The sequence below is a fragment of the Sphingomonas sp. CV7422 genome (genome assembly GCF_027945725.1).
Classification (GTDB): domain Bacteria; phylum Pseudomonadota; class Alphaproteobacteria; order Sphingomonadales; family Sphingomonadaceae; genus Sphingomonas; species Sphingomonas kyungheensis.
On the sequence record NZ_CP115900.1, the window covers coordinates 3,246,458 to 3,302,811 of the forward strand.

The following is a 56,354-nucleotide window of genomic DNA, read 5'->3' on the forward strand; positions in this document are numbered from 1 at the left end:
TTCGCCGTGGTCGCGCTCGAGGTCCGCGCGCTCGCCGGTCGCTCCGCCAAGGCGGCAGAGGACGTCAAGAAGCGGATCGGCCGGTCGACCGAACAGATCCATGTCGGCGTCCGCTCGGTCCACGACGCCGAAGCGATGCTGGATCAGGTGATCGAACGCGCCGGCAGCGTCGCGTCGATCACCGCCAATATCGCCGACAATATCGAACAGCAGTCGCTCGCGCTGCGACAGATCACCGCCGCGGTCGCCGAACTCGACAGCGTCACCCAGCAGAATGCGGCGATGGCGGAGGAGCAGAGCGCCGCCGCGCGCAAGCTGGTCCATGAGACCAAGGTGATGACCGGTCAGATCGAGCAGTTCCGCTTCAGCGAATGGGAGGTCGCCAACGACCGCCTCCCCGATTTCGAACCGCGACCGGTCTGGCCGCTCCGCCCGACCGAAATCTCGCCGCGGGTGATCGCGCCGCTCCCCAAGCAGCGCCTGCCCTGACCGGCGTCGGGCGGCGCTGCGCCTGAGCGAGACCGGGCGACGGCGGCTCCGACCGGCGACGCCGGCCTTAGCCCCGCCGGGCGGCCCTAGCCCGCCTTGCCGCCGAACAGTCGGCCGAGCATCGCCTCCGCCGCCTTGCCGACCGCGGCGGCGATCGCCTGCGGATCGGGCTGGGTCTGGGTGCTCTGCGGCGGCGCCTCGGGGCGGGGCGGTTCGGGCGGCCCGTCCCCGCTCGGCGGCACGGGAGTTGCCGGCGGTGTCGGCGGCACCGGCCGTTCCGCCGCCGGCCGCGTCGCCTCGCTGCGCCGCGCCTGGCCCTTCGCCACCGCCGCGGTCGCGGCGGTCGCCGCCATCGTCAGCCCCGCCGCAAGCCACTCGCGCCCCTGCGGGCTGTTCGCCTTCTCGAGCAGCGCCCCGCCGACCTCGCGCACCTCCTTGGGCAGGCGGATGCCGAGCACCTCCTTGGGGAGCTTCGCCTTCGCCTTCTTCTTCTTGCCCATCTGCCGGCCCTTCTGCCTGTGTGTCGTCGAGATAAGACACCATCGGCGATGTTTCAACGTGGTGCTGGCAAGCGCCTCCCTGCGTTCCTACTTCCCGCACTAGCCTCAGCCACAGAACAGAAGTAGAACCCGCCTTATGCTGACCAAGATCACCGTCCGCGGCGCGCGCGAGCACAATCTCAAGGACGTCGATGTCGACATCCCCCGCGATACGCTGACCGTGATCACCGGCCTGTCGGGATCGGGCAAGTCGAGCCTCGCCTTCGACACCATCTATGCCGAAGGCCAGCGCCGCTACGTCGAATCGCTGTCCGCTTATGCCCGCCAGTTCCTCGAACTGATGCAGAAGCCCGACGTCGATCATATCGAAGGCCTGTCGCCGGCGATCTCGATCGAGCAGAAGACGACCAGCCGCAACCCGCGCTCGACCGTCGCCACCGTCACCGAAATCTACGATTACATGCGCCTGCTGTGGGCGCGCGTCGGCATCCCCTACAGCCCCGCGACCGGCGAGCCGATCGCCGCGCAGACCGTCAGCCAGATGGTCGACCGCGTCATCGCTCTGCCCGAGGGCACGCGCCTCTATCTGCTCGCCCCCGTGGTGCGCGGCCGCAAGGGCGAATATCGCAAGGAGCTCGCCGAATGGCAGAAGGCGGGCTTCACCCGCGTCCGCGTCGACGGCCAGATCCACGAGATCGACGAGGTGCCGGCGCTCGACAAGAAGTTCAAGCATGACATCGAGGTCGTCGTCGACCGCCTCGTCATCCGCGAGGATATCGCGACGCGGCTCGCCGAATCGTTCGAGACCGCGCTCAAGCTCGCCGACGGTCTCGCTTATGTCGACCCCGCCGATCCGGTCGAGCCGCACACGCCCAAATCGGAAGTGCTCGGCGACAACGCGCCCGCCGGCCGGATCGTCTTCTCCGAGAAATTCGCCTGCCCGATCAGCGGCTTCACCATCGCCGAGATCGAGCCGCGGCTATTCTCGTTCAACGCGCCGCAGGGCGCCTGCCCGGCCTGCGACGGGCTCGGCGAGAAATTGCTGTTCGACGAGGATCTCGTCGTCCCCAACCACGGGCTCAGCATCAAGAAGGGCGCGGTGGTGCCCTGGGCCAAGTCCAACCCGCCCTCGCCTTATTACATGCAGGTGCTCGGCAGCCTCGCGCGCGAATTCGACTTCAGCCTCGACACGCCCTGGTCCGACCTGCCCGAGGCGATCCACGCGCTGATCCTGCACGGCAGCCGCGGCAAGGCGGTGACGCTGACCTTCGTCGACGGCAAGAAGGCCTATGACGTCAAGAAGCCGTTCGAAGGCGTGATCGGCAATCTCAACCGCCGCCTGCTCCAGACCGAGAGCGCGTGGATGCGCGAGGAACTCTCCAAATATCAGAGTTCGCGCCCCTGTGAGGTCTGCCACGGCGCGCGCCTCAAGCCCGAGGCGCTGGCGGTCAAGGTGGCGATGCAGGACATCGCCTATGCGACGCATCTGTCGGTGGTCGACGCGCTCGCCTTCTTCACCGATCTGCCCAACCATCTCGGCGACCAGCAGCGCGCGATCGCCGAACGCATCCTCAAGGAGATCGTCGAGCGGCTGGGCTTCCTCAACAACGTCGGCCTTGATTATCTCAACCTCGATCGCACCAGCGGCACTTTGTCGGGCGGCGAGAGCCAGCGCATCCGCCTCGCCAGCCAGATCGGCAGCGGCCTGTCGGGCGTGCTCTACGTGCTCGACGAACCCTCGATCGGCCTGCACCAGCGCGACAATGACATGCTGCTCGCGACGCTGCGGCGCCTGCGCGATCTCGGCAATACCGTGCTGGTCGTGGAGCATGACGAGGATGCGATCCGTACCGCCGATTATGTCATCGACATGGGGCCGGGCGCCGGCGTCCACGGCGGAGAGATCGTCGCGCAGGGCACGCTCAAGCAATTGCTCAAGAGCAAGACCAGCATCACCGCCGATTATCTCAACGGCACGCGCCAGGTGCCGGTGCCGGCCAAGCGCCGCAAGGGCAATGGCAAGCAGCTCACCGTCCACAATGCGCGCGCCAACAACCTGACCGGCGTCACCGCGAGCATCCCGCTCGGCACCTTCACCTGCATCACCGGCGTATCGGGGTCGGGCAAGTCGAGCTTCACCATCGACACGCTGTTCGCCGCCGCGGCGCGGGCGCTCAACGGCGCGCGCATCCTCGCCGGCAAGCACGACAAGGTGACGGGGCTCCAGCATCTCGACAAGGTGATCGACATCGATCAGTCGCCGATCGGCCGCACCCCGCGCTCCAACCCGGCGACCTATACCGGCAGCTTCACGCAGATCCGCGACTGGTTCGCCGGCCTGCCGGAAAGCCAGGCGCGCGGCTACAAGCCCGGCCGGTTCAGCTTCAACGTCAAGGGCGGCCGCTGCGAGGCGTGCCAGGGCGACGGCGTGCTCAAGATCGAGATGCACTTCCTCCCCGACGTCTACGTCACCTGCGACGTCTGCCACGGCGCGCGCTACAATCGCGAGACGCTGGAGGTGAAGTTCAAGGGCAAGAGCATCGCCGACGTGCTCGACATGACGGTCGAGGATGCCGCGGAGTTCTTCAAGGCGGTGCCGCCGATCCGCGACAAGATGGAGATGCTGGTCGAGGTCGGCCTCGGCTACGTCAAGGTCGGCCAGCAGGCGACGACACTGTCGGGCGGCGAGGCGCAGCGCGTCAAGCTCGCCAAGGAACTCGCCCGCCGCGCGACCGGCAACACGCTGTATATCCTCGACGAGCCGACCACCGGCCTGCATTTCGAGGACGTGCGCAAATTGCTCGAAGTGCTCCACGCCTTGGTCGAGCAGGGCAATACGGTGGTGGTGATCGAGCATAATCTCGACGTCATCAAGACCGCCGACTGGGTCGTCGACCTGGGGCCGGAAGGCGGCGTCAAGGGCGGCGAGATCGTTGCCGTCGGCACGCCCGAGACGGTGGCGAAGGAGCCGCGAAGCTTCACGGGCAAGTATCTGGCGCCGTTGTTGAAGCCGCGCGGTGGGGAGGCGGTGGCGGCGGAATAGCGCCGCCACCGCCTACCCTGACGCGGTTTCGGAACTAGGATCAGCCTCTCCGCAACAATCCTCCAATTGCTGACCGAGGGAGAAGGGGTGGCGGACATAGGCATCCCGCCAATCGGGCTTAACCCGATCAAGCATTTCTGCCTCCACCGCGCCAAGCACATAGAAGGCATTGCGCCTCCAGATCGCGAGTCCCTGATCGTTGATGGCGCGCAGGCTCGTCGTCAGCCCGGCCCAGCGGTCCGCTGCAACGGCGGCGACCGCCGCGTCGGTACGACTGGCCCGCCGCCCCAGCGTCAATTCGGTCCACCGTGCGACACCCTCCTGCCCGATCTGAAACTCGGCATAGACCCAGGCAACGTCTCCTGAGGCTGCGCGCGCCGCACGACGCGCCTTCAGATAATCCGCAATCAGCTGCCGGTCCTTATCAGCTAGACGATTCGATAGGAATGCCAGCGCACGATCGGTCATGACCTTGAATGCCGCGACGACGTTTGGCTGCTTATAGGGGAAGGAATAGCCCAATATCCAGTCCGTCCCGGATGTTCCGAGATGCCGCCCAACATCTGCAACCGTCCGATTATAACTCGGGATATTCGCCTGATATTGATGGGAATGTCTCATGATTTAGGGTGACGATCCATTCAGGCCGAGAGAGGCCCACTGCCGAGGGTAGACCAATTTCGATGACGGACTGTTGGTCCAGATCGGTGGCCGCGGCCAAATCGACCGGAAGCTGTCGCGGACGGCGCTGCACTGGGCATCCCGTCACACGATCGATCCCCGCCGGACGAAACCCTGCCGCTGGCTGGCCACAAAACAGACGCTCCTGCTTCTCGTCGATCAAGAGCACAGGCAGCGGAATTTTCGGATAGCCGGCCCACAATTGGCCGCCCGACTGGAGAATGATCTCCCGCGCCTCTCGGATCATGCCGCGGACGGACACGTCAGACGTTGGCGTGGCCGCCGCAACGAGGGTTACGAGGATCATCGTCGCTTCCATCTTACAACGTCGGTGCCGTAGTATTGTAGCCGCGGTTAAGTCGAGTCAGGCGCCATCGACGTTGGGGACGCATCGTTCATCCGCCCCTGCCCGCCCGGCCCATCCGCGTGCGGAACCGCCCGATCACATCGGGATCGACCCGCACCGTCGCACCTCTCTTCCGCTGAGTACTTCGACCCGTTATATCTTCCCCATGACCGACCTCACCCCCATCGAGTCGGAATTCGCGACGACCGAAGAGGCGGAGGCCTATGACGCATGGTTCCGCGCCAAGGTCGAGCGGGCTATGGCGTCCAAGGCGCCGAAAATACCGCACGATCAAGTGATGGCCGAGGCGCGCAGGATCATTGATCGGCATCGTGCAAAATGACGCTCGCCGTCGTCTGGAGCGACGATGCGACTACCGACTTTCTCGACATTCTCGATTACATCGCCGAACGCAATGTCGCCGCGGCCGACCGGCTGGAGGCGCTGATCCAGCACGCCGCCGACCGCCTGCCCGACCACCCCTACATTCATCGTCCCGGCCGGATCGCCGGCACGCGGGAGGCGATCGTTCATCCGAACTACATTCTCGTATATCGGGTCGCGATTCATGCAATTGAGGTGCTCGCCGTGCTCCACGCTCGACAGCGTTACCCCTAAAGCCCCGCCGCCTTGCGCAGCGCAGCGTTCATCCGCCCCTGCCAGCCCGGCCCATCGGCGCGGAACCGCTCGATCACATCGGGATCGAGCCGCAGCGTCACCTGCCGCTTCGCCTGCTCGCGCAGCGGCGGGCGGCCGCGCACGACGCCGTTCGGCCCGAGATACCCCGTCGCCGGGCGGATCACCTTGCCGCCCACCCGTATCTCGGCGATCTCCGCCATCTCCTCGGTCAATTCGGGCGCGTCATCGGGATCAATCCAGTCCGACATGTCTGATCTCCCATTGGTGCATATGCCGCATCGAGATCACCCGACACCCGCCATCCCGCTCGGTCCACACCACTGCCACGGCATCCTGCTCAAGCCATCCGTACGTCACGTAACGCATCTCACCATAGTCGAACCGGTCGTCGATCACCGTCTTGCTTCGGCTATCGAACACCCGCCCGGCCTCGGCGAAATCCAGCCCACGGTCCGCCAGCGTCATCGCCCGCTTGACCGGATCGAAGCTGATCTCGCCGCCCATTATGTAACTCCATAATGCGAGCGTCAACGCCGCCTCAGCGCATCATAGAATCCCTCTGTCCTACACGGTCGCACTTGGCATAGGTCGTCGGTCCCCTGGCAGCGAATCGGAGGGACGATGAGCAAGCACGACGAACCCTGGAGCGCGGCGCGCGCCCGGCAGTGGGAGGCGCAGCAGGCGGAGCGGCGGGCGATGACCGATCGCGCGATCCTCGCGGGGATCGAGGCGGTCAAGGCCGGCGGCGATCCCGCCGTCGCCATCGCCGCGGTCACCAAGCCGCGCGGTAAGCCCGGCGGCGACGATCCGGATATGGCGCCGATCGCCGCCCGCCTCCGCCAGCGCCGGCGGATCGACGGCTGGAGCATCGCGACGCAACGCCACTTCATCCAGGCGCTCGCCGACAGCGGCTGCGTCAGCCACGCCTGCGCCGCGGTCGGCGTCGCGCGCAACACCGCTTATGCGATGCGCCAGCGCGAATCCTACAGCCTCTTCGCGCTCGCCTGGGACGTGGCGATCCAGATGGGGCGCAAGCGGCTGCTCGACATCGCGATGGAGCGCGCGATCGCCGGGCAGGAGGTGGCGGTCTGGCACCGCGGCGAACAGGTCGGCACGCGCATTGTCTACAACGACCGGCTGCTCACCTTCCTGCTCGCGCACCAGCCGGCGCCCGCCCATCCGGTGCTGACGCCGCCCGAACTCGCCGCGCTGTTCCCGGCGCTGCTCGACGTCATCGACCAGCGGCAACCGCATCCCGCCGCGGCGCGGCTCGAGGCGGAGGACGCGGAGGCCGGGGCGTGGTGAACGGTCGCCATCCGGAAACGATGGACCGCGATCGTTTCGGTCAAGGTGTCCATCTTGTCCGTGTTGCCACAATCTTGCCACGATCCGCACCGGCTTGCCGGGCGGGCATTTCCTGTCATCCTGCCGGCCAACGATAAGAGAGGATCCACCATGGCCACGATGCCCGCAGCCACCCCCGCCTGCCCCGATTCGATCAGCCCGGAGGAATGGGCGGCGCGCGTCGATCTCGCCGCCGCCTATCGGCTGGTCGCGCTCTACGGCTGGGACGATCTGATCTTCACCCATCTGTCGGCGCGCGTGCCGGGGCCGGAGCATCACTTCCTGATCAACCCGTACAATATGATGTTCGAGGAGATCACCGCCTCGTCGCTGGTCAAGATCGACGTCGACGGGCAGCCGGTCGGTCGCTCGGACCATCCGGTCAATCCGGCGGGCTTCACCATCCACTCCGCGATCCACATGGCGCGCGACGACGCGCACGCGGTGATGCATCTGCACACGCCGCACGGTCAGGCGGTGTCGGCGATGGCGTGCGGGCTGCTGCCGCACACCCAGACCGCGATGATCGCGAGCCACGACGTCGCCTATCACGATTATGAGGGCATCGCGACCGACCTCGCCGAGCGCGAGCGGCTGGTCGCGGACCTCGGCATCAAGAATGCGATGATCCTGCGCAACCACGGCACGCTGGCGGTGGGCAATTCGGTCGCGGCCTGTTTCCTTCGGCTCTACTTCCTCGAACGTGCGTGCCAGGCGCAGGTGCATATGCTCGCGGCGGGACGCGACGGCCTCAACCCGCCGCCCGACGGGGTCGAGGAGAAGGTCGCACATCAGGCCAGCCCCGCTGGGATGGGGATGGTGGCGCAGGCGCTCGCCTGGCCGGCGCTGCTGCGCAAGCTCGACCGCATCGATCCAAGCTACCGCCAGTAAGGGTCACGCGGAGGCGCGGAGGGGGCGCACCCGGCGCAGTCGGTTGCCTCCCCTCCGGCGAAGAGGGAACGCAAGGGCCAAACCGGCCACCTCCCCTCCGCGCCTCCGCGCCTCCGCGCGAACCAAATCGCCGATCCCCCCCGAACACTGCCGACCGAGGCGACGAACAGCCCCGCTCCGATCACTCAGTCGAGGACGATATGCGGCACGAAGCGCGCGCCATTGCCGGTGATCAGCCCGCCCTCGCGGATTCCCATCCCCGCGGGCACGCCGTCGACCACCCAGCTGCCGATCACCGGGTAACAGCCCGGCGCCGTCTCGGGCAGCGGATAGATCGCCTGATAGACATAGCCCTCGTCGCCATAATCGCCCAGCGCCTCGGCGACGATGCGGCCGCCGCGCCGGATCGAGACGTTGGCACCCTCGCGCGACAGCAGCGGCTTGGCGACCGCGTCGCCCTCGGGGATGGCGAAGCCGGCGGCGAGAAGATTGGGGTGATCGGGGAACAGCTCCCACAGCATCGCCAGCACGCCCTTGTTGCTCCACAGCATCTTCCACACCGGCTCGATCCACGAGGTGCCGCCCGCGGCGAGATCCTCGGCGAGCACGCCGGCGAACGCCTCGTTGGCGAGCCACTCCCAGGGATAGAGCTTGAACAGCGCATCGATCGGCGCGCCGCCCTCGTCGACGAAGCGGCGGCGCTGCTCGTCCCAGCCGATCGCGTCGATCGGCAGGGCTGCGGTATCGATCCCCGCCGCCGCCGCGGTGTCGCGCAGATAGGCGGTGGTGACGCCGTCCTCCCCCGCGTCGTCGGCAGCATGCGCGAAGTGGACGCGGGCAGGCAGATGGGCGCCGAGGTCGCGCCATCTCTCGACCAGCCGTTCGTGGAGGCTGGTGAACTGGTCGGCGTCCGGAAAGCATGCCGCCTTCCAGCTCCACTGGATCACCGCCGCCTCGAGCAGCGAGGTTGGCGTGTCGCAGTTGAACTCGAACAATTTGGGCGGCGACGCACCGTCATAGCCGAGGTCGAAGCGGCCGAAGTTGAGCGCCGGCGGCTCCGCTTCCCAGGCCTCGCGGATCGGCTGGTGGAAAGCGCGCGGAATGCCGAGCCGGTCCATCCGCCGCGGCTCGGCGACGATCGCCTCCCCCACCGCGAGGAACAGGCGATAGAGTTCGGCGGTCGCCGTCTCGATCTCGGCGACCTGCGCCGCGTTGAACCGGTAGTAGGCGGATTCGTCCCAATAGGGCTGCCCGTCGCTGCTGTGCCAGACCAGCCCCTCCGCCTCGACCTGCGCCTGCCAGTCGCGGCGCGGGGTCAGCGGCATGCGGATCACGAGCGGCCGCCGCCGAAGCTCCGCGCCGAGGCGCCGAACCCGCCGCGGCTGATCGCCCCGGCGCGCGTCACCTGCGTCGTCGCGGGGGCAAAGCCATAGGCCCGCCCCGGTGCCCGCGCGAACGAGCCGCCGCCGACCCGCTCGCCATAGGGCGGGATCACCGCATTGCGCGCGAGGAAATACCACAGGAACGGGCTCGCCCCGCCGCCGGCATGCGCCTGGCGCGCGCAATTGGCGTCGGCGACGCGCTTGCCGTCGCGATCGGTGCACAGCGCCGTATCGCCCTGCGCGACCCAGCCGTCGGCATCGTCATGGCGCTGGCCGCAGCCGCTGGCGAGAAAGGCGGCCGCGAGCGCGGTGGTGAATGTCAGGTCGTGCCGCAACCGCGCCTCCGCTGCTCATGGAGCGGTCACTGTCCCATATCGCCGCGCAAAAGCGAAGCGTCGTGGCGCGCCGGATTACTGGCCGAACTTGCCCTGCCGGTACAGCAAGGTGATCGCGACGCGGCGGTTGCGCGGATCGCCGGGATCGTCGGTGATGATCGGCTCGCGATCAGCGACGCCCTCGATCCGCTCGAACCGCGATTCGGGAATTCCGCCGAGCGCCAGCCGCCGCCGCGTCGCCTCGGCACGGCCCGAGGAGAGCATCCAGTTGTTCATCGCCCGCGGGTCGCCATAGGGCACGCTGTCGGTATGGCCGCGGATCATGATCGTGTTGGGCGTGCCCGCGATCGTGCCGGCGATCATCCCGATCAGCTCGGACGCCTTGGGATCGAGCGCGGTGGTGCCGAGCGCGAACATCGAATAATCGGCATTGTCGACCAGATCGATGCGCAGCCCGTCCTGCGTCGGCACGAAGCGGATATGGTCGGCCATCTTGGCGAGCCGCGGCGACGCCTTGATCTGCTTTTCGAGCTGCTGCTTGATCGCCTGGAACGCCTGCTTGTCCGCCTGCATCGCCACCGGGTTGCGCAGCGATCCCTTGTCGCCGGTGCCGCTGCGGTCGCCGCCCGCCGTGCTCATCGGGATGCCGATCGACGCGATCGGGGCCGATGCCGCCTTGGGGCCGAGCTTGTTGTTGCTGAGGATCGATTCGCCGCCGAGCACGCCGTTGCCGCCGAGGCCGGTCATCTTCTTGTCGAGCAGGGTCGGCGCGAAATAGTCGGCGATCCCCTTGCGCTGCTTCTCGGTCGTCGCGCCGAGCAGCCACAGCAACAGGAAGAACGCCATCATCGCGGTGACGAAATCGGCATAGGCGACCTTCCACGCGCCGCCGTGATGGCCGCCGTGCCCGCCGTCGATGATCTTCTTGACAATGATGATCTTGGGCGGCTGGTTGTTGCCGTGGGGGGCGGCGCGGGCCATGGCTCTGCTCCCGCCTTACTTGCCGCGCAGCCCGTCGAACACCTCGGCGAACCCCGGCTGGTTCTTGTGCGCGATGCCCGAACGTGCCGCCTCGATGACCAGCGGCTGCGGATGGCCGTGCAACGAGGCGATGATGATCTGCTTGACGACGTTGTAGATCGCCGCGTCGGCATCGATCACCTGCTTCAGCCGTCCGGCGAGCGGCGAGACGATGCCATAGGCGAGCAGCACGCCCATGAACGTGCCGACCAGCGCCGAACCGATCATCCCGCCGAGCACCGACGGCGGCTTGTCGATCGATCCCATCGTCTTGACGATGCCGAGCACCGCCGCGACGATGCCGAGCGCGGGCAGCGAATCCGCCAGGCTGGTCAGCGTGGTATGCGGTCCCTCCACCTCATGGTGGTGGGTCTTGATCGCATGATCCATCACCTCCTCGACCGCGTGGACGTCGAGCGTCCCCGACGAGACGACGACGAGGCGCAGCGTGTCGGCGATCAGATTGACCAGCGTGTGGTCGGCGAGCAGCCGCGGATATTCGCTGAACACCGCCGACGATTTGGGGTCCTCGACATGCGGTTCGAGCGCGATCGGCCCGTCCATGCGCAGCATCTTCATCAGCTTGCTGACCAGGAAGATGACGTCGAGATAATCCTGCTTCTTGTATTTGGGGCCCTTGAACACCTTGGCGAGGCCGCCGCCCATCGCCTTCAGCTCGGTCCCCGAATTGCCGATGATCAGCGCGCCGGCGGCGGCGCCGCCGATGATCAGCATCTCGTGCGGGATCGCCTCCATCACCGGGCCAAGCGCACCGCCGGTGATGGCGAAGCCGCCGAACACCATGGCGAGCAGGACGACAAGACCGATGGCTGGAAACACGTTGGGCAACCCCCGTTGCGCCGGCGCGGCCGGCAATCCGATACGACCGGATTAACCGCACTTCCTCGACAAGTGGTTACCGGCGCGGTGAGTTTGTTGCGCCGCCGGCCGCGGCGGCGCTTATTTGAGGTAGTCGAACAGCGACAGGCTGGAGAGCTTGCTGAAGCTCGCCTGCGACGCGGACAGCGCGGTCATCATCTGCTGGAGCTGGACGACGGCGTCGGTGACGTCGACCTGTTCGATCTTGCCGCGCAGCTCGCTGCGATCGGTGTTGGCGCTGGTCAGCAACTGCTGCTGGAGATCGACCCGCGCGCCGCGCGCGCCGACCGACGCGGAAACGTCGGCGACCTGATCGATCGACTGGGTGATCTGGTCGAGCGAGGACGCGACCGACGCCGAGACGTCGCCGCCGGCGTTGAGCGTCGCGGCGAGCTTGCTCAGCATCTCCAGCGTGTTGTCGGTGCCGCCGGGCAGCGTGAAGATTCGCTTGGCGCTCTCGGTCGCCTGCACGGTCTGTCCGTCGGCGATCGGCACTTCGGACACTTCGACGTCGGGCGGGAAGGTGAAGGTGCCGTCCTTGTTGTCGACCACCGCCGCGCCGCCCGAGGCGGAGCCGAACAGCGGCTGGCCGCGCACGTTCTTGGTATTGGCGAGGCCGACCAGCGAGCCGATGATCGAGGTGAGCTCGGTCGCGATCACCTTGCGCGTCGCATCGGTCTGCGTGCCGTTCGCCGCCGTCGTCGCGAGTTCCGAGGCGCGGGTCAGCTGTGTGCTGATCTGGCTGAGCACGCCGTCCGCCTGATCGAGCAGCGAGCTCGCCAGCGTGATGTTGGTGCCATAGACCGCGGCGTCGGCATCCTTGCGGTCGAGCTCGGCGAGCTGCTGCGCCGCGGCGGGATCGTCGGAGGGCTTGAGGATCTTCTTGCCGGTCGAGATCTGCGTCTGCAAGTCCGAGGCGCGGCTGCTCATCTGCGAAAAGCGGGTCGCCGCATTGCTGTAGAAGAGGCTGGTGGAGATCTGCATGGCGCGGCCCTAGCGGATGTCGAGGATGGTCTGCATCGTCTCGCGCGCCACCTGGATGACGCGGCCCGAGGCGGCATAGGCCTGCTGGAAGCGCATCAGGTCGACGGCTTCCGAATCGAGGTTGACGCCGGTCGCGGTCGACAGCGCGGTCGCCGCGCCGTCGCGGATCGCGGTCTGCGCGTCGGCGATGGTGTTCTTCTGCTTGTACGCCGTCGCATTGTCGGTGACGAGCGCGGTCAGCTTGGTCTCGAACCCCTGCGACTGCCGCGTCGCTTCGAGCGCGGTGAGGTTGGACGAATCGCGCACCCCGCCGCCGGCGCTCGCCGCGATCTTGCCCGCGGCGATCAGGCTGCCGGAGGTGAATTGATCGGACACGCTGATGTCGGTCGGATTCGTGCCGGTCGCGAACATCGCGATGCCGGTGTTGCCGTTCTGATCGAGCCCGGCGGTCTGGTTGGCGTTGACCGCGCCGGTGAAGCCGGTGGCGACCGCGTTCAGCTCCTGGCGGATCGCCGCGACGCGCTCGGCGCCGTCGGTGATGCCGGCGATCGTGCCGCCGCTCGCGGTGATCTGGCTGTTGACCGCGCCGACCGTCACCGTGAAGGACACCTTGCCGTCGCTGCCGCGGTCATAGGCGACCTGCCCGCTGGTCACGCCCTGGACGAAGGCCGGGCCGGTCGATCCGGCGAAGCTCACCGTCGCGCGGCCGATCGCATCGGTCTTGGTGGTGACGTCGGCGAGTTCGCTCATCTGCGAGAGGATATTGTCGCGCTGGTCCATCAGCTGCGCCGCGGCGGTGCTGCCGACCTGCGCGCGGCCGAGACTGTCGTTGATCTTGCCGAGCGAGTCGCCGAGCGAGGTCAGGCTCTGCGCCGCCTGGTTGCCGGCGGTGTCGATATCCGAATCGATCTGGTCGAACGCCTTGCCGGTCGCGGTGAAGGCGATCCCCGCCGAGGCCGCGGCGCTCAGCATGCCGGTGCGCAGCGCGGTCGAATTGGGTTCGGCGGCAAGGCTCTGCGCCGAGGCGAAGAAGGAGGTGACGCGGGTGGTCAGCGCATTGCCGGTCAGCGCGTCCTGGATGCGATCGAGCCATTCCGCGCCCTTGGTGGTGCGCGACAGGTCGCTGGTCGAGGCGCGCAGCGCGGCGCTCGCATAGACGTTGGCCGACCGGCCGACCCCGGTCAGCACGACACCGTTGCCGGCGCCATAGGGATTGAGCGAGCCGCTGCCGCCCGCCACTTCGCTGATGTTGACCGTGCGCCGGGTATAACCGGTCGAGTTCACGTTGGCGATATTCTCGCCCACCGTGGACAGCGCGCTCTGATACGCGCGGACGCCCGAAGCGCCGATCGACAGCAAGTCGCTCATTTGGGCGGATCTGCAACAGAGGTGTTAAGATCGGATTGCGACTTGGCGAGGAAGGCGGTCATCGCCTTGCCGATGCCGAGCGGCGTCGTCTCCGCCATCGTCTGCGCGACGCGGGCGTCCTGCATCTCGCTGAACGTGTCGATCGCCTTCGAATCGAACAGCGGGTCGGCGAGCTTGGCCTTGCGCATGCTCTTCAGCATCATGCCGGTGAACACCGCTTCGAACTTCTCGCCCGCCTTCTTGAGGTTTTCGGCGGACTTGAGCCGCGACGTATCGGTCGAGATGCCGCCGGTCGCACCGACGGGCGTGGTGCCGAGCGTCGTCATAGCACGATCAGCTCCGCCTTGAGGCTGCCCGCTTCCTTGAGCGCCTCGAGGATCGCGACGAGGTCCGCGGGCGACGCGCCGATCGCATTCACCGCCTTGACGATGTCGGCGAGCCTGGGGCCGGGGTTGATGAGGAACATCGGTTTCTTCTCCTCCTCGATCGACACGTTGGACTTCTTCTCCAACGCGGTCTGACCCTGGCTGAACGGCGCCGGCTGGCTGATCCGCTGGTTCTCGTCGATGCGCACGGTCAGCTTGCCGTGCGTCACCGCGGCAGGACCCACCCTGACCGCAGAATTGATAACGACCGTTCCGGTGCGCGCATTTACAATTACTTTTGCAGGCGGCTCGGCCGAAGTGACATCGAGGTTCTCGATCGTCGACATCAGCGTCGCGCGCACGTCGGCGCCCGGCGGCGCGCGCACCGCGACCGACACGCCGTCGACCGCCTGCGCGGTGCCGAAGCCGAGCTTGGCGTTGATCGCCTGCGCGACGTTCTGCGCGGTGGTGAAATCCGACCGCGCGAGGTTGAAGGTCAGCATCGGCGCCGAATCGAAGCCGGTGGCGACCGCGCGCTCGACGGTGGCGCCCTCGGGGATGCGGCCGGTCGAGGGCACGTTGACGACGATCCGCGATCCGTCCGCGCCCTCCGCGCCGAGGCCGCCGACCGCGAGATTGCCCTGCGCCATCGCATAGATCTGATTGTCCGCGCCGAGCAGCGGGGTCAGCACGAGGCTGCCGCCGCGCAGCGACTTGGCCTTGCCCATCGAGGCGACGGTGATGTCGAGCCGCTGGCCGGGCTTGGCGAAGGGCGGCAGCTCGGCGGTGATCATCACCACCGCGGCATTCTTCATCCCCGGATTGGCACCGGGCGGCAGTTGCAGGCCGAAGCGTGACGCCACCGCCTTCAGCGACTGGACGGTATATTCGAGATTGTCGTCCCCGGTGCCGGGCAGGCCGACGACGACGCCATAGCCGGTGAGCTGGTTGGCCCGGATACCCTGGAAGCCGCCGAGGTCCTTGATCCGGTCCGCCGAAGCGGGCGCGGCAAGGCCGACGGTGGCGATCAGCGCGGTGATCAGCGAACGGGCAAGATGACGGATCATAGCGGCAATGCCTGCACTCATATTGGTTACCGTAGCGCTAACCCTGCCCGCACCCGTTCCGCCTTCCCTCTCCCCATTGGGAAAGGGAGGGACGCCGAAGGCGGCGGAGGGTGAGGACGGGGCCCGGCGCATCAGAACGGGCTGACGACGGAGAAGAAGCGGCTGAGCCAGCCCTGCCGCCCGGCGCGTGCGACATCGCCCTTGCCGGTATAGGCGATCTGCGCGTCCGCGACCCGCGTCGACAGGATGCGATTGTCCGCGCCGATATCGGCGGTACGGACGATGCCCTTGATCTGGAGGAACTCGTCGCCGCGGTTGAGCGTGACGCGCTTCTGCCCCTGCACCAGCATCGTGCCGTTGGGATAGACCTCGGCGACCGTCACCGAGACCTCGCCCGACAGCGAATTGGCCTGGTCGGCCTGCCCCGAACCGTCGAACCCGCGCGTGCCGCTCGCGCCGATATCGGTCGAGTTGAACAGCTTGAGCGGCCCGGTGGTCGGCGGCGTGACGCCGAACGAGCCCTTGGAATCGAGCTTCGACCCGGAGGATTTGGACGCCGCGGTGCGCTCGACCAGCACGATCGTCAGCGGATCGCCGACCCGGCGCGCGCGCCAGCCCTCGTAAAGCGCGGCATAGCCATCGCCCGCCTGGAAGATCGATCCGTTGGCGACCGGCGCGGGCGGCGCCAGCGGCGCGCGCACCGCGGTGAAATCCTCCGCCGGCTTCTTCTTGAACAGGCGGGCGTCGGCCGGGGCGGCGACACCGAGGACGAGCAGGCCGGCGATCCCGGCGCGGAACAGCGGAGCGGGCATCACAGGTTCTGGTTCAACGTCTTGAGCATCTCGTCGGACGACGAGATCATCTTGGAATTGACCTCATAGGCGCGCTGCGTCTCGATCATGTCGACGAGTTCCTCGACGACGTTGACGTTCGACGCCTCGAGGCTGCCCTGGCGGACGTTGCCGCGGCCGTCCTGGCCGGGGATGCCCATGTTAGCGGCGCCCGACGAGGCGGTCTCCTTGAGGTAATTGTCGCCGGTCGATTGCAACCCGGTCGGATTGGGGAAGCTCGCGACCTGGATCTGGCCGAGGTTGGTCCCCTCGTTCTGTCCGGGGATCTGCGCCGTCACCGTGCCGTCGGTGCCGATCGACACCGAGGTGGCGTTGGCGGGCACGGTGATGCCCGGCATCACCTGATAGCCTTCGGAGGTGATCAGCAGGCCTTCCGGGCTGCGGCTGAAATTGCCGGCGCGCGTATAGCCGAGGTTGCCGCCGGGCAGCTGCACCTGGAAATAGCCGTCGCCGTCGAGCGCCAGATCATAGGCGTTGCCGGTCTGCGTCAACGAGCCCTGCGTATCGATCCGCGCCGTCCCCTGCACGCGCACGCCGGTGCCGAGGTTGAGCCCGGTGGCATATTTGGTGTCGGCGGTCGACGCCGCGCCGGGCGCGGTGATCGTCTGATAGGCGAGCGTCTCGAACGCGGCGCGATCCTTCTTGAACCCCGTCGTGTTGACGTTGGCGAGGTTGTTCGAGATCACCCGCATGCGCGTATCCTGGGCGTCGAGCCCGGTGCGCGCGATGTGCATGGCGGAGGAGGACATATCTTTCTTCCCTTAGCTCGGCAGACGCATCACCGAGGTGCTGCTCTCGTCCATGTCCTTGGCGGACTTCATCAGATTGGCCTGGACTTCGTAACTGCGCTGGTTCTCGATCATGTCGACCAGCGCCTGCGTCATGTTGACGTTGGAGGCCTCCAGCGCGCCGCCCTGCACCTTGGCGTCGAGATTGGCGGGGAGCACCCCGCCGCCCTTGACGCGCAGCAGATTGTCGAGGCCCTTGAGCGTCGTCGTCCCCTTGGTGTCGACCAGCTTGAGCCGGTCGAGCACCTGCGGGTTCTTGGCGTCGCCGCCCTGCGGCACGATGCTGATCGTGCCGTCGGCGGCGATCGTCAGGCTGTCGTGCGGCGGCACGGTGATCGGCCCCGCCTGACCCTGGACGATGAAGCCGTCGCCGGTCTGGAGCACGCCCGACGCCGCGATCTCGAGATCGCCGCGACGGGTATAGGCCTCGCTGCCGTCGGCGGCCTGCACCGCCAGCCAGTCGGTGTTGCCGCTGATCGCGACGTCGAGTGGCCGGCCGGTCGCCTGGATCGCGCCGGGGGCGCGATCGGCGTCGGTGACCTCTTCGCTGGTCGGCATGCGCGCCTCGAGCTGCGTGCCGCCGCCCTTCAGCTCGATCCGGTCGAAGACGACGCGGTCGGCGCGGAAGCCGGTGGTGGACGCATTCGCCATATTGTTGGCGATCGCCGCCTGCGCCTGCATGTGCGCACGCAGCCCCGTCGCCGCCGTATAGACCAGTTTGTCCATCTAAAGCCTCCGCGCCGCGTCGCTCAGTTGCGGATCTGGATGATCGTCTGCGACACCTGATTGGCGGTATCGAGCGCCTTCGAGTTCGCCTGGAAGTTGCGCTGCGCCGCGATCAGGTTGACCAGCTCCTCGGTGATGTCGACGTTCGATCCTTCGATCGTGCCGCTCATCAGCGTGCCGAAGCCGTCGGCGCTCGCCATGCCGAGCGTCGCCGCGCCCGACACGCCGGTCGCCGCCCAATAGCTGCTGCCGATCTGGCGCAGGCCGGTCGGCGTCGAGAATTTGGCGAGCGCGACCTTGCCGAGCGGCTTGATGTCGCCGTTCGAGAAGCTCGCCTGGATCAGGCCCGCGTCGGTGACGGTGACGCCGGCGAGCTGGCCGACCGGAATACCGTCCTGCGTCTTGGCGTTGACCGCGAAGGCCGACGACAGCTGCGTCGAATTGGTGATGTCGAGCGAGATCGTCTGCGTCGCCGCGCCCGAGGTCGGGGTGAAGGCGTTGAAGTCGATCTTGGTCGGCGAGGTCGAGGTCAGCGCGCCCTTGTCGTCGAAGGTCAGCGTCACCTTGTTGCTCGTGTTGGGCGCGGTGCCGGTGGTCATCGCCTGGTCGCCGACGAAGGTATAGACGTCCCAGCTGCCGGTGGTGACCGGCGGGCCGTCGGTGCCCGTCGCGGTGCGCACGTAATAGCTGGTCATCGTCATCGGATTGCCGTTCGCGTCATAGATGCGCGAGGCGACCGAGTTGTTGTAGGTCGTCGTGTCGGTGCGATCGAACTTATAGTCGGCCGCGGCGCCCTTGACGGTCGAGGTCGACGACATCTGCACCGCGGTGGCGACCTTGCTGGTGCCCTTGGGCGTGCCGCTGGTCTGCTGGATCTGCAGCGTGGTCAGGCCCTTCTCGCCGGTGGCGGTGACGTTGCCGTCGCTGTCGACCGGATAGACCATCAGGTAGCTGCCCTGCGCGTCGACGACGTTGTTGTTCGAATCGACCGAGAAGCTGCCGTTGCGCGTGTAGGTGGTCGAATCGCTGGTGCCGGTCGAGCGCATCGTGAAGAAGCCTTCGCCGACCATCGCCAGGTCGAGCGCGTTCGACGTGGTGGTGAGGTTGCCCTCCTTGAACTGCTGCGTGTTGCCCTTCACCACGACGCCCGAACCGACCATCTTGCGCGGATCGGTCGAGGTGCTGGACGCGATGATGTCGGCGAATTCGGTACGGCTCTTCTTGAAGCCGGTGGTCGAGACGTTGGCGAGATTGTGGCTGATCGTCGCCATGTCGGTCTGCGACGCCTGGAGGCCGGAGAGCGAGGTGTAGAAGGACATCGGGTTACTCCTTGGAAGCGGATATCGGGAAAAGCGGGATCAGGTGGCGGACCGGACGTCGGCGGGATTGACGTCGCCGACGCCGAGCACCTTGAGCGTCGGCGAGCCGCTCGACGGCAAGGAGACGGATTCGACCGGCGCCCACACGAGGGTGCGGCTGGTCACGGTCTTGTCGCCGGCGGTGGCGAGCGCGGTGACCGTGAACGGCCCGTCGCCGGCGCTGTTGCCGGCGCCGTCCTTGCCGTCCCAGTCGAAAGTCGCGGTGCCCTTCTTCTGCGCGCCGAGCGTCAGGTTGCGCAGCGTGCCGCCGTTGGCGTCGGAGATCGACACGGTGACCTGGGTCGCGTCGTCGTCGAGCTCGACCGCCCCGTCGAGGCTGCCGCTGGCGCGCGGATAGGCGGTCGATCCCTCGGTCAGCACCGTCTTGCCGACATAGCTCATCGCGTCGGACGCGGTGGTCGAGCCCAATTTGGTGGCGACGCTCGACAGCGTCTTGTTCATCTCGCTGATCCCGGCGACCGACGAGAATTGCGCCATCTGGGCGACCATCTGGGTGTTGTCCATCGGGCTCAGCGGGTCCTGGTTCTTGAGCTGCGTGGTCAGCAGCGTCAGGAAATCGGACTGGTCGAGCGTCGTCTTGGTCGCGGTCGGCGTCGTCGAGGCGCCGGTCGCCGTCGTCGTCGCGCTGGTGGAGCCCGACCGCTTGATGCCGAGCTTGTCGAGCGTCGCGTCGAACGTCGACTGCGTCGAGGTAATCGAGTCCACCATCATTAACGTCCCAGCTTGAGGGTATCGATGGTGAGCTGCTTGGCAGTATTCATCACCTCGACGTTGTTTTGATACGAACGTGCCGTCTCCATCATGTCGACGAGTTCACGGCTTTCATCGACCGCGGCCTGGTAGATATTGCCATCCTTGTCGGCGAGCGGGTTGTTCGGATCGTAGATCTTGGTCGGCGATTCACCGGCGGTGACGATCTTCTCGACGTCGACGGTGGCAAGGCCGCTCGCCGCGTCGAAGCTGGTGCGGAACACCGGCTTCATCGTCTTGTAGGCGGTGTCCGCCGAGCCGGTCGTGCCGCCGACATTGGCGAGGTTCGACGCGGTGGTGTTCATGCGGATGAGCTGCGCGCTCATCGCCCGCCCGGCGACCTGGAAGACGTTGATCGGATCGGCCATCGGCTTACTCCCCCTTCAGCGCGCGGGTGATCTGGCCGATCCGCCCGTTGAGGAACGACAGCGTCGTCTGATACTGGACGGCGTTCTCGGCGAAGGCGGTCTGCTCTTCGTTGAGCTCGACGGTATTGCCGTCCATCGAGGTCTGCAGCGGCACGCGGAACTTGGTCGCGGCGTCGAGGGTGCCGTTATTGTCCTGCTCCAGCGTGGCGAGCGCCGACTTGAAGTCGATGTCCTTCGCCTTGAAGCCGGGAGTCGAGGCGTTGGCGATGTTGGAGGCCAGCACGCCCATGCGCTGCCCGCGCACTTCGAGGGCGGCACCATGGACTCCGAACAAACTCTCTGCGGCCATCGGCCCAAATCTCCGGCGCACCATTGCGCTGCCCGGAGCTAAGCAACCGCCGTGCCAGTTTTCGATTCCGCGTGGCACCTGCCGCTTTTTCGCCGGCCGCGGACCCGGCGGCAAGGCCGGCGGCAAAGCCTTGCCGCCCGTTGCCGGGGAGCGGCAAAAGCTGCCGCCGGTCGGCCGGCATGGTGTTCGAAAGCTTTACCAAATCGCGCCTGCGCAGGGCCCGGCGCGGCACCGGCGACCGGCGTCGGGGCGCCTTTACGAAACCCTTCCGCAGCACGCCCCCGAAAGCGCGACGCCTGCGAACCCGCGCCAGTGCTCCTGCGCACTCAGGAGCCTAGGGTTGTGGAGTACTGAGGGCGTTGCTCTGCCTGACCCTGGGTTCCCGCGTTCGCAGGAACACGATGCCGTCGCGCACTGGGCATCCGTCGCAATGCTCCCGCCACAGTGCTCCCGTGACGGCGGGAGCCCAGTAATTCTCTGCCGCAAGCGGTTGATCCGCTTGACCAATGGACGCCCGCCCGCGCGAGAATACTGCCGGACTCCGCAACCCCGCCCCATTGGCGAACGCCCCATCCCGGGCAATTTGGCCCGCCCCTTGCAACGTCACGCGCATGATGATCGCCCAATTCTTCGATCCGATCGCGCTCGCCATCGTCGGCGGCGGCACCGCGCTGGCCGCGATCCTGCGCGCGCCGCTGCGCGACGCGTCGGGCGCGGTGTCCGCGCTGCGGGTGCTCGGCCGCCGGCGGTTCAGCGCCGATGCGCTGCTCGACCAGATCGCCGCACAGGCGCGCATCGCCAAGCGCCACGGCATCGTCGCGCTCGATCGCTCGGTGATCGCCGACCCCGATGTCGCCGCCGCGGTCGCCGCGATCGTCGACGGCGCCGGCGTCCGCGAGGTCGAGGCGCTGCTCCACCATCGCCGCGGCGCCCGCGTCGCGCGGCACGTCGCGCATGCCGACGTCTGGTCGGCGGCGGCGGAGGCGGCGCCGGCGATGGGCATGGTCGGGACGCTGATCGGCCTCGCCGGCATGTTCGCCAACATGACCGATCCCAAGGCGATCGGCGGCGCGATGGCGATCGCCCTGCTCGCCACGCTTTACGGGGCGCTGCTCGCCAATCTGGTGCTGATCCCGATCTGCCAGCGGCTGCGCGCCGCCGGCCGGATCGAGGCGTTCGAGCGCGCGCGCATCGACGCGCCGCTGCTCGCGCTCGCGCTGCGCGAAACCCCGCGCTCGCCGTTGCAGAGCGTCGCATGACCCACGCGCTCTATCCCGATACGCCGCCCGCCAGGCCGCTGTGGCTGGTGACGCTCGCCGACCTCGCCCTGCTGCTGGTCGGCTTCTTCGTCCTGTTGCAGGCGAGCGAGAAGCCGCGCGCGATCACCGATGCGCTGCGCGAAAGCTTCGGCGGCACGCCAGCGCCCGCGCCATTGGCGATGATGGCGACCGGCGTCGCCTTCGCGACCGGCAGCGCGGCACTGACCGACCCCGCCGCCGCCATCGCCTGGGCGCGCGACGCGGTGCGCGATCCGCGCGTCGCGCTCACCGTCACCGGGTCGACCGACGGCAGCGCCGCGGATGTCGACCCCGCCACCGGCAGCGCCGCGCTGCTCGCCGCCGACCGCGCGCGCAGCCTTGCCGCGGCGCTCGCCCCGGTCAGCCGCCGCATCGCCATCGCCACCAATCCCCGCCCCGGCCGCCGCGCCGCGATCCTCACGCTCGCCTTCGTCGGCGAGCCGCAATCCATGGACCAGCACCGATGATCCTCGCTCTTCTCCTTGCCGCAGCGCCGATGGGCGGCGCACTCGCCTTTCAGGATACCGGCGGACTCGACCGTGCGGTCGCCGCCTTCACCAGCCGGCCGATCGGCGCGGAGGGCGGCGCGCGCACCGCGATCGACAGCCGGCTGCGCCTCGCGCTCTGCCCCACCGTCGCGCTCGCCTGGCGGACCGAGGCGCATGACGCGGTGGTCGTGTCCTGTTCGGGGCCCGACTGGCGCATCTTCGTCCCCGTCATCCGTCCCGCCGGCCCGGCCGCCGCTCCCGCCACCGCCACCGCGCGCGCGCCGGTCGCCGCCAAGGCCGAACCGGTGATCCGCCGCGGCGACCCGGTGGTGATCGAGGCGGGATCGTCCGGCTTCTCGATCAGCCGCGAAGGCATTGCGATGGGCGACGCCCCGCCGGGCGGCCGCTTCCTCGTCAAGGTCGACGACGCCAAGGCGCCGGTACAGGCGATCGCGCTCGAAGGCGGCCGCGCCACGTTGCCCGGCTGGGGCGAATAGGCACGCCCGCCGCGCCGGGATTCTTTTTTCTAAAGGCGGGGCCCTACCGGTCGTTTACACCCATGTCAGGCAACACAGATAGGTGCGGACATGGTGGACTCGATCGGCACGACGCCGCTGAACGGAAGTGGAAGCGTCTCGCGCGTCGCCGCGCCGGCCGCGACGCCGGTGGTGCAGCCGGCGGTGCAGCAGGCGGCGCAACAGGCGCCCGCGGCCAGCAACGCGACGCAGCTCAGCAACCTCGCCCGCACGCTCGCGGCGGAACCGCCGGTCGACAGCGATCGCATCGACGAGATCAAGAAGGCGATCCAGAACGGCTCCTTCCCCATCCTGCCGGCGACGATCGCCGACCGGCTTCTCGCACTCCGGCTGAACTGGAATGGCCATGACGCGGCGTGATGCCCTCATCCAGGTGATCGACTCGCTCCATGCCGAGATCGACGCGCTCAAGTCCAACGACGTCCATGCGCTCGAACGCGCGACCCAGTCCAAGCTCGCCGGCATCGAACAGGTCGCCGCGCTCGGCACCGGCCCGGCCGGCGACGACGTGCGCGCGCTTGCCGACGAGGCCAACCGCCTCAACGAGACGTGCCGGATCTACGTCAACCTGATGGCGGCAAATGTTCGCCGCCGCCTGCAAATTCTGACCGGCGATGCCGGCCACGGCTACCGCCCGACGTTCGTCTCGGCCTGCGCCTGACATTATGTTTGGAAATGTGCTGAAAGCGCATTTCGGCGGTGCCGGCCCGCTCCCCCACCCGGCCTCCCATCAAGGATACTCTGTGGGAGGCCGGGTGGGGGAGCGGGCCGGCACCGCCTGACATTGGCTCTTCCGCCAATGTCCAAACCGACTCTGCGCGAGCGCCGGACGCTTTATGTCATAGTTGGCACGGTTGTTGCTGGAGACCCTCTGACAACAGGGGTGTGCTTTCTTCGTAATGACCGTCAATCCGATTAGCTCCGGCCGGATCCAGTCCGCGATCGCGCTTGCGAGCAGCAAGACGGGCGTCGACTTCGATTATCTGCTCGGCCAGGCCAAGATCGAATCCGGGCTGAACGCCAACGCCCGCGCCGGCACCTCGTCGGCGTCGGGCCTGTACCAGTTCGTCGAACAGAGCTGGCTCGCGGTCGTCAAGAAGCACGGCGCCGAACATGGCATGGCCTGGGCCGCCGACAGCATCGGCCAGTCGCACGGCCATTTCACCGTCAGCGATCCCGCCACCCGCTCGGCGATCCTCGCGCTGCGCAACGATCCCACCGCCGCCTCGCTGATGGCGGCCGAACACGCCTCCGACAACAAGGGCGAGCTCGAAGGCACGCTCGGCCGCAGCGCCAACGGCACCGACCTTTATATGGCGCATTTCCTCGGGCTCGGCGGCGCCAAGAAATTCCTGTCGGCGATGCAGAGCAACCCCGATGCGTCGGCGGCATCCTTGTTCCCGCAGGCGGCGGGCGCCAACCGCTCGATCTTCTACGCCGGCAACGGCCAGCCGCGCTCGCTCGAGGCGATCTACCAGCGGTTCGCCGACAAGCTCGGCGCAGGCAGCGACAGCGTCACCGAGACGCGCGCCGCCAACCTCGCCTTCGCCGCCCAGTCGCTCGACCTCAACGGCTCGACCGTCGTCACCGGCGGCAACGAGAGCGCGGAGGATGCGCTCGCCTGGGCGACGCAGGCGATGGGTCGGCTCAATACCGCGCCGACCAGCGCCAATGCGCTGCTGCGCCCGTCCCCGGCCAATGCCCGGCTCGCCTATATGATGCTCGCGCAGATGGGGGGCCGCTGAGGTGAACAAGCTGCTCGCCTCCGGCCGCGGCGCGGCGCTGCCGCTCGCCATCCTGCTGCTCGTCGTCGTGATGGTCGTGCCGATCCCGGCCTTCCTGCTCGACATCTTCTTCGTCGCCAATATCGCGATCAGCCTCGCGGTGCTGATGGTGTCGCTCAACGCGCAGAAGCCGCTCGACTTCTCGTCCTTCCCGACGGTGCTGCTGTTCGCGACGCTGTTCCGCCTCGGCCTCAACGTCGCCTCGACCCGCATCGTGCTGGTCCACGGCCACGAGGGCGAGAGCGCGGCGGGCCACGTCATCGAGGCGTTCGGCACCTTCCTGATCGGCGGCGACTATGTCGTCGGCATCTTCGTCTTCGCGATCCTGATGATCATCAACCTGATCGTCGTTACCAAGGGCGCTGGCCGCGTCTCCGAAGTCTCGGCGCGCTTCACGCTCGACGCCTTGCCCGGCAAGCAGATGGCGATCGACGCCGACCTCAACGCCGGCCTCATCACCCCCGACGACGCCAAGAAGCGTCGTGTCGAGGTCGCGACCGAGGCCGATTTCTACGGATCGATGGACGGTTCGTCCAAGTTCGTGAAGGGCGATGCGGTCGCGGCGATGCTGATCCTCGCCGCCAACGTCATCGGCGGCCTGATCCTCGGACCCGTAAGCCACGGCATGACGATCGCCGCCGCGGCGAAAAGCTACATCCTGCTCGCGATCGGCGACGCGCTCGTCGCGCAGCTGCCGTCGCTGATGCTGTCGATCGCCGCCGCCGCGATCGTCACCCGCGTCTCGTCGGACAAGGACCTCGCCGGCCAGATCGGCGGCCAGTTCGGGTCCCCGCGCACCTGGACGCCGGTCGCGGTGATCCTCGGCCTGCTCGGGCTGCTGCCCGGCATGCCGCATCTCGTCATCCTCACCGCCGCGGGGATCGCCGGTTTCGCCGCCTGGAAGCTGCGCCAGATCGAGCGCCGCCCGGTGGTCGAGGCTGCGCCCGCGGTCGCCGAGGAGCCCGCCGACCCGTCCAAGATCGGCTGGGACGAGGTGACCGACGGCATGCAGGTCAATTTCGACATCGGCTATGGCCTGGTGCCGCTGGTCGATCCGCGCCGCGGCGCGCCGCTGATGGGCCGCATCACCGGCGTGCGCCGCCAGCTGTCGCGCGAACTGGGCTTCGTCGTGCCGCAATGCCGCGTGCGCGACGACATCAACCTCGCGCCCTATACCTATCGCATCCTCATCAACGGCGTCGTGCTCGGCGAGGATCAGGTGTCGCCCGACGAGATGCTCGCGCTCGACACCGGCCAGGCCTATGGCTCGCTCAGCGGCAAGAAGGCGAAGGACCCGACCTTCGGGCTCGACGCCACCTGGATCCCGTCGGGCGATGCCGATGCGGCGACCGGCGCGGGCTTCCTCGTCGTCGATGCCGGCACGGTGATGGCGACGCACCTCAACCATCTGCTCGGCGCCAACGCCACCGATCTGCTCGGCCCCGACGAGGTCCAGTCGCTGCTCGACGGGCTCAAGGAGCGCGCGGCGCAGCTCGTCGCCGCGCTCACCCCCAATCCGCTGCCGCTCACCACCCTCACCCAGGTCCTCAAGGGCCTGCTTGCGGAGAATATTCCGTTGAAGGAATTCCGTCGCATCGCCCAGGCGATCGCCGTTGCCGCCACGCGCAGCGCCGACGCCGAAGAGATCATCGAACTGATCCGCCCCGAACTCGGCCCGCTGATCATCCAGAAACTGTGCGGCATGCGCGAACCGCTGCGCGTGATGACGCTCGACGGCCAGCTCGAAGCGCTGCTCGGTCAGGCGGCACGCGCCGACAGCTCGCGCCGCCACGTCATCGAGCCCGATCTCGGCCGCCGCATCGTCGATGCGCTGCAGGAGGCGGCCCAGCCGCTGATCGCCGAGGCCAAGCCGTTCGCGCTGGTCGTCCAGCCGGCGATCCGCCTCGCCATCCGCAAATTGGTCAAGACGGTGCTGCCCGACACGCCGGTCCTCTCCTTCTTCGAGGTGCCCGAGGAGAAGGCCGTCGAGGTCGTCGCGGTGATCGGCCAGCAGCATCAGGCGCTCGCGGCATGAGCGCCGAGCCGATGCCGCAGGCGTTCACCGCCGCCACCCCGGCGCCCGCCGACATGGTGCCGCAGGCGCCGCTCACCTATTCGCGCGCCACCCGGCCGGGCGGCGATCCCGAGGCGATGATCCGCCAGTATCTGCCGCTGGTCCGGCGGATCGCCTGGCACGTCCACGGTTCGATGAGCACGATCGTCGAGGTCGAGGACCTGGTGCAGATCGGCCTCGTCGCGCTGGTCGAGGCGGTCGGCCAGGCTGCGGAGCAAGGCGCGCAGTTCCGCGCCTATCTCCAGACCCGCCTGCGCGGCGCGATGATCGACGAACTGCGCCGGCAGGCGACCTCGACGCGCGGGGCGATGCGGCGGCGGCGGCAATATCATGCCGCGATCGCGACGCTGACCGCGCAGACCGGCCGCCCGCCCGAAGAGGCGGCGGTCGCGCGCGAACTCGGCGTCTCGGTCGAGAAGCTGCGCGCCGATTACGTCACCGCCGAGGCGGTGCGGTTCGAGGCGATCGACGACATCTATTCGGACGATCTGCCCTGGTTCGCCGACGACACGCCCGACGCCTTCGAACAGCTCGCCGAAAGCGACCTGCGCGACACGCTGATCGCGGCGATCGGCGCGCTGCCCGAGCGCGAGGCGCTGGTCGTGCAATTGTTCTACGTCGAGGAACTCAATCTCGAAGAGATCGGCCGCGTCCTCGGCGTCGGTGCGGCAAGGGTCTGCCAGATCAAGGCTGCCGCGCACGGCCGATTGAAGAAAGCTTTGGCCCGCAAACTGTAATCCTCCCCGGCACGGGGAGGGGGACCGTCGCGCGCAGCGCGATGGTGGAGGGGGCTCGCCGCAAGCGCTTCGCACGCGGAAGCCCCCCTCCGTCACCTTTGCGCGGTGCCACCTCCCCGTGCCGGGGAGGATTTATGCCGTGGCTCGCCGCAAGCGCAGCGCCTGTGGAAGCCCCCCTCCGTCACCGCTGCGCGGTGCCACCTCCCCGTGCCGGGGAGGATTTACGCCGTGCCTCACCACCAGCGCTGCGCACGCGGTAGCCCCCCTCCGTCACCGCTGCGCGGCGCCCCCTCCCCGCCCCGGGGAGGAGATTTACGCCGCCGCCTTCGCCCGCGCCGCGAAGCTCTTGCGCAGCTTCTGCAACTTCGGCGGGATCACCGCCATGCAATAGGGGTTCGACCGGCCCGAGGTCTCCCAATAATCCTGGTGGTAATCCTCCGCCGGATACCAGGTCGACATCGGCTCGATCGTGGTGACGATCGGCTTGGCCGAGTCCGCCTGCGCGCGCTCGATCGCGGCACGCATCTCGCTCTCCTGCGTCTCGTCCGCCGGGAACATGGCCGAACGATATTGCGTGCCGACGTCATTGCCCTGACGGTTGAGCTGCGTCGGATCGTGCGTCGCGAAGAAGATGTCGAGCAGGTCGCCGAGCTGCAATTGCGCCGGATCATAGCCGATGCGGATCGCCTCGGCATGGCCGGTGTCGCCGCCGCACACCTGGCGATAGGTCGGATCGGGCACCGACCCGCCGATATAGCCGCTCTCGACGCTCTCGACGCCGATCACGTCCTTGAACACCGCCTCGGTACACCAGAAGCAGCCGCCGGCCAGCGTCACATAGTCTGTCATCACAGTCTCCTTTGCGCCGATGTAGGAACGCGGTAGGGCGCGCGGAAGACGGGAGACAGACGATGGCGTTGCAGAACGGGTTGAACGGCAAGGTGATGGTGACCGGCGGCGCCGGCTATATCGGCAGCCACGCGGTGCTGGCGCTGCTCGACGCGGGCTATGAGGTCGTCGTCGTCGACAATCTCGTCACCGGCTTCGACTGGGCGGTCGATCCGCGCGCCACCCTGGTCACCGCGGCGATCGAGGACGAGGCGGTCGTCCGCGCCACGATCCGCGATCATAAGGTGCGCGCGATCATGCACTTCGCCGGATCGGTGGTGGTGCCCGAATCGGTCAGCGACCCGCTCAAATATTATCGCAACAACACCGCCGCGACGCGCAGCCTGCTCGAAAGCGCGGTGGTCGAGGGTGTGCCGCACTTCATCTTCTCCTCGACCGCGGCGACCTATGGCACGCCGGTCAAGGTGCCGGTGCAGGAGAACGACCCGACCGTGCCGATCAACCCCTATGGCATGTCGAAGCTGATGACCGAGGCGATGCTGCGCGACGTCGCCGCGGCGCATCCGATCAACTATTGCGCCTTGCGCTATTTCAACGTCGCCGGGGCCGATCCGCAGGGGCGTAGCGGCCAGTCGACGGTCGGCGCGACGCACCTCATCAAGATCGCGGTCGAGGCGGCGACCGGCAAGCGCGCCGCGGTGTCGGTGTTCGGCACCGATTTCGACACGCCCGACGGCACCGGCGTGCGCGACTATATCCATGTCAGCGATCTGGCCGCGGCGCATGTCTCGGCGCTCGAACTGCTCGTCGCCGAACCGAGCAAGAGCCACACGCTCAACGCCGGCTATAACCGCGGCTTCTCGGTCAACGAGGTGCTCGATGCGGTCGACCGCGTCACCAACATGACGATCGAGCGCCGCTACGAAGGCCGCCGCGCCGGCGACCCCGCCGCGCTCGTCGCCGACAACGCCGCGATCCTCGCCGCGCTGCCGTGGCGGCCCGAGCGCGACGATCTGGAAACGATCGTCAAGGACGCATTGGCCTGGGAACGCAAGCTGGCCGAACGGGGGTAAGGCGCGCGGGGCGGTTGCGGGCGGCGAGTGGCTCGCGCGCAAATCGGCTCGGTCGGAGTTTGGTTCGCGCGGAGTTTGGTTCGCGCGGAGGCGCGGAGGACGCAGAGGCGCGGAGATGTCGCGCCTGCGTCCGCCGCGGCCCGTCCCGACAGGCAGCCCTTTACACAAGCCTCCTCACCGCCCCGGCGAAGGCCGGGGCTCAGTTGGGCAAGCCGGCAAGTTATCACGAAGCTTTACCCAACTAGACCCCGGCCCCCGCCGGGGTGGTTCGTGAGCAGGCAAGGTTCTGGCCACCCCGGACGTTTGAAGACAGATCCTTCGGAATAGTCACTCCGACCATCCAAAGCACCAGTATTCCCGCGAAGGCGGGAATCCAGTGGCCAAGCAGAACAACCGCTTGCGGCTCAGAAAATTGACTGTCTCCCGGCGTCGCTGGAGCCGTGATCATCTGAGACAAAGACCTAACAACCGCGTCGAGACTACGCACCCAAGACCCGTCCTGCGCACCCTCTCTGCGTCCTCCGCGCCTCCGCGCGAACCCAAACACCCGTTCCACCTGCCGCATCGGCAAAGACAGAATGATCCCACCCCCGAATAGGACCACCCCCACCACAAGTCCCGCATAACAAACCAGAACCACACCCCCCTGTCCTACCCCGCCGGTATCCGGTAGCGACACGGCCGCAACACCCGCTCTGTCTCATCGTCGAAGCCAAAGAAACGGAAACGATCACCCCGGATCGTTTCCATCGAGGTGTTCAACTTGTCCATGTTGCCCCAATCCGGCCACAGTCACCGCTCGCCGCCGATCGCCACCCGTGCCTTCGCCGTCGCGGTCCACCAGCCGAGCGCCCACAAGGTGCCAAAGCTCCACCCCGCGATCACGTCGCTCGGCCAGTGGACGCCGAGATAGACGCGGCTGCACCCGATCGCGCCGACCAGCAGCACCGCGACGGCGAGCAGATAGCGGCGCGCGGCGCGGTCCGGCGTCACCTGCCCGGCGAGCGACGCCAGCGTCAGATAGACCACCGCGCTCGACGTCGCATGGCCGCTCGGGAAGCTGTAGCCGCTCGCATCGACCAGATGCGGCACCAGATCGGGGCGCGCGCGCAGCACCACGCCCTTGACCGCATCGACCACCCAGCCGCCGGTCAGGCTGGCGAGCGCGGTGGCGAGCGCGGTCAGCCACAGCCGCTGGATCAGCAGGAAGCCCGCGACGATCACGACGATCACCGTCAGCACCACGCCGCCGCCGAGCGCGGTGATGTCGCCCGCCACCTTGGGCAGCCAGGCCGGGCCATGCCAGGCGCGCGCGCCGACGATGATCGCGCGATCGAAGGCGAAGGGATAGCGGCTGGTGGCGAAGGCGCCGATCAGCAGGATCAGCAGCCCGACCGCGATCAGCGCGAGACCGGCGAGCAGCGGCGGCAGGCGGCGGCCGCCCGAAGGATGAGGATCGGTCATAGACCGACCCGAACGTGCGATCGCGCGCGCGGTGCCGTCAAGCGGTGGCGGCGGCGAGCCCGTGGCGGCGGCCGTAGCCGAGATAGACGAGCAGGCCGATCGCATTCCAGCCGAGGAAGCGGACCAGCGTCGCCTGCGGCAGGCTGACGAGCAGATAGACGCAGCCGAGCACCGCCAGACTGCCGACGACGAACGGCGCCGGGCAGCGGAACAGCCGCGGCTGCGCCGGCGCGGTCCGCCGCAGCACCATCATGCACGCCGCCACCGCGATGAAGGCGAGCAGGGTGCCGGCATTGGCGAGCTCGGCGATCTCGTCGAGGCGGAAGAACCCCGCGACCAGCGCGATCGACACGCCGGTCAGCAGCGTGATCCGCGCCGGCGCGCCGGTCCGCGGGCTGAGCGTCGCGAGACTGCGGGGCAGCAGGCCGTCACGCGCCATGACGAAGAAGATGCGGCTCTGCCCGTACATCATCACCAGGATCACCGACGGCAGCGCGATCACCGCGGCGAGCGCGATCAGATGGGCGGCGAACGGCCGGTCGAGCGAGCGCAGCACCAGCGCCAGCGGCTCGCTCGAATGGGCGAGCGCGGTGAACGGCAGCGCCCCGACAGCGGCGACCGCGACCGCCATATAGATCAGCGTGCACGCGAGCATCGACCCGACGATGCCGATCGTCAGGTCCCGCCCCGGGTTCTTCGCCTCCTCGGCGGAGGTGGCGACCGCGTCGAACCCGTAGAAGGCGAAGAAGACGATCGCGGCGGCCGCCATCACCCCTCGCTTGGTGCCGCCGCTCTCCACCGAGGCGAAGCCATAGGGCATGAACGGGTGGAGGTGATCGGCGTTGAACGCGGGCAACGCGAAGCCGACGAACACCGCCAGCGCGACCAGCTTGATCACCACCAGCAGGATGTTGAGCGTCGCGCTCTCGCGCGTGCCGAGCAGCAGCAGCCCCATCACGCCGAGCGCGACCAGCACCGCGGGCAGGTTGATCAGCCCGCCGCCATGCGGCCCGGCGAGGAGGAGCGCGGGAAGGTGCACTCCCGCCGATTCGATCCAGCCGACCAGATAGCCCGCCCAGCCGACCGCGACGGTCGAACAGGCGAGCGAATATTCGAGGATCAGGCTCCACCCGACCACCCAGGCCACCGTCTCGCCGAGCGCGGCATAGCTGAACGTATAGGCGCTGCCCGCCGCGGGGATCATCGTCGCCAGCTCGGCATAAGCGAGCGCGGCGCAGGCGCAGACCGCACCGGCGATCGCAAAGGCGAGGATCACCGCGGGTCCCGCGCGCTCCGCCCCGATGCCGGTCAGCGTATAGATGCCGGTGCCGACGATCGCCCCCACCCCCAGTGCGATGAGATGCGGCCACGACAGCGTCTTGGCGAGCGCCTGCCCCGCCTGCTGGCGGACGACGGCGTCGAGGGATTTGCGCGGGCCGAGCATGAGCGATCCTCTCCTGTTATGATGATGGCGCCTAGCTGGCGCCGAATTGCTCCCGCAGGTCGGCGAGCGTCGCGCCGATATGCGCGGCGAGCAGGGCTTCGAGCCGCGCGCCGTCGCGGGCCAGGAACGCATCGAGCAGCGCGCGATGCTCCTGATGCGCGCGCGCGTCGCGCCCGGCGGGGGCGAGATGCGCGACGACATAGCGTTCTGCGAGGATCGACAGCCGCTCGACCAGTTGCGTGGTAAGCAGCCGGTCGCCCGGTCGCACCAGCGCGACGTGGAACTCGCGGTTGCGGATCGCCACCGCGGCGAGGTTGCTGCCCGCGGCGCAATCGAGCCGCTCGAACGCCTGCACCGCCGCGTCGCGCCCCGGCGGTCCGGCGACCTGCGCGGCATAGGCCGCGGCGGCGGGTTCGATCGCGAGGCGCAGCGCGTAGATCTCCTCTGCCTGCCCGGCGCAAAGGGCGCGCACCATATAGCCGCGATTGGCCTGGCTGGTCAGCAGCCCTTCCTGCTGCAACCGGCCGAGCGCCTCGCGCAGCGGGATCTTGCTGACGCCCAGCTCGGCGGCGAGCGCGTCCTGACGCAGCGGCGTCTCGGTCGGCAGCTCGCCGGTGATGATCCGTTCGCGGATGATCTCGAACACGCGTTCGGACAGGGTGCGGATGACGATGCTCATCGCGGCGCCGGCGGCAGCGCGATCATGTCACCTGGAAACCTGCCCAGAAGGTGTCGGCGCGGTCGATCCAGATCGTGTTGAAGCCGGTGGCGATCGCCGACCCCTCGATCGACGGGATGATCGCCGGCGCGTCGCCGAGCCGCGTCTCTGCCTCGACCCGCCCGGTAAAGCGGCTGCCGATATAGCTTTCGTGGACGAACCGGTCCCCGACGGCGAGCCGGCCGCCGGCATGGAGATGCGCGAGCCGCGCCGAGGTGCCGGTGCCGCACGGCGACCGGTCGATCGCCTTGTCGCCGTAGAAGACCGCGTTGCGCCCGTCGGCGCCCGCGCCGCGCGGTGCGTCCGCCCACAGCACGTGGCTGACGCCGCGGATCGTCGGATCGAGCGGATGGACCGGCTCGAACGCCTCCCGCACCGCCGCGCGCACCCGCCGGCTGAGCGCGATGATCCGGTCGGCGCCGAGGTCATCGAGCCCGGCATAGCCCCCCTGCGGCTCGACGATCGCATAATAATTGCCGCCATAGGCGACGTCGATCGACAGCGGCCCGATCCCCTCGACATCGATCTTGATGCCCTGCGCCGCGACATAGGAGGGCACGTTGGTGATGCGCACCGCGGTCACCTTCTCGCCCGCCGTCTCATAGGCGATGTCGATCACCCCGGCGGGCACCTCGACGCGCAGTCGCCCCGGCGTCGCCGGCTGGATCAGCCCGTGTTCGAGCCCGAAGGTAACGATGCCGATCGTGCCGTGACCGCACATCGGCAGGCAGCCGCTCGTCTCGATGAACAGGATGCCGATATCGGCGTCGGGCAGCGTCGGCGGATAGAGGAAGCCGCCCGACATCATGTCGTGCCCACGCGGTTCGAAGCACAGGCCGGTGCGGATCCAGTCGAAGCGCGCCAGGAAATCCTGGCGCCGCTCCGACATCGACTGCCCGCGCAGCAGCGGTGCACCGCCGGCGACGAGGCGGACGGGATTGCCCGCGGTGTGGCCGTCGATGCAAAAGAAGGTGTGGCGCACCGCTCCGGCTCAGGCCGCCGCGGCGACGTCGAGCGACGGCCGCGTCGCCGCCGCCTGTTCGACCATCGCGATCACCTCGGCCCGGCGCGCGCCTTCCAGCACGTAACGCGGCGGCAGCACGCGCTCCGACCCGCGGCCCATCACCTGCTCGGCGAGCTTGATCGACTGGACCAGATCATGTTCGGCATCGAGGTGGAGCAGCGGCATGAACCAGCGATAGATTTCCATCGCCTTGGCATGATCGCCGCGCTCGAACGCGCGCACCAGCTCGACCGATTCGCGCGGAAAGGCGTTGGTCAGGCCGGACACCCAGCCCTGCGCACCGAGATACAAGCCTTCGAGCGCGACGTCGTCGAGCCCGGCGAACAGCACGTAGCGGTCGCCGAAGGCATTGCGGAAGTCGGTGAAACGCCGCGTGTCGGGCGCGCTTTCCTTGACCGCGACGATGTTCTTGACCGGCACGAGGGCGCTCAGCACCGCCTGGTCGATCACCGTCCGATAGGCGGGCGGATTGTTGTAGAGCATGATCGGCAGGCCGGTCTGGTCGGCGACGCCCTTGAAATGGTTCACCAGCTCATGCGGCTTGGGAACATAGACCATCGGCGGCAGCAGCATCAGCCCGTCCGCCCCCGCCTTCTCGGCGGCCTGCGCGTAGCGGACGGCGCGGCGGGTGTCATATTCCGACACGCCGGTGACCACCGGAACGCGCCCCGCCACCGCTTCGACGATCGCGCTCAGCGTCGTCACCTTCTCGTCGAAATCGAGCGAGTTATTCTCTCCGACGGTACCCAGCGCGATCACCCCGGTGACGCCGTCCTTGACGAGATCGTCGACGACGCGCTGCGTATCGGCCAGATCGATCGAAAGGTCCTCGCGCACCTGAGTCGTCACCGCGGGGAAGACCCCTTTCCACCCGATCGTCATCTAACAGCGTCCTTTATCATTCGTGGAATATCGTATACCAAAGTTGCGGAGCGCGGCAAGGACAAGATGATGCAACGACAAGTCGCGGTGATTGGCGGGGGCGTGGTGGGGCTGGCGAGCGCGGTGCGGCTCGCCCGCGACGGTCATCGCGTCACCGTGTTCGATCATGATGATTCGCGACAAGCGCCGTCGTGGAACAACGCCGGCCATATCGCGATCGAACAGGTCGAGCCGCTCGCCTCGCCCGCCTCGGTGCGCAGCGCGTGGCGGCGGCGTTTCGCGGCGGGCGGCGCGCTCGACCTGCCGCCGGCGATGGCGCGCGACTGGCTCGTCTTCCTGCCGCGCTATCTCGCCGCGAGCCGCCCGTCGCGCTTCCGCCACGGTAGCGCGGCGCTCGGCAGCCTGCTCGCCACCGCGATGCCGGCATGGCGGCGGCTCGCCGCCTCGCTAGACACGCCCGGCCTGCTGCGCGAGGACGGGCATCTCGTCGCCTGGTGCGATGCGCGTGCGGCGCAGGCCGGCGCCGCGGCGTGGCGACGGGCGCAGACCGGGGCGGTGACGGTCGCCGACGCCGGTGCCGAGGACCGCGCCCGGATCGCCGCGGTCTGTGCGGTGCCGATCGCAGGCGCGGTCCGCTTCACCGGCAGCGGCCAGATCGCCGATCTCGCCACGCTCGTCGATGCGCTCGAAGCCGCGCTCGAAAGCGCCGGCGGACGGATCGTCCGCGCCACCGCGAACGTCGCCGTCCGTGACGGCCGCGCGACGATCGTCGGCCATGACGCCGATCTGGTGCTGGTCGCGGCGGGGATCGGCAGCGCGCCGCTGCTCGCCGCCGCCGGCGAGCCGGCACCGCTGATCGCCGAGCGCGGCTACCATATCCGCGCCGCCGCCGATCACTGGCCCGCCGATTGTCCGCCGATCGTCTTCGAGGAACGCTCGATGATCGTCACCCGCTACGCCGATCGCGTCCAGGCGTCGGGCTTCGTCGAATTCGGCAATGCCGCCGCGCCGCCCGATCCGCGCAAATGGCAGCGGCTCGAAGCGCAGGTCCGGGCGCTCGGGCTGGCGATGGCACCGCCGTTCAGCCGCTGGATGGGCGCCCGCCCGACCCTGCCCGATTATCTGCCGGCGATCGGCCGTTCGAAGCGCGTCGCCAATCTGGTCTACGCCTTCGGCCACCAGCATCTCGGCTTGACGCTCGCCGCGACGACGGGCGAGATCGTCGCCGCGCTGATCGCGGATCGCCCCGCGCCGTTCGATTGCGCGCCCTTTTCCCTCGAACGTTTCGGAGCAAGACGATGATCATCGGCGGATCGACCGCAGCGGCGGAGCTCGCCACCCTTTCTGTCTGGTCCGATCCCGCGCCGGTGATCGGGGCGGGCGAGCGCAGCGATCGACTTGCCCGCGCCCGCGCGCTGACCGCCGAACAGGGCGCCGATGCGCTGCTCGTCACCGCCGGCGCCTCGCTGCGCTACTTCACCGGCGTCGGCTGGTCGCCGACCGAGCGGCTGGTCGCGCTGCTGCTGCCGGTCGACGGCGAACCAATCGTGATCTGCCCGGCGTTCGAACGCGGCTCGCTGCTCGCCGAGCTCGAGATCGCCGCCGATCTGCGGCTGTGGGAAGAGGATGAGGATCCGCACGCGCTGGTCGTCCAGGCCTTGCCGGCGGGCGCGACGCTCTCGCTCGACCCGCTGTTGCCGTATGCGGCGGCGCGGCGGCTCGGCACCCGGCTCACGCTTCAGGACGGGGCGACGATCATCGATGCGTTGCGGATGATCAAATCGCCCGCCGAGCTCGCGCTGATGGCCCAGGCCAAGGCGATGACGCTCGAAGTCCAGCGCCGCGCCGCGCGCATCCTCGCCCCCGGCATCCGGGCCAGCGAAGTGAAGCGCTTCATCGACGACGCGCATCGCGTGCTCGGCGCGCCGGGATCGACCTTCTGTGCGGTGCAATTCGGCACCGCCACCGCCTTTCCGCATGGCCTGCCCGGCGATCAGCTGCTCGCCGAAAACCAATTGGTGCTGGTCGACACCGGCTGCGCGATCCACGGCTATCAGTCGGACATCACCCGCACCTATGCCTTCGGCCGCGTCGACGACGATATCCGCGCGACCTGGGCGCTGGAGAAGGAGGCGCAGGCCGCGGCCTTCGCCGCCGTGCGGCCCGGCGTGCCGTGCGAGGCGGTCGACGCGGCGGCGCGGCGCGTGCTGGAGGGAGCGGGGCTCGGACCTGACTATCGCCTGCCAGGGCTGCCGCATCGCACCGGCCACGGCATCGGCCTGTCGATCCACGAACCCGCCTATCTGGTCCGCGGCGACACCACGCCGCTGGCACCCGGCATGTGCTTCTCCAACGAGCCGATGATCGTCGTGCCCGACCGCTACGGCATCCGCCTGGAGGATCATTTCCACGTCACCGCCGACGGTGCGGCGTGGTTCACCGAACCGCAGCCGTCGATCGATCGCCCGTTCGATTGAGATGACGGCGTGATCCTGCAACGCCGGGCAGGATCACGCCAGCCGTTCGACGGCTCTTATTTCTCCTCGTCGGGATACGGCCCCTTGCCGCCGGCCGCGATGAACGCGTCGATCCGCCGGTCGAGTTCGGGCATCGGCACCGACCCGAGCGCCAGCACCGTGTCGTGGAAGGCCCGGATGTTGAAGCGCGGACCGAGCGCCGTCTCTGCCCGCCGCCGCGCCGCCTGGATCGCCAGTTCGCCGGTATAATAGCTCAGCGCCTGCCCCGGCCAGGCGATGTAGCGATCGACCTCGGTCTCGATCTCATGGTCGGCGAGTGCGGTATTGTCGCGCAGATAGGCCTGCGCCCGCTCGCGGCTCCAGCCCATCGCGTGGATACCGGTATCAACGACCAGCCGCGCGGCGCGCCACGACTGGTAGCTCAGCATGCCGAACAGGTCATAGGGGGTCTCGTACATCCCCATCTCCTCGCCCAGCGCCTCGCAATAAAGCGCCCAGCCCTCGCCATAGACGGACAGATAGGTGTCGCGGCGGAAGGCGGGCAGGTCATGGTTCTCCGCCGCCAGCGGCATCTGGAAGGCATGGCCGGGCGCGCTTTCGTGCAGCGTCAGCGCCGGCAACGCGTAGAGCGCGCGCGACGGCAGGTCGTAGGTATTGACCAGATAGACACCCGGCCCGCCGCGCCCGCTGGTGTAGAAAGGCGCCAGATCGGCCGGCACCGGCTTGATCGCGAAGCGGGCGCGCGGCAGCCGCCCGAAATAGCGCGCCGCCTTGCCGTCGAACGTCTTGGCGATCCACGCGGCGCGATCGAGCAACGCTTGCGGCGTGTTGGCATAGAAGCGCGGATCATGGCGCAGCATCGCGAGGAAGGCCGGCAGATCACCGGTGAAGCCGACCGTCGTCATCACCTGCTGCATCCGCGCCCGAATCCGCGCCACCTCGGCAAGGCCGATCGCGTGGACCTGCTCGGGCGTCTGGTCGAGCGTCGTATATTCGGCGACCTTCGACTGATAATAAGCCTTGCCGTCCGGCAGGTCGTAGGCGGCGAGCCCGATGCGCGCACGGGGAATGTAATCGTCGCGCAGGAACGCGAGCAGGCGCTCGTGCGCCGGCACCACCGCGTCGCGGATCACCTTCAACGCCTCGGCCCGCAACGCCGCCTGCTGCGCCGCGGGCATGGTCGCCGGCATCGTCCGGAACGGCGTGAAGAAGGGCGATCCCTCGCCGGCGCCCGCCGTCACGACCTGCGCGACGCCGATGTCGCGGCCGGTCAGCGTCACCCGCGGCGGCGTGAAGCCGCGCGCCAGTCCGGCGCGCATATTGGCGATATTCTGGTCAAAGTAGCGCGGCACGTCGCGCAGCATCGCCAGATAGCGCGTGTAATCCGCCGGCCGCGAAAAAGGCTCGCGCGCCTGATCTGCAAGATCGCTCCAGAAGCTCGAGTCGGAGGTGAGCGGCTTCTCATAGTCACGGAAGCGCTGCTCGGCGAGCAAGGCGCGGATCTGCGCGGAATAGACACCATAGTCGAGCCGCGCCGCCGGCGACAGATCGTCACGCCGGATCGCCGCGAGCGCCGCCGCCGTCTGCGTCCAGCGGGCGAGTTTGGCCGCCTGCGCCGCCGGGCCGACGTCGGGGAGGCCGCGAACGCTGTCCTTGTCATCGTCCTCGCTCGGCGGCTGTTGCAGTTTCCGCCAATTATATTCCCCGGTGTAGAGCGCGCGTAGCCGGGCATCGGCGTTCCCGGCGGGCGCTGCTGGGGCCGGGGCAGGCGCGATGAGCAGCGCCGCGGCGAGGATCAGCGCCACCGTCATGCCGCCCCCCCGATCGCCATGATCTCGGCATGAAGCGCCGCGGGCACCACCACCCCCTCGGCCAGGCTGCGCGCCCGGGCGGCATAGCGGCGCGCCGAGGGCAGACGCGCGCCCTGCGCCTCGATCGCGGCGAACATCGCCTCGGCCCGGGCAAGATGCGCCGCGGTCTCCTCGCCGAGGAAGCCGGCGGGATCGATCGCGACGATCAGCTCGCCGCCGATCGGCGAACCGCCGCGGCCGCCGTCGCGCGCCAGCGATTCGCGGCTGGTCATATCGCCGATCAGAGGTCCGGCGAGCAGCTCGACCATCGCCGCCAGCGCCGACCCCTTGTGGCCGCCGAAGGTGCGCATCGCGCCGTCCAGCACCGCCTTGGCATCGGTGGTCGGCGCGCCCTCGGCGTCATAGCCCCAATCCTCCGGTACCGGCAGCCCGGCGCGGCGGTGCAATTCGATTTCGCCACGCGCGACGACGCTGGTCGCGAAGTCGAAGACGAACGGCGCCTGCCCCGGTCGCGGCCAGCCGAAGGCGATCGGGTTGGTGCCGAACACCGGCTTGGTGCCGCCCGCCGGCGCAACCCAGGCGTGCGACGGCGTGACTGCAAGCGCGACGAGCCCCTGTTCCGCCAGCGCCTCGACCTCCGGCCACAGCGCCGCGAAATGCACGACATGGTTGAGCGCCAGCGCGGCGATGCCATGCGTGCGCGCCGCCTCGACCAGCACCGGCAGCCCGCGTGCGAAGGCGAGCTGCGCGAAGCCGCCGCCACCGTCGACGCGGACCAGCGCCTTGCCCGGACGGCTGACCACCGGCCGCGCGTCGGGCACGACGACGCCGGCGCGCACGCTCGCCGCGGCGACGAGCAGGCGGTAGATGCCGTGGCTGGCACAGCCGTCGCGTTCGCCCGCGACCATCGTCTCCGCCACCGCGTCGGCATGATCCGCGGCGAGACCGACCGCCTTGAGCTTCGCCTGCGCCAGCGCGCGCAGCGCGGCGAGCGTCATCGTGATTCCGGAGTCGGTCACAGCGTCTCTTCCGGCTTGGCGGTGTAGATGCGCAGGCCGAATACCGGCCCCGCACTGCTGCCGTTATGCGGCACGACGCGGATGCGGACCTTGCTCTTGCCGCGGGTCAGCGGTTCGGGAAGCGGATAGACAACGTCGAAGAAGCGCCCCGGATGATCGTTGGCGAGATGCTGTGTTGCCACCCTGACATTGTCGACGAGCAGGTCGAAGTCGCGCGGCCGTTCGTCGCCCCAATAAGTCGCCTGGAGCAGCAGCGGCCCCGGCCGCACCGCCATCGTGCATTCGAACCAGCCGCCCGAGCGGGCATCGCGCCCCGCCCGGCCGCGGTAGGTGAGCGGATAGGAGAGTTCGCTGGTCAGGCCGTGGTCGCGCTCGGGCTGCATCTCGCCAAGGTGCATGACGTCGACCGACCGTGCGGCGATATCGCGCAGCCGCGCCTGTTCGGCGGTGAACGCCGCCTCCTCGCGCCGCCATTCGGCATCGTCGAAGCGCCGGAAATAGACGGCGCTGCGGCGACGATATTGGCGGTAGAAGGGGACGATGTCGCGGTCCCCCGGTCGCAAAATGCCGCGCGTCGCGTAGTGCGCCGCCGTAGCATCGGTGGCGACGATGCCGGCGAGCAGATCGCTGCCGACCAACGCCGGGTCCGCCTGCGCCCACGGCGTCGTCGCCGGGCCGAGGTCGGCGGCAAGCACAAGCGGCCCTCGCACCAGCGCGACGGTGCGCGGATCGCCCGGCGCCGGCTCGAGCCGCAGGGCGAGCGGGAGTTCGATCGCGATCCGGTCGCCCGCACGCCAGTGCCGCGTCACGATCGCATAGCCGCGGGCGCGGACGGGCGTTACCGCGGCGCCGTTGACGGTGACGCGCGCGCCCTCCCCCGCCCAGGCCGGGATGCGCAGCGCCACCGGGAAGCGCCCGGCGCGCAGCTTGGCGAAGGTCAGCGTCGCTTCGCCCTCGAACGGATAGCGCGTCGCGAGCGACACGGTCGCGCCGCGCGCCGCCCAGTCGGCATCGGCGGCGGTGTAGAGGTTGACGTAGAAGGTCCCGTCCGTCCCCTCCCAAAAGACGGAATCGCCATGTTTCGCGTGGCTCTCCATCCCCGATCCGACGCAGCACCAGAAGGCATCGTCGGCGGTGGTCGAATAGTCACGCGCCACGCCGCTCATCAGCGGCGTCATATAGGTGAAGCCACCCGTCGCCGGGTCCTGCTGCGCAAGCACATGATTGAGGTGCGCACGCTCGTAATAATCGAACAGGGCGCCGTCCGGCTGCCACGACCATAGCTGCCGAGTCAGCTTGAGCATGTTGTACGTGTTGCAATGTTCGCACGTCTGTTCGGTGATGTGATCGGCGATGGTGTCCGGCGCGGTGAAATATTCGCGGTCGGCGTTGCCGCCGATGACATAGGAATGATGCGCGGTCACCGCGTTCCAGAAGGTGCGCGCCGCAGCCGCCGCGGCGGGATCGCCCGCCACCTCGTACAGCCGGGCGAGGCCGATCAGCTTGGGCACCTGCGTATTGGCATGCAGGTTGGCGAGCCGATCCTCTCCGCGCGCGAGCGGATCGAGCACCGTGTCGTCATGGATCAGCCGCGCCATGCGCAGCCAGCGGGGATCGCCGGTGCGCGCATGGAGCTCGGCATAGCTTTCGTTGAGGCCGCCATATTCGCAGCCGAGCACCGTCTGCACCTGCGCCGGGGTCAGTGCCGCGAAGACGCCGGCGATATAGCCGGCGAGCCCCTCCGCCACGCCGAGTGCGCGCGGATCCCCCCAGGTCTGATGGACGTCGAGCAGCCCGGCGAGCCACTTATGGACGGTGTACAGCGGTGACCAGGAGCCGTTGAGATCGAACCCGCCCGAGGTGATCTCGCCACGCCGGATCTCGGCGAAGATCACTTCGCCATCGACGATCGTGCCGTCCTTGGTCTTGCGGCCGAGTGCGCCGACATAGCCGGTGCCGCGCGTCGCCTGTGCCAGCGCCAGCTCGCCGACGATATAGTCGGCGCGGCGGTGCAGCTCGGCATCGTGCGTCTGCTGCCAGGTGAGCGCCAGCGCGCTGAGATAATGGCCGAGCGTATGGCCGGCGATCGTATCGCTCTCCCAGCCGCCGTAGATCGCCGCCTTCGGTGGCAGTCCCGCATAGAGCCGCACGTTGTGCAACAGCCGGTCGGGGTCGAGCCGCAGCAGATAGCGGTGATTGACCGCCACCGCCGTCGCCTGATCCGACGGATGCAGGCGGATCGCGGCCAGCGGCAAAGGGCGGGCCTGCGCCATGGGGGTCGGCATCGCCGCGGCGAACGCCCTGCCGGCGAACGACAGTGCCGCGGTCCCCATCATCACCTCACGCCGCGACACCATCGCCCGCTCCTTCCGACTTATCGTATACGATGGGATATAGGAAATTTGCCAGCGACGCCAGACGGATATTGTATACCTTATTATTGGCATGTATCGCTTGCTCGAATCAGCGACAGAAAGTTGCGATGAAAGGGGCGTCAGAATGACTAAATTGCCTACCGCATTACGTGTGTCCGCGGGTCTTGCCGCGCTCGCCTGCGCGCTCGTCAGCCACGCGGCGTTTGCGCAGATCGCGCCGGTACCGCAGGCCGATACCGGCACCGCGACGCTGACCGACAAGCCCGATGCGGAGGCGAGCGAAGAGGTGGTGGTGACCGGCACCCGCATCCGCCGCCCCGATCTGATCAGCAACAGCCCGCTGACCACCGTCAACGCCCAGGAGCTCGCGCTGCAGGGCGCGACCAATGTCGAAAACGTCCTCAACCGGTTGCCGCAGTTCACCGCCGACGCCAACGAGAACGTCTCGAACGGGTCCGACGGCACCGCGAACGTCAACCTCCGCAATCTTGGCGCGAGCCGCGTGCTGACGCTGATCAACGGCCAGCGCATGCTGCCGACCCAGGCGATCGACATCAATTTCGTCCCCTCGGCGGTCGTCGAGCGCATCGACGTCGCGACCGGCGGCGCCTCCGCGGTCTACGGCTCCGACGCGCTGTCGGGCGTGGTCAACTTCATCCTGCGCGACAAACTCGACGGCGTCCGCCTCGACGTCCAGTCGAGCGTCGCCGATCACACCAACGACAACAGCTTCCTGCGCTCGATCATCGGCGCGCGCGGCTATAGCAACGCGCCCGAACATGTCCGCGACGGCGGCAAGCAGGACGTCAACGCCGCGGTCGGCAAGACCTTCCTCGACGGGCGGCTCAACATCACCGCTTATGCGGGTTATCGCCACACCGATCCGGTGCTGCAATCGAACCGCGACGTGTCGGCCTGTGCGCTCAACAGCGCATCCACCACCTTCACCTGCGGCGGGTCAAGCAACACGCCTTATGGCACCTTCACCCCGCTCGCCGGTCCGGCCGCGGGACAGAAGCTGACCAACAGCATCGACGGCAGCCGCACCTGGGTTCCCTATGTCAGCTCCGTCTACGCCTATAATTACGCGCCGCTGAACTATATCCAGCGCGCCGACGACCGCTACAATGCCGGCGCCTTCCTGCACCTCAAGATCGCCCCCGCCGCAGAAATCTACGGCAGCTTCATGTATATGAAGGACAAGAGCTTCTCGCAGGTCGCTCCCTCGGCGCTCTATTTCGGGCAGACCTATACGGTCACCTGCAACAACCCGCTGCTCAGCGCCAGCCAGGCGCAGACGCTGTGCGGCACTGCCGCCGGCACCGCGGCGACGCAGAACACGCTGATCGGCTACCGGCTCAGCGGCACCGGCGCGCTGCCACGGCGCGACAGCCTGCAACATGAGGATTTCCGGTCGATGGTCGGCGTCCGCGGCGATCTCGGCAGCGGGTTCCATTATGACGCCAGCGTGCTGCGCTCGGTCGCGCATTACGACGAGACCTATCTGAACGACGTCAGCGTCGGCAAGGCGCAGCGCGCGCTGCTCGCCGTGCCCGACGGCAAGGGCGGTGCCGTCTGCCAGTCGGTGCTCGACGGAACGGATACGGCATGCGTTCCGGTCAACGTCTTCCAGGCCAATGCGATCACCAGCGCCGCGGCCAATTACCTCTACGCCCCCAAGTCGACGCAGGGCCGCTATGCGCTCAGCGTCATCTCGGGCAGCGTCACCGGCGATCTCGGCGAATTCGGTATCACCAGTCCGTTCGCGCATGACGGCGTCGGCATCGTCCTCGGCGGCGAGCACCGTCGCGAGACCTTGCTGTTCACCGGAGACGAACTGGCGTTGGCGGCCGGCACGCAGAATTCGGACGGCATCATCGCGGTCAACGAAGGCTTCGGCGAAATCGAATTGCCGCTGGTGCAGGACAAGCCGTTCATCCGCGGCCTGACGCTCAACGGCGGCTTCCGCTACTCGTCCTATAAGAACCGGCAGGATTCCACCGGCTTCCGGTCGAGCTACAACGCCTTCACCTACAAGGGCGAACTCAGCTGGCAGGTGGTCGAGCCGCTGCGCCTGCGCGCCAGCTACAACCGCGCGATCCGCGCCCCCAATATCACCGAATTGTTCTCCAACCTGTCGCTCGGCAACGCCAATGCCACCGATCCCTGCGCCGGCGCGGCCCCGACCGCCTCGCTCGCCGCGTGCCAGCTCACCGGCGTCACCGCGGCGCAGTACAACAACCGCCTCGTCATCGAATGTCCGGCCGATCAGTGTACCGGCCAGTTCGGCGGCAACCGCAACCTGAAGCCCGAAAAGGCCGACACCTATACCGCCGGCGCCGTCTTCGCGCCGAACGGCGGCCGGACCCTGTCGGTCTCGCTCGATTATTATCACATCAAGGTGAAGGACTATATCGGCAGCATCGATCTCAACACGACGATCGGCCAATGCTTCTCGACCGGCAATCCCTTCTATTGCGGGCTGTTCCATCGCGACCCGCTGACCGGTTCGATCTTCGGCACCGGCTATGTCGTGTCGACGACGCTCAACACCGGCTATCTGCAGACCTCGGGCCTCGACGTCACCGGGACGGTCGTCATCCGCCTCGGCAAGTTCGGCAAGATCGCCACCGATTTCGTCGGCACCTATCTGCTCCAGCAGATCACGCAGCCGCTGCCCGGCGGCGGCACCTATGACTGCAAGGGGCTGTTCGGCTATTCGTGCGGCCAGCCCAATCCGACCTGGCGGCACAATCTGCGCGTCACCTGGAGCCCCGACGACACGGTCAGCCTGTCGGCCAACTGGCGCTACCTCGACGCCACCCGCCTGTCGTCGACGTCGAGCAACAGCTTCCTGACCGGTGATGCCGACCCGATCGACGCGCGCATCCCCGCCTACAGCTATTTCGATCTTACCGCGGCGGTCGCAATCAACGACAATCTGTCGCTGCGGCTGGGCGCGAACAATCTGCTCGACAAGAGCCCGCCGGCGCTGGCGTCGGGCGTGCTCAATCTGTTCGGCAACGGCAATACCTATCCCGGCGTCTATGATGTGTTGGGTCGGCGGATCTTCGCCGGCGCGACCATACGGTTCTAGGACGAAGGGCCCGGATGTCGATCACCCGCCTGCCCGCGCTCGGCGCGCTGTTCCTCCTCGCCGGGGCGGCACCGGCGGTGCCGGTCACGCCATTCGCGATCGGCGCGCTGCACGGTACGCTGCGCGCCGACACGCAGACGCTGGCGCAGCTCTCCCCCGCCGGCGAGCCGGCCTTCAGCTTCGTGCCGACCGCGCGCGAGGCGGAGCGGTCGGGGGATGGCTATAATCACGTCGGGGATCTCGACCTGCGGCTGCGCGTCGCGGGCGGGACGTGGCGCGACTTCGGCTCGGCGCATCGCCGCCGGCCGATCGTTGCGCTGCCGACGCCGCGCGGCACGATCGCCGCGGCGGACATCACCGCGACGATGGGCGACGGCATGCCGCTCCTCGTCGAGCGCCGCTGGCAGATCGATCGCGGCGCGCTCGCCCTGCGCTTCCGGCTGACCAACCGCAGCGCGGCCGCGGTCGAGATCGGCGGGCTCGGCATGCCGATGGCCTTCGACAATATCATCACCGGACGCGACCTCGATCAGGCGCATGCGCAGGCGAGCTTCGCCGATCCCTATATCGGCCGCGACGCCGGTTATCTCCAGGTGACCCGGCTCAACGGCCAGGGTCCGGCGCTGCTCGTCCTGCCCGGCCGTGATACGCCGTTCGAGGCCTATGCCCCGCTCGCCGATGCCGCGCATGCGCCGGCGGACGCGGTGTTCACCGAAAAGACGCGCCGCGAACAGACGTTCGAGGGCTTTTACGACTGGCTCGTCCACTCGCGCGGCTTCGCCGAGCGCGAATGGCGCAACGCCGGTGGGCAATGGAATGCACCGACCAGCCGCCTGCTCGCGCCGGGTGCTTCGCTGGAAATCGGCGTCCGCTTCGTCGCCGCGCCGATGATCCGCGGCATCGAACCGACGCTGATCGCGCAGCGCCGCCCGGTCGCGATCGGCCTGCCCGGCTATGTCGTGCCGACCGACCAGAGCGCCAGCCTGTTCGTCCGCGCGCCGTCGCGCCTCACCGGCTTCGACAGCAGCCCGGCGGACGCGCTCGCCGTCCGGCGCGCGGGCAGCATCCACGGCTGGACGCGGCTGGCGATCCGCAGCCATGGCTATGGCCCGGCGCGGCTGACGCTCCATTATGCCGACGGGCAGCAGCAGACGGTCAGCTATTACGTCACCCGGCCGCTCGACACGACGATGGCGGCGCTGGGCCGGTTTGCGACGACGCGGCAATGGTATGAGGGCAAAGGCGATCCGTTCGGCCGCTCGCCCGCGATCCTCACCTATGACCACGAGGCGCAGCGGATCGTCGATGTCGAACCGCGCGTGTGGATCGCCGGGATGAGCGACGAGGGCGGCGCGGGCAGCTGGGTCGCGGCGATGATGAAGCAGCTCGATCATCCCGATGCGGCCGAGGTCGCCAAGCTCGAGCGGCTCGTCGACGAGACGGTGGTCGGCCGCTTGCAGGTCGCCGACGGGCCGCATCGCGGCGGCGTGCGCAAGAGCCTGTTCTATCACGATCCCGCCCGCTTCCCGACGCTGTATCGCGATCCGGCGGCGTGGAAGAGCTGGACGGCGTGGGATGCCAAACAGGCCGGCGATCTCGGCCGGTCGTACAATTACCCGCATGTCGCGATCGGCCATTGGGTGCTCTACCGGCTGGCGCGCAACCACGTCGGCCTCGTCACGCGGCATGACTGGCGCTGGTATCTCGACTGGGCGCAGACGACGATCGTCGCGATGATGCGCGACGCGCCCTATTATACGCAATTCGGCCAGATGGAGGGCAACGTCTTCCTCGACATCCTCGCCGATCTGCGCCGCGAGGGGATGACCGCCGAAGCCGATCGGATCGAGGCGCTGATGCGCGCGCGAACCGACCATTGGGCGGGCCTGCGCTATCCGTTCGGCAGCGAGATGGCGTGGGATTCGACCGGCCAGCCCGAGGTTTACGACTGGCTGCGCCATTTCGGCTATGAGCGGCAGGCGGTGCAGACGCGTGAGGTGATCCTCGGCTATGATCCGACGCTGCCGAGCTGGGGCTATAACGGCAATGCGCGCCGCTATTGGGACTTCCTCTACGGCGGCAAGACGGCGCGGATCGAGCGGCAGATCCACCATTACGGTTCGACCAACAATGCGCTGCCGCTGTTCGATTCATTCCGCCGCGATCCCACCGATCTGCATCTGCTGCGCGTCGCCTACGGCGGGCTGATGGGTGGGATCACCAACATCGATCGCGACGGTTTTGCCTCCGCCGCCTTCCATGCCTGGCCCGACCGGATGCAATGGGATGCGTATAGCGGCGACTATGGCATGGGCTATTTCGCGCATGCCTATGCGGTGGCGAGCTATCTGGTCGACGACCCGACCTTCGGCTGGCTCGGCTTCGGCGGCGAGGTGACACAGGCCGCCGGCAGTGTGACGATCCGGCCACGCGACGGCGCCCGCACGCGGCTGTTCATCGCCCCCGCCGGCCAATGGATCACGCTCGCCGCCGGTCGGATCGCCGCGGCGCGCTACGCGCCGAAGACGGGTGCGATCACGCTGACGCTCGATCCCGCCGATGCCGTGACGCCCGCCGCGCGGCTGTTCGTCGCGCGCACCACGCCGGCCGGGCGGGACTATGCCGCCGCCGGCGGCACGGCGGAACGCGGCGGCGTCACGCTGCCGCTCGCAACGACGCCGGTCGAGGTGACGCTGCGCCCGCGCTGATCAACCGCCGCGCAGCAGCCGCATCACCAGATCGCGGATGCGGCTGCGGCTGGCCGGCTGACCATCGAGGATGCCATGTTTGGCAGGGGGCAGGAAATGCAGCGGATGCCGCTCCGGCCGGAAGACATAATGGTCGAACCATGCCCGCCACGCCGCCCGCTCCGCCGCGGGGCGTTCGGCGATCGCGAGCATCGCCAGCAGCATCGTCGTATAAGGCGCTTCGGGACCATCGGCGAAACCGTCCCACCAGTAATTGACCAGCACGTTGACCGGATCGGTCGCCTCGACCTGATGCCACCACAATTTGGGGACATAGAGTGCATCCCCGGGTTCGAGATCGACCAGCTCGGCGCGATCCCGCCAGCGCTCGAAACGCGGGAAGCGGATATTGCCGGGCGGGCTGCCGACCGCGAGGCCGACTGGCTGGCCGGCCATCGTATGGTCTATTGGTCCGACATATAGATCGCCGATCGCTTCCGGCGGATAGAGCGTGAAGCGGCGGCGGCCCGCTGCGACGCAGGCGACATTGTCCATCGCATCGTAATGACAGGCGACGCTGGAGGCGTGCCCGATCCAAACCCGCGGCGAGACGTCGGCCGGTACGAACGGCAGCCGCACCGCCGCCCCGATCCCCGGCAGATAGGTCTCGGCCGGCAGCGAACCCATATACAGGCTCGGCCGGTCGGCCGCCTCGGCGGTCGCGACGATGCGGGTCAGCGCGTCGCGAAACGGCACCGTCTCGCGCGTGAAGTTGAACCCGGCGAGCGCCTCGTCATAGAAATAGCGCGCGCCGATCGCCGGGCGGCCGATGAACATTTCCGCCGACTGGCCGGCATCCGCCGCCAACAGTGCCGCGATCACCGCCTCTCGCCCGCCGGCGAGCATCGGCCAATGGCGTGCGACGCCGCGCAGCACGACCGGCGCCCCCGCCGCGACGACCTGCGACCGGAAGGCGGCGGGATCGGCGAGCGCCGCCGCCGGCGCCTCGGCGATCATTGCGCCGCCGCCAGCCGATCGTTGTGGATCCGCCCGAGCGTGCGCAGATGCCGCACCGAATTGGTCTGCGCATAAGAGAGTTGCAGGTCACCCGCCCGGAACAGCGCCAGCACCGCCTCGTCGGGCAGCGCGTGCAGCGCATCGAGGCTGATGGTGTAGAGGCCGTCGAGTTGCACGCTCTGGCCATTGTCGAACTGCATCGCGACGTCGATCGGTTCGAGCAGCCAGTGATCGAGCAGCCGCCGGATGAAGGCGTCGGTCGCGGCAAGACCCTGGTCGAGCGTGTGCAGCGCCTGCTGGACGCGCTTGAGCGCAGGCGTCGCCTCGCCGGTCGCTTCGAACAGCGCGGCGCCCTCGTCCTTTGCGAACGCGGCATGCTCGCGATCGATCACGACCTGCCCCTCGGCGATGAAGAACCCCTGTCGCTCGAGGTCCGCCGGCCGATAGTCGCGGAGCGCGCCATCCGCGCTCAGCAGATTGCGCCCCGGCTCCAGCCCCATCACCACACCGGCATAAAAGGCGCCGGTCTCGGGGTGTTTGGTGAACAGGATCGGATAATAAGGCGCCGCCTTGAGGAATTCGTCCGCGACGATCTGGGCGAAGTGGCGCGGAGTGTCGATCCGGCGCGACAGGCGCAGCGCGGCATGATCCGCGCGGTTCAACATCTGCCAGTCCGGCATCGGCCCCTCCATCACCTTGCTTTTGGTAGCGCTGCAATTCGCACGATCCGTGGCCGATGCAAAGCGACGATCACTCTTACAAATGCTTGCAAATCTACAGCGGCCCATTATTGTGAGCGCTACCGTTCGAGATGGTTCCTGGCGTCGTGCCGGCGAATCGCGAAAGAAATGAACACGCGCCCACGCCCCCGCCAGAAGGGGTCATGCGCATCAGAAGAGGGGATGCCTAATGTCTACGTCTACGCGCGCCCGTTGTGGAGCCCGCGGGTTCCGCCGGCTTCACGTTCTTGCCTGCGCCACCAGCCTCGCCGGTTTCGGCTGGGCTGCGCCCGCGCTGGCGCAGGACGGCAATCTGCAGAACAGCACGACCAGCCAGCCGGCCGCGCCGCAGCCTGCGGTGCCATCGACCGCCAACACGACCACCGCGTCGGAGGCCGGCCAGCCCCAAGATGCCGCCACCGCGCAGGACGTGTCGCAGGGCAATAGCGCGGAAGGTCCCGGCGAGGATATCGTCGTCGTCGGTCTGCGCGGGTCGCTCCAGCGCAACCTCGACCTCAAGCGTACCTCGTCGGGCGTCGTCGACGTCATCTCCGCCGAGGACATCGGCAAATTCCCCGATTCGAACGTCGCCGCCTCGCTCCAGCGCCTGCCCGGCGTGTCGATCCAGCGCAACGGATCGCGCGGCGAGCCGACCGGCATCACCGTCCGCGGCTTCGGCGGCGACTTCAACACCACGCTGTACGACGGCCGCCGCATCTCGACCGCGACCGGCGGTCGCCAGATCGACTTCTCGACCGTCGGCGTCGATTTCATCGGCCAGCTCAGCGTGCTCAAGACTCCCGACGTCTCGCTCGCATCGAGCTCGATCGGCGCGACCGTCGACATCGCCTTCCCCAAGCCGTTCGACCATCCCGGCTTCCGCGTCGCCGCGACCGGTTCGGGATCGATCCAGGATCGTTCGGGCAAGATCGTGCCGACCGGCGGCCTGCTGATCAGCAGCACCAACAAGGACGAGACGTTCGGCGTCCTCGCCGACGTCATCTACACCAAGCGTGATACCGATACCAATCGTGTCTATGTGTCGGGTTGGCCCGGCGGCAACTACGCGCCCTGCCAGCTCGCCGGCTTCACCGGCACCTGCACGCCGACCGCGGACACCAATTCGGCCGCCTACGCCACCGCGAGCAACCGACAGAATCTGCCGGGCTGGTTCCCGCAGCAATATGGCGCCGAGCAGCAGCGCGTGCAGGACGAGCGTGTCGACGCGCGCATCGCCCTGCAATATCATCCTTCCGACGATCTGATGCTGACGATCGACAATAATTTCTCGCGTCAGAAGATCACGCAGGAGAATTACGCGTTCGGCGTGTGGTTCAGCCAGGGCTCGCTGCGCAACGTCACGCTCGATTCGAACGGCACCGCGACCGATTTCACCCAGACCGGCACGCCGACCGACTTCACTGCCGCGCTCAACAAGCAGATCCTGCAGACCAACCAGACGGGCATGAACGTCAAATATGACGCGACCAGCAACCTGACGCTGGAAGGCGACGTCGCTTATGCCAAGAGCTGGCTCAACCCCGGCAACGTCATCGGCAGCGCCAATGGCGACATCGGTTATGGCAATGCGCTGAGCAACAACCTGCGCTTCAGCGTGCTTGGCGACAGCAAGGATGCCTTCCCGACGATCAGCGGCTACGGTCCGGCGGGCAATGCCGCCGGCTGGGCGGATCAGTCGCTGATCGGCAGCCACGTCACCGTCAACCAGACGCAGCACAATACCGACGAACTGGTCCAGTTCCGCGGCAACGCCACCTGGAAGCAGGACAATGTGACGCTGAAGGCCGGTGGCCAATATTATCAGGACACGTTCAACTTCCGCAACCAGAGCACCTTCACCAACAACTTCTGGCAGGCCTATGCGGGCTACGGCGCGCCGTCGGGCAGCACGACCGGCATCTCGCCGCTGCCGTCGAGCCTCTACCAGGGCTCGGTCAGCCTCAACGACTTCATCCCCGGCTTCAAGGGCAGCCTGCCGCCGTCGGTGTTCGTGTTCAGCCCGATCGCCTATCAGAATTACCTGACCGGCCTCGGCAATCCCTCGACGACGCGGGTTCCCGGCTTCAATTACGGCAACGTCAACGGCTTCACCGGCACGTTCGACGAAGCGGTCGATCCCGGCAGCGTGCTGCGCGTCCGCGAGCGGACCTGGTCGCTGTACTTCAGCGCCAACTTCAAGACCGAGATCGGCAACCTGCCCTTCACGTTCAATGCCGGCATCCGCAATGAGGTGACCAATCTCGTCGCCACCGGCCAGGGCCGCCTGCCGACGTCGATCACCACCAGCACCGCCGACCCGACGCTGCTGAGCATCCCGACCTATACGGCGGTTCAGGGCGTCACCAACAACAGCTCCTATTCCTATCTGCTGCCGAGCCTGGATGCGAAGCTGGAGCTGACCGACAATTTGATCCTGCGCGTCGATGCATCGCGGACGCTGACCCGTCCGTCGCTCAGCCTGCTCAATCCGGTGCTCAACGTCGGCAACGGCCAGCGCGTCGGTGCCTTGTCGGCGAGCGGCGGCAATCCGAACCTCAAGCCCTATCTCGCCGACAATTTCGACCTCGGCGCCGAATGGTATTATCGCCGCAACTCCTATCTGGCGGTCAATTTCTTCCTCAAGAACGTCAGCAACTTCATCGTCGGCGGCGTGACGCGGCAGGCGATCAACGGGCTGATCGACCCGACCACCGGCACGTTGGCGAGCTTCGCCGTGTCGCAGCAGGTCAACGGCCCCGACGCCACCGTGCGCGGCGTCGAGCTCGCGCTGCAACAGGTGTTCGGCGATACCGGCTTCGGCTTCCAGGCCAATGCCACCTTCGTCAACACCAACCGGCCGTATGACAGCACCAACATTAGCCAGACCGGCTTCGCCGTCACCGGCCTTGCCAATTCGGCGAACTTCGTCGGCTTCTATGACAAGGGCGGCTTCCAGTTCCGCACCGCGGTCAACTGGCGCGACAAATATCTGCTCCAGTTCGGTCAGAACCAGAACACCGGTTCGTTCGGGTCGGAGCCGACCTTCGTCAACCAGAGCTTCCAGATCGATCTGACGACGAGCTACGACATCAGCAAGAACTTCAGCGTCTTCGGTGAAGCGCTCAACGTCAACAACAACCAGCAGAGCACGCACGGCCGCTATTCCAACCAGCTGCTCGACGTGTTCGACTATGGCCGCCGCTATACGGTCGGCGCACGCTACCGGTTCTGATCCTCTCCCCCTGGGCGGAGCGCAGCTCGACTTGCGCTCCGCCCGTTTTTTGCGAACATCAGGGTCATGCATCCGATCAGGAACATCGTCATCGTCGGCGGCGGCACCGCCGGGTGGCTCACCGCCGGGGTGATCGCGGCGCGTCATCAGGGCCAGCGGCCGCACGGCTTTACCGTCACGCTGGTCGAATCGCCGAACGTCCCGATCATCGGCGTCGGCGAAGGCACCTGGCCGACGCTGCGCACCACGCTCAAACGCATGGGCGTCTCCGAAACTGAATTCTTCCGCCAGTGCGACGCGTCGTTCAAACAGGGCGCGCGCTTCAACCGCTGGACGACCGGCGCCGTCGACGACGGCTATTACCATCCGCTGATGCTGCCGCAGCAATTCGGCAGCGTGAATCTTGCGCCGCACTGGCTCGCTGCGGGCGGGGACGACAGCTTCTGCGACATGGTCACGCCGCAGGGCCGGCTGTGCGACGAGGGCCTCGCCCCCAAGACGATGGCGACGCCCGAATATGAGGGGCAGGCGAATTATGCCTATCACCTCGACGCCGGCAAATTCTCCGCGTTTCTCCAGCGCCATTGCTGCGACACGCTCGGCGTCCGCCACGTCCTCGCCGACGTTACCGAGGTGCTCAAGGACGAGGGCGGCGACATCACCGGCCTGCGCACCGAACAGGGCATCGCCGTCGACGGGGATCTGTTCGTCGACTGCACCGGCTTTGCCGCATTGCTGATCGGCAAGGCGATGGACGTACCCTTCCGCAGCTGCGCCGACACCCTGTTCTGCGACACCGCGCTGGCGATCCAGGTCCCCTATGCGCAGGCGGACGATCCGATCGCCAGCCACACCCTCTCGACCGCGCAGTCCGCCGGCTGGATCTGGGACATCGGCCTGCCGACGCGGCGCGGCGTCGGCCATGTCTTCTCGAGCAGCCATATCGACGTCGATGCCGCCGAGCGTGAGCTGCGCGCCTATCTCGGCCCCGCCGGCGCCGATCTGCCGGTGCGCAGGCTGGCGATCCGTGCCGGTCATCGCGAACGGTTCTGGGAGCGCAACTGCGTCGCGGTCGGGCTGGCGGCGGGTTTCCTCGAACCGCTCGAAGCCTCGGCGATCGTGCTGATCGAATTGTCGGCGAAGATGATCGCCGAGCAACTGCCGCCGTGCCGCGAGGTGATGGACGTGGTCGCGCGCCGCTTCAACGAGACGACCCATTACCGCTGGGGCCGGATCATCGACTTCCTCAAGCTGCATTACGCCCTGACCCGGCGCACCGATACTGACTTCTGGCGCGACAATGCCCGGCCCGAGACGATCCCGGACCGGCTGCGCGGGCTGATGGAGCTGTGGCAGCATCAGTCGCCGTGGCTGCACGACGAATTCGACCGCGCCGAAGAGGTGTTCCCCTCGGCGAGCTATCAATATGTCCTCTACGGCATGGGCGCGCGCAGCGCGGTGCTGCCCGGCACGATCGAGGGTGAGGCGGAGCTGGCACGGCGCGCGCGGCGCGAGAATGCCATGCAGACGCAGCGCATGGTCGCCAGCCTGCCGCGCCACCGTGAGCTGATCGAGCGGATCGTCCGTCACGGCCTGCAACCCATCTGACCCCCGAAAGGCCCGCCATGCGTCTTCTCGCCTCCGCCTCGTGCCTGATGCTCGCGCTCGGTCTGGCCACTACTGCCGCCGCGGCACCGCGGCTCGACGGGGTGCTCGCCGACCATGCGGTGATCCAACGCGATCAGCCGATCGACCTCAGCGGCGATGCCGGCGCGGGCGAGACGGTGATGATCTCGCTCGCCGGCCATACCGTCACCGCCAAGGCGACGCGCGACGGGCGGTTCACCGCGCAGCTGCCGGCGCTGCCCGCCGGCGGCCCCTTTGAACTGACCATCGCCGCGGCGAGCGGCGCGGCGGTGATCCGCGACATCCTGATCGGGGACGTCTACCTCTGCTCGGGCCAGAGCAACATGGAGCTCGCGGTTACCGATGCGCAGAAGCTGATCCCGGACGCGCATCCGCCGCTCGACGACCAGTTGCGGCTGCTCACCATCGCCAAGGTCGCCGCGCCCGCGCCGCTCGCCCGCCTGTCGCAGCCGCCGCGCTGGGTCGCCGCGGACAACACCAGCGCGCAGGGCTTTTCGGCAGCCTGTTTCTATATGGCGCAGGCGCTGCGCCGCACCGCCAAGGTGCCGATCGGTGCGATCCATTCGAGCTGGGGCGGATCGCGGATCAGCGCCTGGATGAGCGCGCCGGCCTTGCGCAGCGCCGGCATGGGCGCGGAGGCGGATCTGCTCGCGCTCTATGCTCGCGACCCCGCTGCCGCCGAACGTCGCGCCTCGGGCATCTGGGAGGATTGGTGGCGCGCCGGTTCGGGCGACGCGCGCGGGCGCGAACCGTGGCAGGCCGACGCCGCACTCGACTGGCAGCCGGTGCCGGCGATGACCAATTTCGAAACCTGGGGCATTCCCGCGCTCGCCGACTATAACGGCATGATCTGGTATCAGCGCACGATCGACGTCACCGCCGAACAGGCGCGCGGGGCGGCGACGCTGGTGCTCGGCATGGTCGACGATGCCGATCGGACCTGGGTCAACGGCGTCGGAGTCGGCGGCAGCAGCCTCGCCGCGCAGTCACGCGTCTATGCGCTGCCCGCCGGCACGTTGAAGGCGGGGCGCAACGTCATCACCGTCAATGACGACGACGTCTATGCCTATGGCGGCATGACCGGCCCCGCGGACACGATGCGCGTCACCTTCGCCGATGGCTCCAGCGTGCCGATCGGCAGCGGCTGGCGCTATGCGATCGCCAAGCGTCTGCCCGGTGCCGCGCCGCGCGTGCCGTGGGACGACATCAATGGCGCCGGCACGCTGTACAATGCGATGATCGCGCCGCTGTCGCCGATGCATATCGCCGGCATCGCTTGGTATCAGGGCGAGTCCGACACCGGCATTCCCGGCTATGACCGGCGTCTCGCCGCGCTGATCGCCGACTGGCGCCGTCGC

53 protein-coding genes (2 of these 53 running past the window's edge) are annotated in these 56,354 nt (G+C 68.1%); 22 read left to right on the plus strand and 31 right to left on the minus strand.

Features of this window, described 5'->3' with window-relative positions; all coding sequences use genetic code 11:
- Positions 1–489 carry the 3' end of a methyl-accepting chemotaxis protein gene (locus PBN85_RS15395; protein WP_271299540.1) on the plus strand. It extends 1,137 nt beyond the left edge of the window, so the window shows 489 of its 1,626 coding nt (coding positions 1,138–1,626); the start codon falls outside the window, past its left edge; the stop codon is at positions 487–489.
- 86 nt (positions 490–575) lie between these two features.
- Here PBN85_RS15395 and PBN85_RS15400 read toward each other — a convergent pair whose 3' ends face one another.
- On the minus strand, positions 576–989 hold the full coding sequence (locus tag PBN85_RS15400; RefSeq protein WP_271299541.1) for a hypothetical protein: 414 nt from the start codon (positions 987–989) through the stop codon (positions 576–578).
- A gap of 136 nt (positions 990–1,125) precedes the next feature.
- Between PBN85_RS15400 and uvrA the strand changes: the two genes are divergently transcribed.
- Positions 1,126–4,032: an excinuclease ABC subunit UvrA gene (gene uvrA, locus PBN85_RS15405; RefSeq protein ID WP_271299542.1), complete on the plus strand. Its 2,907-nt coding sequence runs from the start codon at positions 1,126–1,128 to the stop codon at positions 4,030–4,032.
- Positions 4,033–4,044: 12 nt separating this feature from the next.
- On the opposite strand, the gene PBN85_RS15410 is transcribed toward uvrA, so the two are convergent.
- Both PBN85_RS15410 and PBN85_RS15415 read right to left on the minus strand, forming a co-directional pair.
- The gene (locus PBN85_RS15410) at positions 4,045–4,554 is read right to left on the minus strand and encodes a hypothetical protein (protein ID WP_271299543.1); all 510 of its coding nucleotides are present in this window, start codon (positions 4,552–4,554) and stop codon (positions 4,045–4,047) included.
- A gap of 55 nt (positions 4,555–4,609) precedes the next feature.
- Entirely contained in the window at positions 4,610–5,020 is a 411-nt protein-coding gene (locus tag PBN85_RS15415; RefSeq protein WP_271299544.1) for a hypothetical protein, read from the minus strand.
- A gap of 205 nt (positions 5,021–5,225) precedes the next feature.
- Between PBN85_RS15415 and relB the strand changes: the two genes are divergently transcribed.
- Complete coding sequence (relB, locus tag PBN85_RS15420; RefSeq protein ID WP_037531930.1) at positions 5,226–5,402, plus strand: type II toxin-antitoxin system RelB family antitoxin; 177 nt, start codon at positions 5,226–5,228, stop codon at positions 5,400–5,402.
- Entirely contained in the window at positions 5,399–5,677 is a 279-nt protein-coding gene (locus PBN85_RS15425) for a type II toxin-antitoxin system RelE/ParE family toxin (RefSeq protein WP_037531928.1), read from the plus strand. The genes relB and PBN85_RS15425 overlap by 4 nt, the downstream gene beginning before the upstream one ends.
- Here the strand turns inward: PBN85_RS15425 and PBN85_RS15430 are convergent.
- Entirely contained in the window at positions 5,674–5,946 is a 273-nt protein-coding gene (locus PBN85_RS15430) for a BrnA antitoxin family protein (protein ID WP_081792901.1), read from the minus strand. The genes PBN85_RS15425 and PBN85_RS15430 overlap by 4 nt on opposite strands.
- Positions 5,930–6,202 carry a BrnT family toxin gene (locus PBN85_RS15435; protein ID WP_271299545.1) on the minus strand — a complete coding sequence of 91 codons (273 nt, stop codon included), beginning with the start codon at positions 6,200–6,202 and terminating at the stop codon, positions 5,930–5,932. The genes PBN85_RS15430 and PBN85_RS15435 overlap by 17 nt, the downstream gene beginning before the upstream one ends.
- Before the next feature lie 117 nt (positions 6,203–6,319).
- On the opposite strand from PBN85_RS15435, the gene PBN85_RS15440 reads away from it, so the two are divergent.
- Complete coding sequence (locus PBN85_RS15440) at positions 6,320–7,003, plus strand: hypothetical protein (protein WP_271299546.1); 684 nt, start codon at positions 6,320–6,322, stop codon at positions 7,001–7,003.
- Positions 7,004–7,153: 150 nt separating this feature from the next.
- Positions 7,154–7,933, plus strand: a complete 780-nt coding sequence (locus tag PBN85_RS15445) for a class II aldolase/adducin family protein (RefSeq protein ID WP_373276438.1) — start codon at positions 7,154–7,156, stop codon at positions 7,931–7,933.
- A 185-nt stretch (positions 7,934–8,118) separates the two neighbouring features.
- On the opposite strand, the gene PBN85_RS15450 is transcribed toward PBN85_RS15445, so the two are convergent.
- The 15 genes from PBN85_RS15450 to flgB all read right to left on the minus strand — a co-directional run bounded on the left by PBN85_RS15450 (position 8,119) and on the right by flgB (position 20,544).
- On the minus strand, positions 8,119–9,258 hold the full coding sequence (locus PBN85_RS15450; RefSeq protein WP_443026789.1) for a glutathionylspermidine synthase family protein: 1,140 nt from the start codon (positions 9,256–9,258) through the stop codon (positions 8,119–8,121).
- Between the two features lie 5 nt (positions 9,259–9,263).
- The gene (locus tag PBN85_RS15455) at positions 9,264–9,650 is read right to left on the minus strand and encodes a hypothetical protein (protein WP_037531924.1); all 387 of its coding nucleotides are present in this window, start codon (positions 9,648–9,650) and stop codon (positions 9,264–9,266) included.
- Positions 9,651–9,725: 75 nt separating this feature from the next.
- Positions 9,726–10,631, minus strand: a complete 906-nt coding sequence (locus PBN85_RS15460; RefSeq protein ID WP_037531923.1) for a flagellar motor protein MotB — start codon at positions 10,629–10,631, stop codon at positions 9,726–9,728.
- A gap of 15 nt (positions 10,632–10,646) precedes the next feature.
- Positions 10,647–11,510, minus strand: coding sequence for a flagellar motor stator protein MotA (gene motA, locus PBN85_RS15465; RefSeq protein ID WP_037532027.1), 864 nt, complete (start codon positions 11,508–11,510; stop codon positions 10,647–10,649).
- 120 nt (positions 11,511–11,630) lie between these two features.
- Positions 11,631–12,533 carry a flagellar hook-associated protein FlgL gene (gene flgL / locus PBN85_RS15470; RefSeq protein WP_271299548.1) on the minus strand — a complete coding sequence of 301 codons (903 nt, stop codon included), beginning with the start codon at positions 12,531–12,533 and terminating at the stop codon, positions 11,631–11,633.
- 9 nt (positions 12,534–12,542) lie between these two features.
- Entirely contained in the window at positions 12,543–13,901 is a 1,359-nt protein-coding gene (gene flgK / locus PBN85_RS15475; RefSeq protein ID WP_037531921.1) for a flagellar hook-associated protein FlgK, read from the minus strand.
- Positions 13,898–14,227: a rod-binding protein gene (locus PBN85_RS15480; RefSeq protein ID WP_037531919.1), complete on the minus strand. Its 330-nt coding sequence runs from the start codon at positions 14,225–14,227 to the stop codon at positions 13,898–13,900. Before PBN85_RS15480 ends, flgK begins: the two co-directional genes overlap by 4 nt.
- The gene (locus PBN85_RS15485; RefSeq protein ID WP_037531918.1) at positions 14,224–15,333 is read right to left on the minus strand and encodes a flagellar basal body P-ring protein FlgI; all 1,110 of its coding nucleotides are present in this window, start codon (positions 15,331–15,333) and stop codon (positions 14,224–14,226) included. Before PBN85_RS15485 ends, PBN85_RS15480 begins: the two co-directional genes overlap by 4 nt.
- A gap of 131 nt (positions 15,334–15,464) precedes the next feature.
- Entirely contained in the window at positions 15,465–16,145 is a 681-nt protein-coding gene (locus tag PBN85_RS15490) for a flagellar basal body L-ring protein FlgH (RefSeq protein ID WP_051583249.1), read from the minus strand.
- Complete coding sequence (gene flgG, locus PBN85_RS15495) at positions 16,145–16,933, minus strand: flagellar basal-body rod protein FlgG (RefSeq protein ID WP_037531917.1); 789 nt, start codon at positions 16,931–16,933, stop codon at positions 16,145–16,147. The genes PBN85_RS15490 and flgG overlap by 1 nt, the downstream gene beginning before the upstream one ends.
- A gap of 12 nt (positions 16,934–16,945) precedes the next feature.
- Complete coding sequence (flgF, locus tag PBN85_RS15500) at positions 16,946–17,698, minus strand: flagellar basal-body rod protein FlgF (RefSeq protein WP_037531916.1); 753 nt, start codon at positions 17,696–17,698, stop codon at positions 16,946–16,948.
- Positions 17,699–17,721: 23 nt separating this feature from the next.
- Positions 17,722–19,017, minus strand: a complete 1,296-nt coding sequence (locus PBN85_RS15505; RefSeq protein WP_037531913.1) for a flagellar hook protein FlgE — start codon at positions 19,015–19,017, stop codon at positions 17,722–17,724.
- 39 nt (positions 19,018–19,056) lie between these two features.
- On the minus strand, positions 19,057–19,785 hold the full coding sequence (locus tag PBN85_RS15510; RefSeq protein ID WP_271299549.1) for a flagellar hook assembly protein FlgD: 729 nt from the start codon (positions 19,783–19,785) through the stop codon (positions 19,057–19,059).
- Positions 19,786–19,787: 2 nt separating this feature from the next.
- The gene (flgC, locus tag PBN85_RS15515) at positions 19,788–20,195 is read right to left on the minus strand and encodes a flagellar basal body rod protein FlgC (protein ID WP_037531910.1); all 408 of its coding nucleotides are present in this window, start codon (positions 20,193–20,195) and stop codon (positions 19,788–19,790) included.
- Between the two features lie 4 nt (positions 20,196–20,199).
- Positions 20,200–20,544, minus strand: a complete 345-nt coding sequence (flgB, locus tag PBN85_RS15520) for a flagellar basal body rod protein FlgB (RefSeq protein ID WP_037531908.1) — start codon at positions 20,542–20,544, stop codon at positions 20,200–20,202.
- A gap of 614 nt (positions 20,545–21,158) precedes the next feature.
- Here flgB and PBN85_RS15525 point away from each other — a divergent pair.
- From PBN85_RS15525 to PBN85_RS15560, 8 genes are all read left to right on the plus strand, one after another.
- On the plus strand, positions 21,159–21,803 hold the full coding sequence (locus PBN85_RS15525; RefSeq protein WP_081792909.1) for a MotA/TolQ/ExbB proton channel family protein: 645 nt from the start codon (positions 21,159–21,161) through the stop codon (positions 21,801–21,803).
- Positions 21,800–22,309 carry a hypothetical protein gene (locus PBN85_RS15530; RefSeq protein ID WP_271299550.1) on the plus strand — a complete coding sequence of 170 codons (510 nt, stop codon included), beginning with the start codon at positions 21,800–21,802 and terminating at the stop codon, positions 22,307–22,309. The genes PBN85_RS15525 and PBN85_RS15530 overlap by 4 nt, the downstream gene beginning before the upstream one ends.
- Positions 22,306–22,827: a flagella basal body P-ring formation protein FlgA gene (locus tag PBN85_RS15535; RefSeq protein WP_271299551.1), complete on the plus strand. Its 522-nt coding sequence runs from the start codon at positions 22,306–22,308 to the stop codon at positions 22,825–22,827. Before PBN85_RS15530 ends, PBN85_RS15535 begins: the two co-directional genes overlap by 4 nt.
- A 90-nt stretch (positions 22,828–22,917) precedes the next feature.
- The gene (gene flgM, locus PBN85_RS15540; RefSeq protein WP_037531903.1) at positions 22,918–23,226 is read left to right on the plus strand and encodes a flagellar biosynthesis anti-sigma factor FlgM; all 309 of its coding nucleotides are present in this window, start codon (positions 22,918–22,920) and stop codon (positions 23,224–23,226) included.
- Positions 23,213–23,527: a flagellar protein FlgN gene (locus tag PBN85_RS15545; RefSeq protein WP_152542114.1), complete on the plus strand. Its 315-nt coding sequence runs from the start codon at positions 23,213–23,215 to the stop codon at positions 23,525–23,527. Before flgM ends, PBN85_RS15545 begins: the two co-directional genes overlap by 14 nt.
- A gap of 238 nt (positions 23,528–23,765) precedes the next feature.
- Positions 23,766–24,611 (plus strand): flagellar protein FlgJ, encoded by an 846-nt coding sequence (locus PBN85_RS15550; protein ID WP_037531899.1) that lies wholly within the window; start codon positions 23,766–23,768, stop codon positions 24,609–24,611.
- 1 nt (position 24,612) lies between these two features.
- Positions 24,613–26,685, plus strand: coding sequence for a flagellar biosynthesis protein FlhA (gene flhA, locus PBN85_RS15555; RefSeq protein ID WP_037531897.1), 2,073 nt, complete (start codon positions 24,613–24,615; stop codon positions 26,683–26,685).
- Positions 26,682–27,461, plus strand: a complete 780-nt coding sequence (locus PBN85_RS15560; protein WP_037531895.1) for a sigma-70 family RNA polymerase sigma factor — start codon at positions 26,682–26,684, stop codon at positions 27,459–27,461. Before flhA ends, PBN85_RS15560 begins: the two co-directional genes overlap by 4 nt.
- Before the next feature lie 312 nt (positions 27,462–27,773).
- Here PBN85_RS15560 and msrA read toward each other — a convergent pair whose 3' ends face one another.
- Positions 27,774–28,310, minus strand: coding sequence for a peptide-methionine (S)-S-oxide reductase MsrA (gene msrA / locus PBN85_RS15565; RefSeq protein WP_037535506.1), 537 nt, complete (start codon positions 28,308–28,310; stop codon positions 27,774–27,776).
- 62 nt (positions 28,311–28,372) lie between these two features.
- Between msrA and galE the strand changes: the two genes are divergently transcribed.
- A complete protein-coding gene (gene galE / locus PBN85_RS15570; RefSeq protein WP_271299552.1) occupies positions 28,373–29,383 on the plus strand; it encodes a UDP-glucose 4-epimerase GalE in 1,011 nt (336 codons plus the stop codon).
- 792 nt (positions 29,384–30,175) lie between these two features.
- Here galE and PBN85_RS15575 read toward each other — a convergent pair.
- The 5 genes from PBN85_RS15575 to PBN85_RS15595 are packed head-to-tail and all read right to left on the minus strand — an operon-like array spanning position 30,176 to position 34,915.
- A complete protein-coding gene (locus tag PBN85_RS15575; protein WP_051583545.1) occupies positions 30,176–30,847 on the minus strand; it encodes a phosphatase PAP2 family protein in 672 nt (223 codons plus the stop codon).
- A 37-nt stretch (positions 30,848–30,884) separates the two neighbouring features.
- Positions 30,885–32,291 carry an amino acid permease gene (locus PBN85_RS15580; RefSeq protein WP_271299553.1) on the minus strand — a complete coding sequence of 469 codons (1,407 nt, stop codon included), beginning with the start codon at positions 32,289–32,291 and terminating at the stop codon, positions 30,885–30,887.
- Between the two features lie 31 nt (positions 32,292–32,322).
- Positions 32,323–32,970 carry a GntR family transcriptional regulator gene (locus PBN85_RS15585; protein WP_037535511.1) on the minus strand — a complete coding sequence of 216 codons (648 nt, stop codon included), beginning with the start codon at positions 32,968–32,970 and terminating at the stop codon, positions 32,323–32,325.
- Positions 32,971–32,992: 22 nt separating this feature from the next.
- The gene (locus PBN85_RS15590) at positions 32,993–33,991 is read right to left on the minus strand and encodes a 4-hydroxyproline epimerase (RefSeq protein WP_271299554.1); all 999 of its coding nucleotides are present in this window, start codon (positions 33,989–33,991) and stop codon (positions 32,993–32,995) included.
- A 9-nt stretch (positions 33,992–34,000) separates the two neighbouring features.
- On the minus strand, positions 34,001–34,915 hold the full coding sequence (locus PBN85_RS15595; protein ID WP_037535515.1) for a dihydrodipicolinate synthase family protein: 915 nt from the start codon (positions 34,913–34,915) through the stop codon (positions 34,001–34,003).
- Positions 34,916–34,984: 69 nt separating this feature from the next.
- Between PBN85_RS15595 and PBN85_RS15600 the strand changes: the two genes are divergently transcribed.
- Both PBN85_RS15600 and PBN85_RS15605 read left to right on the plus strand, forming a co-directional pair.
- A complete protein-coding gene (locus PBN85_RS15600; RefSeq protein ID WP_271299555.1) occupies positions 34,985–36,217 on the plus strand; it encodes an NAD(P)/FAD-dependent oxidoreductase in 1,233 nt (410 codons plus the stop codon).
- Positions 36,214–37,392 carry a M24 family metallopeptidase gene (locus PBN85_RS15605; protein ID WP_271299556.1) on the plus strand — a complete coding sequence of 393 codons (1,179 nt, stop codon included), beginning with the start codon at positions 36,214–36,216 and terminating at the stop codon, positions 37,390–37,392. The genes PBN85_RS15600 and PBN85_RS15605 overlap by 4 nt, the downstream gene beginning before the upstream one ends.
- 56 nt (positions 37,393–37,448) lie before the next feature.
- On the opposite strand, the gene PBN85_RS15610 is transcribed toward PBN85_RS15605, so the two are convergent.
- The 3 genes from PBN85_RS15610 to PBN85_RS15620 are packed head-to-tail and all read right to left on the minus strand — an operon-like array spanning position 37,449 to position 42,579.
- Positions 37,449–39,203: a DUF885 domain-containing protein gene (locus tag PBN85_RS15610; protein ID WP_271299557.1), complete on the minus strand. Its 1,755-nt coding sequence runs from the start codon at positions 39,201–39,203 to the stop codon at positions 37,449–37,451.
- Complete coding sequence (locus PBN85_RS15615; protein ID WP_271300910.1) at positions 39,200–40,201, minus strand: Ldh family oxidoreductase; 1,002 nt, start codon at positions 40,199–40,201, stop codon at positions 39,200–39,202. The genes PBN85_RS15610 and PBN85_RS15615 overlap by 4 nt, the downstream gene beginning before the upstream one ends.
- Positions 40,202–40,218: 17 nt before the next feature.
- Complete coding sequence (locus PBN85_RS15620; protein ID WP_333781834.1) at positions 40,219–42,579, minus strand: glycoside hydrolase family 127 protein; 2,361 nt, start codon at positions 42,577–42,579, stop codon at positions 40,219–40,221.
- A gap of 142 nt (positions 42,580–42,721) precedes the next feature.
- Between PBN85_RS15620 and PBN85_RS15625 the strand changes: the two genes are divergently transcribed.
- Complete coding sequence (locus PBN85_RS15625; protein ID WP_271299558.1) at positions 42,722–45,694, plus strand: TonB-dependent receptor domain-containing protein; 2,973 nt, start codon at positions 42,722–42,724, stop codon at positions 45,692–45,694.
- A gap of 14 nt (positions 45,695–45,708) precedes the next feature.
- A complete protein-coding gene (locus tag PBN85_RS15630; RefSeq protein WP_271299559.1) occupies positions 45,709–48,402 on the plus strand; it encodes a DUF5695 domain-containing protein in 2,694 nt (897 codons plus the stop codon).
- On the opposite strand, the gene PBN85_RS15635 is transcribed toward PBN85_RS15630, so the two are convergent.
- Positions 48,403–49,398, minus strand: coding sequence for a cupin-like domain-containing protein (locus PBN85_RS15635; RefSeq protein WP_271299560.1), 996 nt, complete (start codon positions 49,396–49,398; stop codon positions 48,403–48,405). It lies immediately after the preceding gene.
- On the minus strand, positions 49,395–50,078 hold the full coding sequence (locus PBN85_RS15640) for a SapC family protein (RefSeq protein ID WP_271299561.1): 684 nt from the start codon (positions 50,076–50,078) through the stop codon (positions 49,395–49,397). The genes PBN85_RS15635 and PBN85_RS15640 overlap by 4 nt, the downstream gene beginning before the upstream one ends.
- Positions 50,079–50,307: 229 nt before the next feature.
- Here PBN85_RS15640 and PBN85_RS15645 point away from each other — a divergent pair, with 229 nt between their 5' ends.
- From PBN85_RS15645 to PBN85_RS15655, 3 genes are all read left to right on the plus strand, one after another.
- Positions 50,308–53,349, plus strand: coding sequence for a TonB-dependent receptor (locus tag PBN85_RS15645; protein ID WP_271299562.1), 3,042 nt, complete (start codon positions 50,308–50,310; stop codon positions 53,347–53,349).
- A 66-nt stretch (positions 53,350–53,415) separates the two neighbouring features.
- The gene (locus PBN85_RS15650; RefSeq protein ID WP_037535529.1) at positions 53,416–54,957 is read left to right on the plus strand and encodes a tryptophan halogenase family protein; all 1,542 of its coding nucleotides are present in this window, start codon (positions 53,416–53,418) and stop codon (positions 54,955–54,957) included.
- Between the two features lie 17 nt (positions 54,958–54,974).
- Positions 54,975–56,354, plus strand: the 5' portion of a protein-coding gene (locus PBN85_RS15655; RefSeq protein WP_271299563.1) for a sialate O-acetylesterase. It continues 564 nt past the right edge of the window; 1,380 of the gene's 1,944 nt are visible here — the first part of the coding sequence; it begins with the start codon at positions 54,975–54,977; its stop codon lies off the right edge, out of view.

What these genes read in the sequence shown, in the direction of transcription:
- PBN85_RS15400 (WP_271299541.1), bottom strand. Translation starts at nt 989, where the DNA reads ATGGGCAAGAAGAAGAAGGCGAAGGCGAAGCTCCCCAAGGAGGTGCTC.
- uvrA (WP_271299542.1), top strand. Translation starts at nt 1,126, where the DNA reads ATGCTGACCAAGATCACCGTCCGCGGCGCGCGCGAGCACAATCTCAAG.
- PBN85_RS15415 (WP_271299544.1), bottom strand. Translation starts at nt 5,020, where the DNA reads ATGATCCTCGTAACCCTCGTTGCGGCGGCCACGCCAACGTCTGACGTG.
- relB (WP_037531930.1), top strand. Translation starts at nt 5,226, where the DNA reads ATGACCGACCTCACCCCCATCGAGTCGGAATTCGCGACGACCGAAGAG.
- PBN85_RS15425 (WP_037531928.1), top strand. Translation starts at nt 5,399, where the DNA reads ATGACGCTCGCCGTCGTCTGGAGCGACGATGCGACTACCGACTTTCTC.
- PBN85_RS15430 (WP_081792901.1), bottom strand. Translation starts at nt 5,946, where the DNA reads ATGTCGGACTGGATTGATCCCGATGACGCGCCCGAATTGACCGAGGAG.
- PBN85_RS15435 (WP_271299545.1), bottom strand. Translation starts at nt 6,202, where the DNA reads ATGGGCGGCGAGATCAGCTTCGATCCGGTCAAGCGGGCGATGACGCTG.
- PBN85_RS15440 (WP_271299546.1), top strand. Translation starts at nt 6,320, where the DNA reads ATGAGCAAGCACGACGAACCCTGGAGCGCGGCGCGCGCCCGGCAGTGG.
- PBN85_RS15445 (WP_373276438.1), top strand. Translation starts at nt 7,154, where the DNA reads ATGGCCACGATGCCCGCAGCCACCCCCGCCTGCCCCGATTCGATCAGC.
- PBN85_RS15450 (WP_443026789.1), bottom strand. Translation starts at nt 9,258, where the DNA reads ATGCCGCTGACCCCGCGCCGCGACTGGCAGGCGCAGGTCGAGGCGGAG.
- PBN85_RS15460 (WP_037531923.1), bottom strand. Translation starts at nt 10,631, where the DNA reads ATGGCCCGCGCCGCCCCCCACGGCAACAACCAGCCGCCCAAGATCATC.
- flgL (WP_271299548.1), bottom strand. Translation starts at nt 12,533, where the DNA reads ATGCAGATCTCCACCAGCCTCTTCTACAGCAATGCGGCGACCCGCTTT.
- flgK (WP_037531921.1), bottom strand. Translation starts at nt 13,901, where the DNA reads ATGAGCGACTTGCTGTCGATCGGCGCTTCGGGCGTCCGCGCGTATCAG.
- PBN85_RS15480 (WP_037531919.1), bottom strand. Translation starts at nt 14,227, where the DNA reads ATGACGACGCTCGGCACCACGCCCGTCGGTGCGACCGGCGGCATCTCG.
- PBN85_RS15485 (WP_037531918.1), bottom strand. Translation starts at nt 15,333, where the DNA reads ATGATCCGTCATCTTGCCCGTTCGCTGATCACCGCGCTGATCGCCACC.
- PBN85_RS15490 (WP_051583249.1), bottom strand. Translation starts at nt 16,145, where the DNA reads ATGCCCGCTCCGCTGTTCCGCGCCGGGATCGCCGGCCTGCTCGTCCTC.
- flgG (WP_037531917.1), bottom strand. Translation starts at nt 16,933, where the DNA reads ATGTCCTCCTCCGCCATGCACATCGCGCGCACCGGGCTCGACGCCCAG.
- flgF (WP_037531916.1), bottom strand. Translation starts at nt 17,698, where the DNA reads ATGGACAAACTGGTCTATACGGCGGCGACGGGGCTGCGTGCGCACATG.
- PBN85_RS15505 (WP_037531913.1), bottom strand. Translation starts at nt 19,017, where the DNA reads ATGTCCTTCTACACCTCGCTCTCCGGCCTCCAGGCGTCGCAGACCGAC.
- PBN85_RS15510 (WP_271299549.1), bottom strand. Translation starts at nt 19,785, where the DNA reads ATGGTGGACTCGATTACCTCGACGCAGTCGACGTTCGACGCGACGCTC.
- flgC (WP_037531910.1), bottom strand. Translation starts at nt 20,195, where the DNA reads ATGGCCGATCCGATCAACGTCTTCCAGGTCGCCGGGCGGGCGATGAGC.
- flgB (WP_037531908.1), bottom strand. Translation starts at nt 20,544, where the DNA reads ATGGCCGCAGAGAGTTTGTTCGGAGTCCATGGTGCCGCCCTCGAAGTG.
- PBN85_RS15525 (WP_081792909.1), top strand. Translation starts at nt 21,159, where the DNA reads ATGATCGCCCAATTCTTCGATCCGATCGCGCTCGCCATCGTCGGCGGC.
- PBN85_RS15530 (WP_271299550.1), top strand. Translation starts at nt 21,800, where the DNA reads ATGACCCACGCGCTCTATCCCGATACGCCGCCCGCCAGGCCGCTGTGG.
- PBN85_RS15535 (WP_271299551.1), top strand. Translation starts at nt 22,306, where the DNA reads ATGATCCTCGCTCTTCTCCTTGCCGCAGCGCCGATGGGCGGCGCACTC.
- flgM (WP_037531903.1), top strand. Translation starts at nt 22,918, where the DNA reads ATGGTGGACTCGATCGGCACGACGCCGCTGAACGGAAGTGGAAGCGTC.
- PBN85_RS15545 (WP_152542114.1), top strand. Translation starts at nt 23,213, where the DNA reads ATGACGCGGCGTGATGCCCTCATCCAGGTGATCGACTCGCTCCATGCC.
- PBN85_RS15550 (WP_037531899.1), top strand. Translation starts at nt 23,766, where the DNA reads ATGACCGTCAATCCGATTAGCTCCGGCCGGATCCAGTCCGCGATCGCG.
- PBN85_RS15560 (WP_037531895.1), top strand. Translation starts at nt 26,682, where the DNA reads ATGAGCGCCGAGCCGATGCCGCAGGCGTTCACCGCCGCCACCCCGGCG.
- msrA (WP_037535506.1), bottom strand. Translation starts at nt 28,310, where the DNA reads ATGACAGACTATGTGACGCTGGCCGGCGGCTGCTTCTGGTGTACCGAG.
- galE (WP_271299552.1), top strand. Translation starts at nt 28,373, where the DNA reads ATGGCGTTGCAGAACGGGTTGAACGGCAAGGTGATGGTGACCGGCGGC.
- PBN85_RS15575 (WP_051583545.1), bottom strand. Translation starts at nt 30,847, where the DNA reads ATGACCGATCCTCATCCTTCGGGCGGCCGCCGCCTGCCGCCGCTGCTC.
- PBN85_RS15580 (WP_271299553.1), bottom strand. Translation starts at nt 32,291, where the DNA reads ATGCTCGGCCCGCGCAAATCCCTCGACGCCGTCGTCCGCCAGCAGGCG.
- PBN85_RS15585 (WP_037535511.1), bottom strand. Translation starts at nt 32,970, where the DNA reads ATGAGCATCGTCATCCGCACCCTGTCCGAACGCGTGTTCGAGATCATC.
- PBN85_RS15595 (WP_037535515.1), bottom strand. Translation starts at nt 34,915, where the DNA reads ATGACGATCGGGTGGAAAGGGGTCTTCCCCGCGGTGACGACTCAGGTG.
- PBN85_RS15600 (WP_271299555.1), top strand. Translation starts at nt 34,985, where the DNA reads ATGCAACGACAAGTCGCGGTGATTGGCGGGGGCGTGGTGGGGCTGGCG.
- PBN85_RS15605 (WP_271299556.1), top strand. Translation starts at nt 36,214, where the DNA reads ATGATCATCGGCGGATCGACCGCAGCGGCGGAGCTCGCCACCCTTTCT.
- PBN85_RS15610 (WP_271299557.1), bottom strand. Translation starts at nt 39,203, where the DNA reads ATGACGGTGGCGCTGATCCTCGCCGCGGCGCTGCTCATCGCGCCTGCC.
- PBN85_RS15615 (WP_271300910.1), bottom strand. Translation starts at nt 40,201, where the DNA reads ATGACGCTCGCCGCGCTGCGCGCGCTGGCGCAGGCGAAGCTCAAGGCG.
- PBN85_RS15620 (WP_333781834.1), bottom strand. Translation starts at nt 42,579, where the DNA reads ATGGTGTCGCGGCGTGAGGTGATGATGGGGACCGCGGCACTGTCGTTC.
- PBN85_RS15625 (WP_271299558.1), top strand. Translation starts at nt 42,722, where the DNA reads ATGACTAAATTGCCTACCGCATTACGTGTGTCCGCGGGTCTTGCCGCG.
- PBN85_RS15630 (WP_271299559.1), top strand. Translation starts at nt 45,709, where the DNA reads ATGTCGATCACCCGCCTGCCCGCGCTCGGCGCGCTGTTCCTCCTCGCC.
- PBN85_RS15635 (WP_271299560.1), bottom strand. Translation starts at nt 49,398, where the DNA reads ATGATCGCCGAGGCGCCGGCGGCGGCGCTCGCCGATCCCGCCGCCTTC.
- PBN85_RS15640 (WP_271299561.1), bottom strand. Translation starts at nt 50,078, where the DNA reads ATGCCGGACTGGCAGATGTTGAACCGCGCGGATCATGCCGCGCTGCGC.
- PBN85_RS15645 (WP_271299562.1), top strand. Translation starts at nt 50,308, where the DNA reads ATGTCTACGTCTACGCGCGCCCGTTGTGGAGCCCGCGGGTTCCGCCGG.
- PBN85_RS15650 (WP_037535529.1), top strand. Translation starts at nt 53,416, where the DNA reads ATGCATCCGATCAGGAACATCGTCATCGTCGGCGGCGGCACCGCCGGG.